Annotated in this window: 50 protein-coding genes and 1 pseudogene (2 of these 51 cut by a window edge); 19 read left to right on the top strand and 32 right to left on the bottom strand. The window is 72.7% G+C overall.

Features of this window, described 5'->3' with window-relative positions:
- Positions 1-524: the 5' portion of an SWIM zinc finger family protein gene (locus E0504_RS42090; protein WP_235013718.1), read on the bottom strand. The gene continues 40 nt to the left of window position 1, outside the view; only the first 524 of its 564 coding nucleotides appear in the window; its start codon is at positions 522-524; its stop codon lies beyond the left edge, outside the window.
- Complete coding sequence (locus E0504_RS42085) at positions 521-2,389, bottom strand: DEAD/DEAH box helicase (RefSeq protein WP_112105161.1); 1,869 nt, start codon at positions 2,387-2,389, stop codon at positions 521-523. The genes E0504_RS42090 and E0504_RS42085 overlap by 4 nt, the downstream gene beginning before the upstream one ends.
- A 179-nt stretch (positions 2,390-2,568) precedes the next feature.
- Between E0504_RS42085 and E0504_RS42080 the strand changes: the two genes are divergently transcribed.
- The 3 genes and pseudogenes from E0504_RS42080 to E0504_RS54620 all read left to right on the top strand — a co-directional run.
- A complete protein-coding gene (locus E0504_RS42080) occupies positions 2,569-3,054 on the top strand; it encodes a MarR family winged helix-turn-helix transcriptional regulator (protein WP_112105162.1) in 486 nt (161 codons plus the stop codon).
- A gap of 64 nt (positions 3,055-3,118) precedes the next feature.
- Complete coding sequence (locus E0504_RS42075) at positions 3,119-3,697, top strand: IS6 family transposase (RefSeq protein ID WP_255565659.1); 579 nt, start codon at positions 3,119-3,121, stop codon at positions 3,695-3,697.
- Between the two features lie 55 nt (positions 3,698-3,752).
- A pseudogene (locus E0504_RS54620) lies at positions 3,753-3,959 on the top strand (GNAT family N-acetyltransferase); the annotation flags it as partial.
- A 16-nt stretch (positions 3,960-3,975) separates the two neighbouring features.
- Here the strand turns inward: E0504_RS54620 and E0504_RS42065 are convergent.
- The 7 genes from E0504_RS42065 to E0504_RS42040 form a co-directional block, all read right to left on the bottom strand.
- Positions 3,976-4,332, bottom strand: coding sequence for a metalloregulator ArsR/SmtB family transcription factor (locus E0504_RS42065; protein ID WP_200835191.1), 357 nt, complete (start codon positions 4,330-4,332; stop codon positions 3,976-3,978).
- Between the two features lie 82 nt (positions 4,333-4,414).
- A complete protein-coding gene (locus tag E0504_RS53775; RefSeq protein ID WP_255565658.1) occupies positions 4,415-4,537 on the bottom strand; it encodes a hypothetical protein in 123 nt (40 codons plus the stop codon).
- A 101-nt stretch (positions 4,538-4,638) separates the two neighbouring features.
- Entirely contained in the window at positions 4,639-5,835 is a 1,197-nt protein-coding gene (gene fahA / locus E0504_RS42060; protein WP_112105163.1) for a fumarylacetoacetase, read from the bottom strand.
- On the bottom strand, positions 5,832-6,743 hold the full coding sequence (locus tag E0504_RS42055) for a hypothetical protein (protein WP_131627152.1): 912 nt from the start codon (positions 6,741-6,743) through the stop codon (positions 5,832-5,834). Before E0504_RS42055 ends, fahA begins: the two co-directional genes overlap by 4 nt.
- Complete coding sequence (locus E0504_RS42050; RefSeq protein ID WP_131627150.1) at positions 6,740-7,963, bottom strand: homogentisate 1,2-dioxygenase; 1,224 nt, start codon at positions 7,961-7,963, stop codon at positions 6,740-6,742. The genes E0504_RS42055 and E0504_RS42050 overlap by 4 nt, the downstream gene beginning before the upstream one ends.
- A 56-nt stretch (positions 7,964-8,019) precedes the next feature.
- Positions 8,020-9,225, bottom strand: a complete 1,206-nt coding sequence (hppD, locus tag E0504_RS42045; RefSeq protein WP_112105165.1) for a 4-hydroxyphenylpyruvate dioxygenase — start codon at positions 9,223-9,225, stop codon at positions 8,020-8,022.
- 128 nt (positions 9,226-9,353) lie between these two features.
- Positions 9,354-10,211: a helix-turn-helix domain-containing protein gene (locus E0504_RS42040; RefSeq protein WP_112105166.1), complete on the bottom strand. Its 858-nt coding sequence runs from the start codon at positions 10,209-10,211 to the stop codon at positions 9,354-9,356.
- A 116-nt stretch (positions 10,212-10,327) separates the two neighbouring features.
- On the opposite strand from E0504_RS42040, the gene E0504_RS42035 reads away from it, so the two are divergent.
- On the top strand, positions 10,328-11,326 hold the full coding sequence (locus E0504_RS42035; RefSeq protein ID WP_112105175.1) for an aldo/keto reductase: 999 nt from the start codon (positions 10,328-10,330) through the stop codon (positions 11,324-11,326).
- Positions 11,327-11,440: 114 nt separating this feature from the next.
- The gene (locus E0504_RS42030; protein ID WP_131627148.1) at positions 11,441-12,403 is read left to right on the top strand and encodes an intradiol ring-cleavage dioxygenase; all 963 of its coding nucleotides are present in this window, start codon (positions 11,441-11,443) and stop codon (positions 12,401-12,403) included.
- 31 nt (positions 12,404-12,434) lie between these two features.
- Here E0504_RS42030 and E0504_RS42025 read toward each other — a convergent pair whose 3' ends face one another.
- Complete coding sequence (locus E0504_RS42025; protein ID WP_112105432.1) at positions 12,435-12,788, bottom strand: VOC family protein; 354 nt, start codon at positions 12,786-12,788, stop codon at positions 12,435-12,437.
- A 231-nt stretch (positions 12,789-13,019) separates the two neighbouring features.
- Here E0504_RS42025 and E0504_RS42015 point away from each other — a divergent pair, with 231 nt between their 5' ends.
- A complete protein-coding gene (locus tag E0504_RS42015) occupies positions 13,020-13,997 on the top strand; it encodes an alpha/beta hydrolase (RefSeq protein ID WP_112105433.1) in 978 nt (325 codons plus the stop codon).
- A 355-nt stretch (positions 13,998-14,352) separates the two neighbouring features.
- Positions 14,353-16,305 carry an NAD(P)/FAD-dependent oxidoreductase gene (locus E0504_RS42010; RefSeq protein ID WP_112105434.1) on the top strand — a complete coding sequence of 651 codons (1,953 nt, stop codon included), beginning with the start codon at positions 14,353-14,355 and terminating at the stop codon, positions 16,303-16,305.
- A gap of 84 nt (positions 16,306-16,389) precedes the next feature.
- Here the strand turns inward: E0504_RS42010 and E0504_RS42005 are convergent, their stop codons facing one another.
- From E0504_RS42005 to E0504_RS41985, 5 genes are all read right to left on the bottom strand, one after another.
- Positions 16,390-17,313: an NAD(P)-dependent oxidoreductase gene (locus E0504_RS42005; RefSeq protein ID WP_112105435.1), complete on the bottom strand. Its 924-nt coding sequence runs from the start codon at positions 17,311-17,313 to the stop codon at positions 16,390-16,392.
- Positions 17,314-17,449: 136 nt separating this feature from the next.
- The gene (locus tag E0504_RS42000) at positions 17,450-18,433 is read right to left on the bottom strand and encodes a hypothetical protein (protein ID WP_112105436.1); all 984 of its coding nucleotides are present in this window, start codon (positions 18,431-18,433) and stop codon (positions 17,450-17,452) included.
- A 116-nt stretch (positions 18,434-18,549) separates the two neighbouring features.
- Entirely contained in the window at positions 18,550-21,879 is a 3,330-nt protein-coding gene (locus E0504_RS53770) for an AAA family ATPase (RefSeq protein ID WP_112105437.1), read from the bottom strand.
- A gap of 79 nt (positions 21,880-21,958) precedes the next feature.
- On the bottom strand, positions 21,959-23,122 hold the full coding sequence (locus tag E0504_RS41990; protein WP_131627144.1) for an exonuclease SbcCD subunit D: 1,164 nt from the start codon (positions 23,120-23,122) through the stop codon (positions 21,959-21,961).
- A 22-nt stretch (positions 23,123-23,144) separates the two neighbouring features.
- The gene (locus tag E0504_RS41985) at positions 23,145-24,971 is read right to left on the bottom strand and encodes an ATP-binding protein (RefSeq protein WP_200835211.1); all 1,827 of its coding nucleotides are present in this window, start codon (positions 24,969-24,971) and stop codon (positions 23,145-23,147) included.
- A 261-nt stretch (positions 24,972-25,232) separates the two neighbouring features.
- Between E0504_RS41985 and E0504_RS41980 the strand changes: the two genes are divergently transcribed.
- Positions 25,233-25,712, top strand: a complete 480-nt coding sequence (locus E0504_RS41980) for a hypothetical protein (RefSeq protein ID WP_112105439.1) — start codon at positions 25,233-25,235, stop codon at positions 25,710-25,712.
- Positions 25,713-25,873: 161 nt separating this feature from the next.
- Here E0504_RS41980 and E0504_RS50875 read toward each other — a convergent pair whose 3' ends face one another.
- Complete coding sequence (locus E0504_RS50875; protein ID WP_165938787.1) at positions 25,874-26,035, bottom strand: hypothetical protein; 162 nt, start codon at positions 26,033-26,035, stop codon at positions 25,874-25,876.
- 412 nt (positions 26,036-26,447) lie between these two features.
- Here E0504_RS50875 and E0504_RS41975 point away from each other — a divergent pair, with 412 nt between their 5' ends.
- The 3 genes from E0504_RS41975 (at position 26,448) to E0504_RS41965 (ending at position 28,762) form a co-directional block, all read left to right on the top strand.
- Positions 26,448-27,656, top strand: coding sequence for a WD40 repeat domain-containing protein (locus tag E0504_RS41975; RefSeq protein WP_112105440.1), 1,209 nt, complete (start codon positions 26,448-26,450; stop codon positions 27,654-27,656).
- A gap of 129 nt (positions 27,657-27,785) precedes the next feature.
- Positions 27,786-28,127, top strand: a complete 342-nt coding sequence (locus E0504_RS41970; protein WP_200835212.1) for a hypothetical protein — start codon at positions 27,786-27,788, stop codon at positions 28,125-28,127.
- Between the two features lie 209 nt (positions 28,128-28,336).
- Positions 28,337-28,762 (top strand): hypothetical protein, encoded by a 426-nt coding sequence (locus tag E0504_RS41965; RefSeq protein WP_131627142.1) that lies wholly within the window; start codon positions 28,337-28,339, stop codon positions 28,760-28,762.
- Between the two features lie 57 nt (positions 28,763-28,819).
- On the opposite strand, the gene E0504_RS41960 is transcribed toward E0504_RS41965, so the two are convergent.
- The 8 genes from E0504_RS41960 to E0504_RS41925 all read right to left on the bottom strand — a co-directional run bounded on the left by E0504_RS41960 (position 28,820) and on the right by E0504_RS41925 (position 36,828).
- Positions 28,820-29,944 carry a restriction endonuclease subunit S gene (locus tag E0504_RS41960; RefSeq protein WP_131627140.1) on the bottom strand — a complete coding sequence of 375 codons (1,125 nt, stop codon included), beginning with the start codon at positions 29,942-29,944 and terminating at the stop codon, positions 28,820-28,822.
- Positions 29,937-31,631 carry a class I SAM-dependent DNA methyltransferase gene (locus E0504_RS41955; RefSeq protein WP_112105444.1) on the bottom strand — a complete coding sequence of 565 codons (1,695 nt, stop codon included), beginning with the start codon at positions 31,629-31,631 and terminating at the stop codon, positions 29,937-29,939. Before E0504_RS41955 ends, E0504_RS41960 begins: the two co-directional genes overlap by 8 nt.
- 77 nt (positions 31,632-31,708) lie before the next feature.
- Positions 31,709-32,182: a hydrogenase maturation protease gene (locus E0504_RS41950; protein WP_112105445.1), complete on the bottom strand. Its 474-nt coding sequence runs from the start codon at positions 32,180-32,182 to the stop codon at positions 31,709-31,711.
- Complete coding sequence (locus tag E0504_RS41945; protein WP_112105446.1) at positions 32,173-33,462, bottom strand: Ni/Fe hydrogenase subunit alpha; 1,290 nt, start codon at positions 33,460-33,462, stop codon at positions 32,173-32,175. The genes E0504_RS41950 and E0504_RS41945 overlap by 10 nt, the downstream gene beginning before the upstream one ends.
- Complete coding sequence (locus E0504_RS41940; RefSeq protein ID WP_112105481.1) at positions 33,452-34,315, bottom strand: oxidoreductase; 864 nt, start codon at positions 34,313-34,315, stop codon at positions 33,452-33,454. The genes E0504_RS41945 and E0504_RS41940 overlap by 11 nt, the downstream gene beginning before the upstream one ends.
- Positions 34,316-34,332: 17 nt before the next feature.
- Positions 34,333-35,217 (bottom strand): FAD/NAD(P)-binding protein, encoded by an 885-nt coding sequence (locus E0504_RS41935; protein ID WP_243657863.1) that lies wholly within the window; start codon positions 35,215-35,217, stop codon positions 34,333-34,335.
- Positions 35,189-35,656, bottom strand: coding sequence for a cyclic nucleotide-binding domain-containing protein (locus E0504_RS41930; protein ID WP_112105483.1), 468 nt, complete (start codon positions 35,654-35,656; stop codon positions 35,189-35,191). Before E0504_RS41930 ends, E0504_RS41935 begins: the two co-directional genes overlap by 29 nt.
- Positions 35,653-36,828: a 4Fe-4S dicluster domain-containing protein gene (locus E0504_RS41925; RefSeq protein WP_131627138.1), complete on the bottom strand. Its 1,176-nt coding sequence runs from the start codon at positions 36,826-36,828 to the stop codon at positions 35,653-35,655. Before E0504_RS41925 ends, E0504_RS41930 begins: the two co-directional genes overlap by 4 nt.
- 260 nt (positions 36,829-37,088) lie before the next feature.
- Here E0504_RS41925 and E0504_RS41920 point away from each other — a divergent pair, with 260 nt between their 5' ends.
- Positions 37,089-38,504, top strand: coding sequence for a phosphoribosyltransferase family protein (locus E0504_RS41920; protein WP_131627136.1), 1,416 nt, complete (start codon positions 37,089-37,091; stop codon positions 38,502-38,504).
- Positions 38,505-38,538: 34 nt separating this feature from the next.
- Here the strand turns inward: E0504_RS41920 and fbp are convergent, their stop codons facing one another.
- Complete coding sequence (fbp, locus tag E0504_RS41915; protein WP_112105449.1) at positions 38,539-39,699, bottom strand: fructose-1,6-bisphosphate aldolase/phosphatase; 1,161 nt, start codon at positions 39,697-39,699, stop codon at positions 38,539-38,541.
- A gap of 49 nt (positions 39,700-39,748) precedes the next feature.
- Positions 39,749-42,064: a phosphoenolpyruvate synthase gene (gene ppsA / locus E0504_RS41910; RefSeq protein WP_131627134.1), complete on the bottom strand. Its 2,316-nt coding sequence runs from the start codon at positions 42,062-42,064 to the stop codon at positions 39,749-39,751.
- A 278-nt stretch (positions 42,065-42,342) separates the two neighbouring features.
- Between ppsA and E0504_RS41905 the strand changes: the two genes are divergently transcribed.
- A complete protein-coding gene (locus E0504_RS41905; protein ID WP_071066333.1) occupies positions 42,343-42,783 on the top strand; it encodes a DUF2267 domain-containing protein in 441 nt (146 codons plus the stop codon).
- A 99-nt stretch (positions 42,784-42,882) separates the two neighbouring features.
- On the opposite strand, the gene E0504_RS41900 is transcribed toward E0504_RS41905, so the two are convergent.
- Genes E0504_RS41900 through E0504_RS41890 form a run of 3 tightly spaced genes read right to left on the bottom strand, consistent with a single transcriptional unit; the run spans position 42,883 to position 47,703 of the window.
- On the bottom strand, positions 42,883-43,980 hold the full coding sequence (locus E0504_RS41900; protein ID WP_112105451.1) for an LLM class flavin-dependent oxidoreductase: 1,098 nt from the start codon (positions 43,978-43,980) through the stop codon (positions 42,883-42,885).
- On the bottom strand, positions 43,977-45,827 hold the full coding sequence (locus E0504_RS41895) for an ABC transporter ATP-binding protein (protein WP_112105452.1): 1,851 nt from the start codon (positions 45,825-45,827) through the stop codon (positions 43,977-43,979). Before E0504_RS41895 ends, E0504_RS41900 begins: the two co-directional genes overlap by 4 nt.
- Positions 45,820-47,703, bottom strand: a complete 1,884-nt coding sequence (locus E0504_RS41890; RefSeq protein WP_243657862.1) for an ABC transporter ATP-binding protein — start codon at positions 47,701-47,703, stop codon at positions 45,820-45,822. Before E0504_RS41890 ends, E0504_RS41895 begins: the two co-directional genes overlap by 8 nt.
- Before the next feature lie 268 nt (positions 47,704-47,971).
- On the opposite strand from E0504_RS41890, the gene E0504_RS41885 reads away from it, so the two are divergent.
- Positions 47,972-48,445: a hypothetical protein gene (locus E0504_RS41885; protein WP_112105453.1), complete on the top strand. Its 474-nt coding sequence runs from the start codon at positions 47,972-47,974 to the stop codon at positions 48,443-48,445.
- 353 nt (positions 48,446-48,798) lie between these two features.
- Here the strand turns inward: E0504_RS41885 and E0504_RS41880 are convergent, their stop codons facing one another.
- Positions 48,799-49,809, bottom strand: coding sequence for an oxygenase MpaB family protein (locus E0504_RS41880; RefSeq protein ID WP_235013793.1), 1,011 nt, complete (start codon positions 49,807-49,809; stop codon positions 48,799-48,801).
- A gap of 118 nt (positions 49,810-49,927) precedes the next feature.
- On the opposite strand from E0504_RS41880, the gene E0504_RS41875 reads away from it, so the two are divergent.
- A complete protein-coding gene (locus tag E0504_RS41875; protein ID WP_235013794.1) occupies positions 49,928-52,114 on the top strand; it encodes an NAD-binding protein in 2,187 nt (728 codons plus the stop codon).
- Positions 52,115-52,160: 46 nt separating this feature from the next.
- Here E0504_RS41875 and E0504_RS41870 read toward each other — a convergent pair whose 3' ends face one another.
- Complete coding sequence (locus E0504_RS41870; protein WP_112105485.1) at positions 52,161-52,931, bottom strand: thioesterase II family protein; 771 nt, start codon at positions 52,929-52,931, stop codon at positions 52,161-52,163.
- A 232-nt stretch (positions 52,932-53,163) separates the two neighbouring features.
- Between E0504_RS41870 and E0504_RS41865 the strand changes: the two genes are divergently transcribed.
- The 4 genes from E0504_RS41865 to E0504_RS41850 all read left to right on the top strand — a co-directional run bounded on the left by E0504_RS41865 (position 53,164) and on the right by E0504_RS41850 (position 55,727).
- Positions 53,164-53,484, top strand: a complete 321-nt coding sequence (locus E0504_RS41865; protein WP_112105454.1) for an alpha/beta fold hydrolase — start codon at positions 53,164-53,166, stop codon at positions 53,482-53,484.
- A 17-nt stretch (positions 53,485-53,501) separates the two neighbouring features.
- Positions 53,502-53,867: a CHRD domain-containing protein gene (locus tag E0504_RS41860; protein ID WP_112105455.1), complete on the top strand. Its 366-nt coding sequence runs from the start codon at positions 53,502-53,504 to the stop codon at positions 53,865-53,867.
- 139 nt (positions 53,868-54,006) lie between these two features.
- A complete protein-coding gene (locus E0504_RS51600; protein ID WP_207974670.1) occupies positions 54,007-54,267 on the top strand; it encodes a hypothetical protein in 261 nt (86 codons plus the stop codon).
- A 323-nt stretch (positions 54,268-54,590) separates the two neighbouring features.
- On the top strand, positions 54,591-55,727 hold the full coding sequence (locus E0504_RS41850; protein WP_235013795.1) for an amidohydrolase family protein: 1,137 nt from the start codon (positions 54,591-54,593) through the stop codon (positions 55,725-55,727).
- 95 nt (positions 55,728-55,822) lie between these two features.
- Here E0504_RS41850 and E0504_RS41845 read toward each other — a convergent pair whose 3' ends face one another.
- A protein-coding gene (locus tag E0504_RS41845; protein ID WP_112105486.1) for an NAD(P)/FAD-dependent oxidoreductase crosses the window boundary here: on the bottom strand, positions 55,823-57,235 show its 3' portion. 429 nt of this gene lie beyond the right edge of the window; 1,413 of the gene's 1,842 nt are visible here — the last part of the coding sequence; its start codon lies off the right edge, out of view — the gene reads right to left on this strand; the stop codon is at positions 55,823-55,825.

Here is a 57,235-nt window from a genome sequence, read left to right as displayed (position 1 = left end):
GCGACCCAGTCCGGATCCGCGGTGACGGTGGCCTTCGTGGTGGTGGATCGCAGCTCGACCGCCAGCGCTGGGCGTTCGTCGACGAGTTGGGCCAGCGCGTAGATCGTGGCGAGGATGTGCACGCATGGTCGTTTGCGAGCCCGGCAGGTGCAGTCGCTGTGCTGCGCTTCCGGGGGGACGGCAATGCTGATCGCGTGATGTGTGAGGTCCGCCTCGAGGGTGTCGGGCAGGTCTCCGGCGACCAGCCCACGGTGTCCGGCCATGGCCTTGGCAATCAGGCGCCCCGCCTCGGCCCGGGTCTCGTCGGGCCAGACCGGCAGATCGATCCGGACCCGGCACACCTGCCCGGACCCGGTGACCTCGGCTTCGACGTAGCCGACACCGGCAGCCACGACGGTGGTGGTGTTCCGCGCGAGGGTGCGCGCTTTGGGCAGCAGCGGGTTGGGCCCCGCCATCGACGTCGACTCGACGGTGCGGACCCAGGCCCGGCCCCAGGGCGTGGCTCCGAACTCCGGTGGCATCATGCGAGCACCCCCTGGCCGAGATCCAGTACCGCGTGGAGGTCGTCGTCGGACATCCTGGCCAGTGCGGCCTGGGTGTCCCCGGAGACGATCTCGGCGACGCCCCGTTTGTTGTCGTGCATCTGCACGATGTGGTCCTCGATCGTGCCGCCGGTGACAAGCGTGTAGACGTTGAGCGTCCGCGACTGACCGATCCGGTGCGCCCGGTCGGTGGCCTGCTCCTCCACGGCCGGGTTCCACCAGCGGTCGTAGTGCATGACGTGGGACGCGCGGGTCAGGTTGAGCCCGAAGCCGGCGGCGCGAAGACTCAACAGCAGGACGGGCGGTGCGTCGTCGTCCTCCTGGAACGCGTGGACGAGCTGGTCGCGGCGCTCCGTGGCGAGGCCGCCGTGCAGGAACGGGACCGGGCCGACGCCGAGCGCCGTGCCCAGGTGCTTCGAGAGCAGCTCACCCATCGCGCGGTACTGGGTGAACACGAGCACGCGGTCGTCCTGCTCGACGACCTCGGTCAGCATCTCGGTCGCCCGGTCGAACTTGCCGGACATGCCGAGCGCAGCGGTGTCCTCCCGCAGGTACTGGGCGGGATGGTTGCAGATCTGCTTGAGCGCGGTGAGCAGGGCAAGTATCCGGCCCCTGCGCTCGATGCCGGCACCGAGACCGTCGGTGAACGCCTTGTCGACGGCTTCACGGTAGAGCCGGGCCTGCTCGTCGGCCATCGTGCAGACGATCGTGGAGTACAGCTTGGGTGGCAGATCGGCGGCGACGTCGGCCTTGGTACGGCGCAGCAGGTGTGGTGTGACCATCCGGGTGAGCGCGGCCGCGGCGGTCACGGAACGGCGTTGCTCGATCGGCGCGACGAACCGCTGCCGGAACCGGCCGCGGGCGCCCAGCAGGCCGGGATTGGTCACGTTGAGGATGGACCACAGCTCGTCGAGCCGGTTCTCCACCGGGGTGCCGGTCATTGCGATCCGCACGGTGGCGGACAGCTGTGCGGCGGCTCTGCTGGCGAGGGCGTCCGGGTTCTTGATCTGCTGCGCTTCGTCCAGGACCACGACGTCCCAGACCGTTCCGGCCAGCGGCTCGTCCTTACGCAGCACCGGGTAGCTGGTGATGATGACGGTGCCGGGCGGGTAGGTCTCCGGCAGTGCCCGGCTGCCGCCGTGATAGATGATCACTGTGGTGGTCGGGGTGAACCGCGCCAGCTCGCGCCGCCAGTTGCCGATCAGTGAGGTCGGGCAGATAACCAGGTGCGGCCTGTCCGACCGGCGGGTGGCCAGCATGCAGATCGCCTGCAGCGTCTTGCCGAGGCCCATCTCGTCGGCCAGGATCCCGCCGTGCCCGAGACCGGGCCGTGCGTTGAGCCAGGCCACGCCGTGCAGCTGGTAGGGCCGCAGCTCGGCGGTGATGGCCGCGCCACGCAGCACGATGCGGGTGGCCACCGCCTGACGGAACTGCGTCAGCAGCGTGGGTGCGGTGGCGATGGCGGTGCCGTCGGCGTCGAGCACCGCATGGGCGGCCGGCGGCATCCGCGTGCCCAGGGCCCCGAACGCCTTGTCCTCGCTGGCGGGGTCGTCGCCGTCCAGCAGCCGCGCGGCGTCGCGCCACGCTCGTACGGAGGCGCTGACCTCGGCTCGCGGATCGAGCATCAGGAGCCCGCGCCGGGCGGCATCCAGGTCGGCGAACCGTACGGGCACGTTCGCCGGCCGGACCCCGTCGCGACCAGCCACGGCCAGGCGACAGACGCCTGGGCGGCCCGCCGGCAGCCCCTGTTCACGTACGGCGTCTTCCAGCTCGGCCACACCCCACCAGGCGATCGCGTCCTCCGCGGGGACGAAGGTGGCTTGCAGCCGACCAGGCAGCTCAGTCATCGAGCACCTCAGACCGTCGTCGGGACATCGGATTTGCGCTGGCCGAGAGAGCAGGCATCCGCGAGATGCCGTTCGACCAGACGACCTACCTGCTCGTATGATCGGGATCGCGCGACACAACTGTTGCGTGGCGCAACCGTTGCGCGACACAATACTACTCGGTCGATCGGCTACGCCCCATGACCACGAACGAACAGAACTCCCCGGACACCAGCCAGTCGCTGACGGCACAGGTCATCGAAGCGCTACCGGACTGGATCACCCACCTCATCCAGCTCAACAGCCTGATCGCCGCCCGGATGGGGGTGGTCGTGACGGACTTCCACTGTCTACACGCGTTGCAGCAGGACGGTCCGACCACGGCCGGCGCACTGGCCGAACGCGTGGGCCTGACGCCCGGCTCCGCGTCACGCATGATCGACCGGCTCGCCGCAGCAGGCTGCGTGCGCCGGGTTCCGGACCCGCGGAGTCGGCGCCGGATCATCATCGAGCCGACCGACGAGGGCCTCGACCGGATCAATGCCTACTACTCCGGGTTGACCGCCCGGACCCGCGAGGACCTGGCCGCCTTCAACGACGACGAACTGCACACCCTCCTTCGATTCATCGAGGTGTTCCGCCTCAGTGCGCTCGCCGAAGTCCGCCAGCTGCGCTCCGCGCCCTGACCCCGAGCCCTTCACAGGGCGTGCCAGGCCCAGACGGCGGAACCCATCAAGATCGGCAAAAGTCATCGAGGGCAGTGGTGAAGTGGCGGAAAAGCGAACTTCGTCGACCTGTTGCGTGCAGCGGTTCACGCCCCTGCTCGTAGACGCGGCCCGGCCATGCCGGCACCGGCCGGGCGATAGATGGTTCGTCGATGAAACGTATGTGAAGGTCGCCGGCCGGGGGACCTACCTCTACCGGGCCGTTGACCAGCACGGCCAGGTCATCGACGTCCTCGCCAGCACCCGCCGCGACCAGGCCGCCGCCCGCCGGTTCTTCACCCAGGCGCTGTCTCATGGCCGCCGGCCGGTTGAGGTCACCACCGACAAAGCACCTGTCTACCCGAGGCTCCTCGACGAGCTGCTCCCCGGGGCGTGCCATGTCGACACCGTCCGGGGGAACAACCGGATTGAGGCTGATCATGGCCGGTTGAAGGCCCGGCTGCGGCCGATGCGCGGGCTGAAACGGCTGCGCTCTGTCCAGACGATCAGCGCCGGACACGCTCTGGTCCAGAACATCCGCCGCGGCTACTACGACCTCGCCACCCACACCGACCCGCAGCTGCGGCTGGCCGCCACATTCACCGAACTCGCCCAGGCCGTCTGACCACTGCTCACCGGGCCACTGGCATGCCCTGCTTCCTCCGAACGCGTCAGCGCCTCATCGAATCACTATTGACCCCGCGGCCGCCAACGACAGGGCGATCCGCTGCTACAAGAAGGTCGGTTTCCTGCCCGCCGGAATCATGCGCAGGTATGAGCGCGGGCCGGACGGTGCTTTCCGTGATGGGCTACTCATGGACCTGATCAGCGATGATTTGGAGGTTGGATACGGAGCGCGCCGCGGCGCGACCCTCCACCCTTCATAGCTTCCGCGGGAGGCGTTCACCAGGTGTCCTCCTGCCGAGATCGCGGGGCAGGCCGCTCCCGTAGCGGCGCCGCGGTGTCAAGGTGGTGTTCCGGTGCGTCCGGGCGATCGTCCCAGTGGGCCCGGAACGGCTCGAGCCAGCGGGCGAGCTCCCGCAGCGGCGCGGGCTCCAGGAGGTAGAGCCGGCGCTGTCCGTCGGGGCGGACAGTGACGAGCCCGGCCTCACGCAGGATCCGCAGGTGCTTGGACACGCCGGGCTGGCTCAGCCCCAGCTGTTCGACCAGTTCGTTGACGGGCCGAGGGCCGGCGCGGAGCAGCTCGAGCACCCGGCGGCGGTGCGGGTCACCCACCGCGGCCCAGATCACAGGTTCCACAACTCGACTATCACCAAAAGGTTATATTGCTGTCAAGCGATTGCTTTTCCGTGACGGACGTCCCGGAAAGTCGTCTGCGCCGCTATGCGTCCGCGGGCTCACCGATCTCGAAACTGAACGCCGTGTTCGCGCCGTCGACGGAGTCGACGGTGACGTCCACCGGATGGGTCGTGCCGTCCGCCGGGTCGATCAGCGCGCACTGCATCTCGACACCCTCGCGGAACGGCCCGTGTCCCGCCGGCGACAGGACCCGGGCAGGCGAGCTCCCTCGTCTGACGGGACCGGTGCCTGCCGGCCGGCGGGTGCTCACCGGGCCGGGCGGATCGTTCCCGTCACCTCACCGAAGCCGATGCGCACGCCGCTGTCGCCGGGGGCGGTGGCCCGGATGGTGATGGTGTCGCCGTCCTCGAGGAACGTCCGCTCGGTGCCGTCGGGCAGTCGCAGCGGCTCGGTGCCGTTCCAGGTGAGCTCCAGGAAGGACCCGCACTCGTCGCGGCGCGGGCCGGAGACGGTGCCCGAGGCGAAGAGGTCGCCGGTGCGCAGCGCCGCGCCGCCGACGGTGAGATGCGCCAGCTGCTGCGCGGGCGTCCAGTACATCTCGGCGAAGGGCGGGCGGCTGACCACGAAGCCGTTCCAGCTCACCTCCAGCCGCAGGTCGAGGCCCCACGCGCCGTTGTCCCGCAGGTAGGGCAGCGGTTCGGGCTCCCGCGGCGGCGGCTGGAACCGCGCGGCCGCCAGCGCGTCGAGCGGGACGACCCAGGGCGAGACCGACGTCGCGAAGGACTTCCCGAGGAACGGCCCGAGCGGCACGTACTCCCACGCCTGGATGTCCCGCGCCGACCAGTCGTTCACCAGCACCACGCCGAACACGTGGTCGGCGAACGCCGCCGGGGTGACCCGTTCACCGAGCGCCGACGGCGTCCCGACGACGAAGCCGACCTCCGCCTCGATGTCGAGGCGGGTCGTCGGGCCGAACGCCGGCGGCTGGCCGTCGGCGGGCCGGCGCTGCCCGCGCGGGCGGACGATCTCGGTTCCGGAGACGACGACCGTGCCGGAGCGGCCATGGTAGCCGACAGGCAGGTGCCGCCAGTTCGGGTTCAGCGGATCACCGCCGGGGCGCAGGATCCGTCCGACGTTGCTGGCGTGGTGCTCGGAGGCGTAGAAGTCGACGTAGTCGGCCACGTCCACCGGCAGGTGCAGCCGGACCGCGTCACGCGGGATCAGGCTGGGCCGCGCCGCCGCTTTCTGGGCCGGGTCGGTCAGCAGGTCGGTGATCCGCGCGCGGACTGCCGTCCAGTGGCGCCGGCCCCGGCTGAGGAACTCGTTCAGCCGGGGCCGGGCGAACACCGGGTCCCCCAGCGCGGCGGCGAGGTCCAGCACGTGGTCGCCGATGGCGACGCCGATCCGGGGGCTCCCACCGTCGGCGGAGAAGGCGCCGTAGGGGAGGTTCTGCAGCGGGAAGTCCGAGCCCTTGGGTACCGGCACCCACGAGCGGGCCGTCACGCCGACGCCTCGGTCCCGGCCGACGCCGTCGCCCCGGACGGTGCCGCGGAGCTGACGAGGCCGAGTCGGCGCAGGTCGTCGACCGGTGCGTCTGTCCGGCACGAGCCGTATGCGACGAGGGCCCGGCGTGCGGCGCGGGCCAGCTCCGGCGGCACCGCGCGGGCCTCGGCGACGAGCGCGGCCTCGTCCGTGCGGTCGAGGATCTCGCTGACCGCCGGGAGGCCGGCGCCGTCGACCGCGCGGCAGGTGGCGAGCACCAGGTTGAGGAACCCGTGGTGGGTGAAGTCGGTTCGCCGGTCCCGGTAGGGCAGCGCGTGGTGGAGCCCGGCGGTCGCCTTGAACGGCACGCCGCCGCGCGCGCAGGCGACCACGAATCGGGCCACTTCCGCGGACGGGGGGAACTGTTCCGCGCGCGCCCCGCCGCACCGGATCTTGGCCCCGTGGCCGGCGGCCGACACCCGCGCCAGGGCGTCGAGATCCCCGCGCGGCGTCTCGACGAAACAGGGCACGGACGGTGGCACCGCCGCCAGCGCGGCGAGGTCACCCAGCAGCCCCTCGACCCCGACCAGCTCGACGCGCGGGTCGCCCTCAAGGCGGGCCAGGGCGGTGTGGAGCGTGCTCGGCTCCAACGGGCTGACGAGGCCCAGCGCGAGACGCCCCTCGGCGGCGGTCCCGTCGAGACGCCCGCCAAAGGCTCCACGCCCGCGCGCACCGGCGGCGAGCGCTTCGAGGAGTTCGTCGAGGCGGGACGCGGCGCACAGGAAGTGGCCGGTCAGGACGCCGGTGGGGTCCGCGCAGTCGTGCCGGTGCCGGCGGAGGGCGGCGGGCATGGGCAGTTCCTCGGGCGGGAACAGCCCGGCGTCGTCGACCAGCCCGGCGAACAAGCCCGGCGGCGGATGGCCGGTCACCCTGCGCTGCCCCGCGCCGCCGCGTTCGCCGCCCACGTCCAGGCGTAGTCGGGGTCCTCGCAGGCGAGGCCGCCCTCGCCGAGCTCGAGTGGGGCGAAGGTGTCGACCATGACCGCGAGCTCGTCGACGAACTCCACCCCGATGCTCGCCTGCACCGCCCCGGGCTGCGGGCCGTGGGTGTGCCCGGCGGGATGCAGCGAGAGGGAACCGGGCCCGATCCCGGAACCGCGGCGGGCTCCGTAGGCACCGCCGGTGTAGAAGATCACTTCGTCGGAGTCGATGTTGGCGTGGTAGTACGGCGTCGGGATCGCGTCGGGGTGGTAGTCGACCTTGCGGGGCACGAAGTTGCAGACGACGAAGTTACGGCCCTCGAAGACCTGGTGCACCGGCGGTGGCTGGTGCAACCGGCCGGTGATCGGCTCGAAGTCGCCGATGTTGAACAGGTACGGGTAGAGGCAGCCGTCCCAGCCGACGACGTCGAACGGGTGGGTCCGGTAGGTCAGCACCGTGCCGGCGACGCCGCCGGTCCCGGCCCCGGGCCCGCGGTGCTTCACGTACACCTCGACGTCCGTTCCCTCCTCGAGCAGCGGCCCGGCCGGGCGGCGCAGGTCGCGTTCGCAGTAGGGGGCGTGCTCGAGGAACTGGCCCGAGGCCGACAGGTAGCGCTTCGGCGGGCGGATGTGGCTGTTCGCCTCGATGATGTAGGCGCGCAGCGGCTCGTCGCCGCTCGGCGTCCACCGGTGCGTCGTGCCGCACGGGACGACGACGTAGTCGCCGGGGCCGGCCGGCAGTGTGCCGAACACGGTGTCGACGCGGGCGGTGCCGGCCTCGACGTAGACGCACTCGTCACCGGTGCCGTTGCGGTAGAGCGGTGAAGGCGCGCCGGCGGCGACGTAGCAGAGCCGGACGTCGGCGTTGCCCAGGAGCAGCCGCCGCCCGGTGACGACGTCGAGGCTCCGCCATCCCTCGGCCGCGGTGAGGGTGTGGGTGCGCAGGTGCCGCGGCCGCAGGGGGTGGTTGGCGACAGTGCCGAGGGCGGGCAGCTCCCACGGCCGGGCCGCGCTGATCGCCGCCGGGATCTCCCGGTGGTACAGCAGTGACGAGTCCGCGGAGAAGCCCTCCGATCCCATCAGCTCCTCGCTGTACAGGCCGCCGTCGCCGCCGCGGTGCTGCGTGTGCCGTTTGGGCGGGACGTCCCCGGTCCGGGCGTAGTACGGCATCGTCGGGTCCTTTGCGTCGGGTCCTCAGAACATCTGCTCCGCAGAACCTCGGCACCTCAGAGGTTTCCCCGCCGTTCCTGCTCGCGTTCGATCGCCTCGAAGAGGGCCTGGAAGTTGCCCTTGCCGAAGCCGAGCGATCCGTGCCGCTCGATGAGTTCGAAGAACACCGTCGGACGGTCCCCCAGCGGCCTGGTGAAGATCTGCAGGAGGTAGCCGTCCTCGTCGCGGTCGACCAGGATCCGGCGGCGCCGGAGCTCCTCGACCGGTGCCCGCACCTCGCCGACGCGGGCCCACAGCGCGGGGTCGTCGTAGTAGGTGTCGGGAGTGTCGAGGAACTCGACGCCCTCGGCCCGCATCGCGTCGACCGAGGCGAGGATGTCACCGGTCGCCAGGGCGAGGTGCTGCGCGCCGGGACCGCCGTTGAACTCCAGGTACTCCGCTATCTGCGACTTCCGCCGGCCGGGCGCGGGCTCGTTGAGCGGGAACTTGACCCGGTGGTTGCCACTGGCGACCACCTTGCTCATCAGCGCCGAGTACCGGGTGGCGATGTCGCCGCCGACGAACTCGGCCAGGTTCGTGAAGCCCATGACCCGGTTGTAGAACGCCACCCACTCGTCCATGGCGCCGAGCTCGACGTTGCCCACGACGTGGTCCAGCGCCTGGAACAGGCTGCGCGGCGCACCCGGCCGCCGGACGTGCCCGGAGCGGCGCTCGACGTAGCCCGGCAGGTAGCACCCGGAGTAGCGCGACCGGTCGACCAGGGTGTGCCGCGTCCGCCCGTAGGCGGCGATGGCGGCGAGACGCACGGCGCCGTGCTCGTCGCGCAGCTCGTGCGGCTCCTCGAGCACCCGCGCACCCTGGGCACGGGCGTGCGCGATGCACCGGTCGACGTCGGGCACCTCCAGCGCGATGTCGACGACGCCGTCGCCGTGCCGGCGGTGGTGGTCGAGCAGGGGGCTGTCCGGGCTCACTCCCCCTTGGAGCACGAACCGCACCGCGCCGCTGGTGAGAACGTAGGAGCAGTGATCGGGCTGGCCCGTCTCCGGCCCGGAGTAGGCGACGAGGTCCATGCCGAACGCCGACTGGTAGTAGTGGGCCGCCTGGTTGGCGTTGCCGACCACCCACACCACCGCGTCCCAGCCGGACACCGGGAACGGGTCGCCGGCCGGGTCGTGCTCGACGAGACCGACCAGCTGTCGGAGCTGGTCGACGTCCAGCTCGGCCGAGCGCTCCTGGCCGGTCAGCGTCACTTCGGTGCTCATGGACGTCCTCTCGGCCGGGCGGGAGTCGAGGCGGCGGCGCTGGCGCGCGAACGCGAGAGTGACACTACCTTGAGTGACGCGATGCCCGCCTGGTGTGACGACTCGCCTGGTGTGATGAGACGGGGTGGTCAGCGACCGGCGACCTCGCCGGTGGTCAGGTCCTGGGTTCCGATGACCCGCAGCAGGTCGAGCTGGTCGCGCGCCGGGCTGCCCGGTCGCGGGTAGAGCACGACCAGCGTCTGGGTGCCCGCGTCGCTGGTCAGCGTCTCGCACAGCAGGTCCACGGCGCCCACCGCCGGATGGATGATCCGCTTGTGGTCGGCGCGGCGCACCATGACCTCGTGCTCCGCCCAGAGCCGCGCGAACTCCTCGCTGCGGCCCAGCAGATCGGCCACGAGATCCTCCACATCCGCGTCGCCGCGGCGCCGGCCGTGGGTCGCGCGCAGGTCCGCGACGTGCGTGCGGGACAGCCGCTCCCAGTCCTCGCGCGGGAACCGCGACCGGACGTCCGGCTCGGCGAACCAGAGCCAGGTGTTGTTGCGGGCCCGTCCCGGGCGGGCGGAGATGTCGCCGGACAACGCGACCGACATGCGGTTGCGCGCCAGGACCTCGCCGATGTCGGAGACGACGAACGCGGGAGTGTCGGTGAGCCGGTCGAGGATGTACAGCAGACCGGGCGAGACGTGCGCGGCGGTGGACGTCCGCGGTGGGGGCGGCTGGCCCGCGAGGTGGAACAGGTGGTCGCGTTCGTCGTCGCTCAGGCGCAGCGCCCGGGCCAGCGCGGCCAGCAGCGGCGCGGACGGCCGCGGCCCGCGGGACTGCTCGAGGCGGGTGTAGTAGTCGGTCGACATGACGGCGAGCGCGGCCACCTCGTCGCGGCGCAGCCCCGGGGTGCGCCGGCGCACCCCGGGGGGCAGGCCGACGTCCGATGGCTGCAGCTGCGCGCGGCGCCGGCGCAGGAAGTCGGCGAGCCCGGAGCGATCCATGCCACCAGCGTTCCCCACACCCGGCGGCCGAGCCAGGGACCGGCGATCCCACGATGAACGGTCCCTGCCGCGGCGTCGCCCGCCGCAGCAGACTGGCGGCCATGACGCAGACGACGATGACGACAAGGCGGCTCGGGGCGACCGGGCCGGAGGTGGGTGCGCTCGGGCTCGGTTGCATGGGCATGTCCGGCATGTACGGGCCGGCCGACGACGACGAGAGCGTGGCGACGATCCTCGCCGCGGTCGACGCGGGGATGACCCTGCTCGACACCGGCGACTTCTACGGCATGGGGCACAACGAGCTGCTGGTCGGCCGTGCCCTGCGCCAGCTCGACCGGGACGCGGTGACGGTGAGCGTGAAGTTCGGCGCGCTGCGCGACGCGGTCGGCGGCTGGGGTGGTTTCGACGCCCGGCCGGCGGCGCTGCGCAACTTCCTCGCCTACTCGCTGGTGCGCCTGGGCACCGACCATGTGGACATCTACCGGCCGGCCCGGCTCGACCCCGCCGTGCCGGTCGAGGACACCATCGGTGCCATCGCCGAGCAGGTCAAGGCCGGTCTGGTCCGGCACATCGGCCTGTCGGAGGTCGGCCCGGAGACGATCCGGCGGGCGGCGGCCGTGCACCCGATCTGCGACCTGCAGATCGAGTACTCGGTCCTCTCCCGCGGCATCGAGGACGAGATCCTGGCGACCTGCCGCGAGCTGGGGATCGCGATCACCGCGTACGGGGTGCTCTCCCGCGGGCTGATCGCCGGCACCGGCCCGTCGGGGCACAGCGGCGACTTCCGGGCGCACAGCCCGCGCTTCCAGGGCGCGAACCTCGACCACAACCTGGGGCTCGTCGAACGCCTACGGCCGGTCGCCGAGCGCCACAACGTCTCCGTCGCGCAGCTGGCCATCGCCTGGGTCGCCGCCGCCGGTCCGGACGTCATCCCGCTGGTGGGGATGCGCCGCCGCAGCCGCGTCGACGACGCCCTGGCCGCCGTGGCCGTCACCCTGTCCGAGCAGGATCTGGCCGACGTCGACCGGACGGTGCCCGCCGGGTCGGCCGCGGGCGGACGGTACGAGGACGCCCAGCTCGCCGCCCTCGACAGCGAGCGTCCCGCCGAGCGCTGACGCGGCCCGCCAGCCCGTCCACGCACAGGTGGTGCACAGGGAACGCACAGCGTAGGCATCGCCGGGCCCGCCATGATCGAGCCATCAGGTCAGCCGATCGCAGATGGAGGGCACATGGCGGATCACCGGAGTCCCAGCCGGACGCGGGCGTACGAGGGGCGCCCGCTGGCCCGGCCCGACGAGGAGATCGTCGACCAGGGCCTCGCCTTCGACGTCGGCACACTGCTGAGCCGGCGGCGGATGCTGGCCTTCTTCGGCCTCGGCGCCGCGTCGGCCGGCCTGGCGGCCTGCGGCTCGGACTCCGCCGGATCCACGGCCTCAGCCGCCTCGGGGACGTCCACCTCGGGGACGTCGGCCGCGACAGCGAGCGCGGCGGCCGGGGAGATCCCCGAGGAGACCGCGGGCCCCTACCCGGGCGACGGGTCCAACGGGCCGGACGTCCTCGAGCAGAGCGGTGTGGTCCGCAGTGACATCCGGTCCAGCTTCGGCGACTCGACCGGCACCGCCGAGGGCGTCCCCATGACACTGGCGCTGACGGTTCGCGACCTCGCGAACGGCGGCACGCCCTTCGCCGGGGTGGCCGTGTACGTGTGGCACTGCGACCGCGAGGGCCGCTACTCGATGTACTCCGACGGCGTCACCGACCAGAACTACCTGCGCGGGGTCCAGGTCGCCGACTCCGCCGGCACGGTCCGCTTCACCAGCATCTTCCCGGCGTGCTACACGGGGCGCTGGCCGCACATCCACTTCGAGGTCTATCCCGACCAGGCCAGCATCACCGACTCGACGAAGGCCATCGCCACCTCGCAGGTCGCGCTGCCGCAGGACGTCTCCGAGAAGGTCTACGCCCAGTCGGGCTACGAGGCGTCCGTGCGCAACCTGGCGGCGGTCAGCCTCGACAGCGACAACGTCTTCGGGGACGACTCGGCCGCCAGCCAGCTCGGCACCGTGACCGGCGACGTCTCCAGCGGCTACGCGGTCGCCCTCGCCGTCGGCGTCGACACGTCGACGGCCGCGGGCGGCAGCCAGGCTCCCGGTGGAGGGCCGGGGGGCGGAGGGGCGCCGGGCGGGGGCTGACGGGTCAGCCGGACCAGACCGGTCAGCCGGATCAGCCGCGCAGCTCCCAGCCGTTGCCGGCGGGATCGCGGCAGATCACGATCCGCCGGCCGTCGAAGTCACCCGCGGTGAACGGGATGCCGGCCGCGGTCAGGCGGGCCTCGATCGCGGCGCAGTCGGCACCGACCTCGATCGCCGTGTGCGCCTTGGCCGCGGGAACATGGTCGGGGTCGAGGCTCAGGTGGACCTGGGTGCCGTCGTCGGCCTCGAACCACCGCGCACCGCGGCCGAGGGCCACCGACGACGGCTCGAGCCGCCGGTAGCCGAGCACCCCCACCAGGAACTCCGCCTCGGCGTCGGCGGCATCCGGCGGGACCCCGAGGTTGGCATGGTGAAATCTCGGCACACGCCGGAGTGTGACACAGAAGCCACCTCCGGCGGAACGTCCTCGCCCCCGGTCAGCCGGCCTCAGCCTCCAAGCGGGCGGCCGACGAGCCCGGCCCGCTCGGCGACGAACTCCTCGACGCTGCGCGCCGGACGTCCCGCCCGCAGTCGGGAAATGTTTGGATTCTGTCGCCTTCGTACGTGACAGGCGCCGGTGCCCGACGGGTGCCGACGATCATCCCCGGAGGGGCAGATGGCCAGCGAGACGACCTGTCCGGCACCGCCGTTCGACCGGGAGCTCACCCCGCTGCTGGCATCGGGCCAGCTGCCGTCCACCGTGGACGCCGCGCGCATGGTCGCGCTGCGCACGCCGACACCGCTGGCGGTGGTCGACGAGGCGCTGGCCGCGCAGGACCTCGTCCGTGAGGACCGGCTCGTTCCCGGACTGGACGGGGACCCGGACGTCACCGTCGCCGTCATCAGGAAGCGCGCGGGCGCGCCGGGCGGGCCGGGCGTCTACTTCGCCCACGGCGGCGGGATGGTCATGGGTGACCGGTTCAGCGGCATGGACCGGTACCTGGACTGGATCACCCTTTTCGACGCCGTCGTGGTGTCCGTGGACTACCGGCTTGCGCCGGAGCATCCCGACCCGGCGCCGCTGCGCGACTGCTACGCCGGTCTGGTCTGGACGGCGGAGCACGCCGCGGAGCTCGGGTTCGACCCGGGCCGGCTGATCGCTGTGGGCCTGAGCGCCGGCGGCGGGCTCGTCGCGGGGGCGACGCTGATGGCCCGGGACCGCGGCGGGCCCGCGCTCGCCGGGCAGATCCTGCTCTGCCCGATGCTCGACGACCGCGACGCCACGGTCTCCACGCAACAGATCGACGGCATCGGCGTGTGGGACAGGTCCAGCAACATCGCCGGCTGGGGCGCCCGGCTCGGCGACCGGCGCGGCACGGACGACGTCTCGGAGTACTCGGCCCCGGCCCGGGCCACCGACCTCTCCCGACTGCCGCCGACCTACCTCGACTGCGGATCGGCGGAGGTCTTCCGGGACGAGGTGGTCGCCTATGCCTCGGGAATCTGGGCGGCCGGCGGGTCCGCGGAACTGCACGTGTGGTCCGGCGGCTTCCACGGTTTCGACGGAGTGGCGCCGGACGCCGCGATCTCCGTTGCCGCGCGGAAGACCCGGGACGATTTCATCCGGCGCCTTCCCGGGTCCCGCACACAGTGAGGAGCGATGAATAATCGCTCACTCCGAGCCTGCCGACCCGCACCCACCCGCATCCAGGCACACACGAAGGTCGACCCTCCGCACAGGGAGACATACGAACGCGTAACGGTGACTCCCGCCGCGGCACGCACGCACCCCCTAGATCACATTCCACATCGTGGAATAGTAAGCGCTCACTTGTCCAAGTCGGTTCGGGCGGTTAGCCTTTCCTCGGCGCCAGGAAACCGGCCCGGGGAGAGCGGCGGCGGACCGTCCAGAGCGCCGCACGGCGAGGGCGGCGGCACGTTCGGTCATCGATTCGCGTGATCGCCGCTTCGTGCGTCCCCTCGTATCGGCGGAAGTGAGAGCACTCGACATGGATCGCGAGTCGGAGTCCCCACGTGCGGAATTACTCGCGGCTACCGATGAACAGATCGAAGACGCGGCTGACCACGCCGATCCGATGGCACTGCGGGGATTGCTGTATCAGCTGACCGGCGACGAGAGCGTCGCCGCCACGAAGGTCGGGCCCGTACCGGGCTACGTGGGCGGGAACCTCTCGGTCGGCCTCACCGATCCGGCCGACATCGCCCTGCTGCGAGCGAAGGCCGCGGATTTCCTGAAGGCCTGTCGCGACTCCGGCGCGGGGCAGATCGATCCCGGGCCGCGCGAACGACTGCCGCGCAGCCTCGCGCTCGCCGGCGGCCTGGACGAGCTCCCCGCGGAGGACGTCGACCTCTGGGTGGAGGAGCTCGGCCTCGACCCCTGGGTCCGCGGGCTGACCTGGAAGGAGCCCACCCCGCCGGAGCGGCTCGCGGACTTCTCCGTCATCGTCATCGGTACCGGCATGGGCGGCCTGAACGCGGCCGTCCAGCTCCAGCACGCCGGCATCAGATTCACGGTGATCGAGAAGAACTCCGGCGTCGGTGGGACGTGGCACGAGAACCGCTACCCGGGCGCGCGGGTCGACTCGCCGAGCCGCGCCTACATGCACATGATCGGCGTCGAGTTCGACTGCCCGTCACCGTGGTGCTCACAGTCCGAGAACCAGCGCTACTTCGACTGGGTCGCCGACACCTTCAACCTCCGCGAGCACATCGTGTTCGACACCGAGGTGACGACGGTGGTCTGGCAGGAGGGCACCTCCACCTGGGAGGTCACGGCGAAGGGGCCGGAGGGCGAGCGGGTCTTCCGGGCGAACGCGGTCATCAGCGCCGTCGGGCTGCTCTCGCGGCCCAGCGTCCCGACCATCGCGGGCGCGCAGGACTTCCAGGGCCCGTCGTTCCACACCGCGCGCTGGCCGGACGGCCTCGAGCTGGGCGACAAGCGGGTCGGCGTGATCGGCACCGGCTGCTCGGGCGTCCAGATGGTTCCGGAGCTGGCGAAGCTCGCCTCCCACGTCACGGTGTTCCAGCGGACGCCGCAGTGGCTGTTCGAGCACGCCGGCTACCTGTCACCGTTCCCGGACCAGGTGACCTGGCTGGACCGCAACTTCCCGTACCACCCGCACTTCATGCGGTTCCGGACCAACTGGCTGCTCGGCCCGTACCAGTCGGGGCCGTTGCGTGAGATCGACCCGGAGTTCGACGACCCGTTCGCGCGCAGCGCCGTCAACAAGGAGATCCGCGACGAGCGGGTCGCCTTCATCCGGCAGAAGCTCGCCAGCCGGCCCGACCTCGTCGAGAAGATGATCCCGCCGCATCCGCCGTTCTCGGCGCGGCCGGTGCAGGTCGACGCGAACTACAACATGTACGACGCGATCATGCGGGACAACGTCGCCCTGGTCACCGAGGGGATCGACCGGATCACCCCGACCGGCATCCGCACGGCGGACGGCACCGAGCACGAGCTGGACGTCATCGTCTACGCGACCGGGTTCAAGGCGAACGAGTGCCTGTGGCCGATGGAGGTGCTGGGGCGCAATGGGCGCTCCGTGCACGAGCTGTGGGCGAAGGACGGCCCGCGCGCCTACCTCGGCGCGATGCTGCCGGGCTTCCCGAACCTGTTCCTCATCTACGGGCCGAACATGAACCCGTACGGCGGCCTGGGCGTCGTCAACCACCAGGAGATGGTCACCCGCTGGCTCCTCGAGTGCATCGAAAAGGTCATCGTCGAGGAGAAGGCCTCCATCGACGTCACCGAGAAAGCCTACTGGCGCTACAACGACCAGCTCGACGAGCGCGAGAAGTACAAGATCTACAAGGATGCGCGGGCGAACAGCTACTACCGCAACGAGCACGGCCGCTCGGTCACGAACTGCCCGTTCCCCGGGAACGAGATGTGGCACCGGCTACGCCACCCGGGCTTCGACGACCTGATCCTGCGTTGATCCCGCCGGCCCGCCTGCCCGTGGTCGGGGCGCCGGCGGGCCCGGTCAGGGCACGGGCGCCCTCGCGTTGGCGGGAGCCCCCGGTCAGGCCGGGTGCGGGGGCCATTCCAGGCCGGACAGCGAAGCCAGCGCGTGCACCAGTGCCTGGGCGCCGTCACGGCCACGGTCCTGCGCCTGCAGGGCCACGTAGAGCTGGTTGGCGAGCGCCAGCCCCGGCAGGGCGAGCCTGGCCCGCCGTGCCTCGGCGAGCGCGATGCCAAGATCCTTGACCATGTGGTCGACGAAGAACCCGGGCGCGAAGTCGCCGCCCACCACCCGCGGCGCGAGGTTCGACAGCGACCAGCTGCCGGCGGCGCCGCTGGCCACCGACTCCAGCACGCCGGCGACGTCCAGTCCGACGCGGCTGGCGTACAGCAGTCCCTCCGACATCGCGACCATGGTGCTGGCGATGAGGATCTGGTTCACCATCTTCGTGTGCTGACCGGCGCCGTGATCACCCTGCCGGACGATCGTGGCGCCCATCGCCTCGAAACCGGGGCGGACCGCCTCGAACACGCCGGGCGGGCCGCCGACCATGATCGAGAGTGTGGCGTTGCGGGCGCCGACGTCGCCGCCCGACACCGGCGCGTCCAGCGCGTGCATCCCGATCTCCCCGGCGGCCCGGCCGATCTCGACCGCGAGCGCGGGCTCGCTCGTCGTCATGTCGACGAGAACCGTCCCGGGCTCAGCACCGGCGAGCGCGCCGGCGGGGCCGAGCAGCACCTCGCGGACGTCCGCGGGCAGGCCCACCATCGAGAACACGACGTCGCTGCCGGCCGCCACCTCGGCGGGCGAGTCGGCCCAGGTCGCCCCCGCGGCGAGCAGGCCGTCCGCGCTGTCCCGGCTGCGGGTCGTGACCGTCACCCGGTAGCCGCGGCGCAGCAGGTGCCCGCACATGGACGCCCCCATCACCCCGGTGCCGATCCACCCGACCCGGGTCGACTCGGGCGACATCGACTCGGGCGACACCGGCGAGGAACCTGCGACGGACAAGACGACCCGCTTCCTGTGCGACCACGCACGACTGCGTCCCACTGCCACCTCGTACGACCCCGTACGACCCAGGAGTTCGTACCACCCGGCCCCACCGCCGGTGGCGGCCGGCTCAGTTCACCGCGGCGCGGCGCAGCGCGCGGTACAACAGCTGGGGATCGCCCATCCGGCGGCGCAGTGCCCGTTCCAGGCCGGCGATCGGGTAGAGGTTCTGGGGGGCGCGGGCGTCCTTGAACTCGGCGGAGGCGAAACGGCGCAGCGTCACCTGGCTCTGGTCGGCCAGCGCGATCGCCTCGGCGGCGGACATGTCCGCGCCGCACTCGACCCGCACCACCCCGGCCCACGGCGCGCCCGGCCCGCCCGGCAGCCGCAGGTACCAGCTGTGCCGGTCCCAGCTGGAACCCATCAGGAAGACCGGGGTCCGCTGGCCCGGACCGAGGGTGCCGACCATCGCGTGCTGGCGCGGCGGAAGGTAGGCCGACTGGTGGGTCTTGACGAAGCCCAGGGTCCGCGGCAGGTGCTGGCGCCCGCGCAGCGGGCCGTCGACGACCAGCAGGTCGGTGCCGGCGTGGTGGCCGGTGCCGGTCGTGTGGTCGCCGAGCCGGGCGCGGGCCGCGGCGGCCGACTCCACCTCGAGCTCACCGAGGGCCCGCTGCAACGCCAGGCTCAGCCCGACCGGGTCGGTCGCGCGCGTCCGGCGGACGGGATAGTCGCCGGCGGTCGTCCGGACGTCCGCGGCGTGCGCGGCGGCGGTGAACGTCCCCCGGCTCACCGTCGCGACGGCCAGGTGGGCCCCGGCCTCACAGCAGCAGACGACGCCACTGGCATAGGAGGCGCACAGGGCCGGCAGCGCCGACGTCGCCTGCTCGCCGGCGGGCACGCTGTCGTGGATCCAGGCGCGTGCCTCGACGCGGCGCACCCCGTCGACGAACAGCACCGCGCCCGGCGGGGCCGTGCCGGGAGCGGGGTCACGCGGCGCCCACGCCGACTCGGGCACCTCGACGTCCAGCACGACCGGGGCGCTGGACTCGACGAGCTCCTCCTCGCCGAGGCTCGTCCCGTAGCCGGGATCCCAGGCGTCGACGCTGAACCGCATCCCGCCCGCCGGCGCCGCAGGTGCCGCGGATCCGGGAGGTGCGGGAGGTGCGGGAGGTGCGGGGGATCCGTCGGGTCCGGCCGGCGCGGCCGGCCGCGGGATTGGTGGTGCCTCGGTCACGTGCGCTCCCTGACGACGGTCGACGTCCGCTGGTCCCGGTTCACCGCGAAGCGTACGGGGACCCGCTCGGCCAGCGCCTGGACGTGGGTGACCAGGCCGACCATCCGGCCGCCGCCGCTCGCGAGGCTCTCCAGGGTGCTCGCGACGACGTCCAGGGTGGCCTCGTCGAGGGTGCCGAAGCCCTCGTCGAGGAACAGCGAGTCGAGCGTGGCCGCCCCGCCGGCCGCCATCGCCCGCAGCTGGGAGGACAACGCGAGAGCCAACGCCAGGCTGGCCTGGAACGTCTCACCGCCGGAGAGGGTCCGCACCGGCCGGCGCGAGTCGGCGTCGGCATGGTCGACGACCACGAACTCGCCGTCCTCGTGGGTCAGCTCGAACTGGCCGCCGGACAGCTCCGACAGCGTCACCGACGCCTCCTCGACGAGGATGTCGAGGGCGGCAGCCACCATCCAGCGCGGGAACCGGTCGGAGCGCAGCAGCTGGCCGAGCTGGCGGGCGACCTGGTCCGCCTCACGCGCCGTCGCGACCTCGGCGGTGAGCCGGGCGGCCTCGGCACGGCGCTCGACGACCCGGGCAAGCTCCGCGCGGGCCCGTGCCAGCCCTTCCGCCACGGCGGCGGACGCACCGGCCGAGGCCGGCCCCCCGGCGGGGTCAGGCTCGGGGCCGTCGGGGCGAAGGTCGTGGGCGGCGAGCAGCTCGCCCAGCGCGGTGTCGGCGTCGTCACGGCGCCGGCGGGTGGCCTCGGCCTCGGCGGTGGCCGCGGTGAGCAGGTGGTCGCGGGCCGTCGCCTGCGCGCGGGACCAGTCGGTCAGCTCCGTCCAACCAGCCAAAACGTCCTCGCCGTCGACCGCGGGGGCGCCGAGCGGGACGAGGCCGTCGCGGGCCGCGGCCAGCGCGGCGCCGGCCGCGCCGAGCGCGTCCCGGGCCTGCTCGAACGCCCGCTCGGCGGCGTCGACTTCCGCCCGGGCGCCGCGTAGCCGCTGGTCGGCCTGGCCGGCCGCGGCGGTGAGCCGGTCGAGCTCGGCGAGCGCGGCCGCGACCTCGACGGCGCTCGGCGCGCCGGCGAGCGCGGCACGCAGCGCCTCGGTCTGGTCGTCGAGGGTCGCGACGCGGGTGGCGGCCCGCTGCTGGGCCCGGGCCGCGGCGATCCGCTCCTCGTCCGCCCGGGCCTGCCCGGCGGTGGCGAGCGCCAGTGCCTGCCGCGCGGCGGCGAGGGACGCCGCGGCGGCGGCCGACCGCTCGGCGGCGGCGTCACGCTGACCGGCCCGGTCACGGGCGAGGCCGGCGGCCCAGGTGACGAGCGCGGCCCAGTCGGCCTCCAGGTCGGTGCCCGCCAGGCCGGGAGCGCCGAGGGAGACCAGCGGGTCCCGGGCGGTGTCGAGCGCCCGCCGTGCCCCGGCCGCCTCGTCCCGGCAACGGGTGACGACCGTCTCGGCGGCCGCCGCGGCGTCGCGGGCCTGGCGCAGGGCCAGGTCGGCGCCGGTGACGGCGCCGTCGAGCCGCTCGACGTCCGCGAGGAGGTCGGCGGCGCGGCGGGCGTCCGGCGCGTCGGCGAGCGCGCGGCGCAGCTCCTCGACCCGTTTGGTCAGCTCCGCGAGCCGGGCCTCGGATTCCAGTGCCGCCCGGGTGGCGGCGGTCGCCTCGGCGGTACGGGCGGCGACCTCACCCTCGGCGGCGGTGACCGCCTCGTCGGCCGCACCGATGCCGAGGGCCGGCAGCGGCGGCGGCAGGGTCGCGACGGGCCGCGCGCAGACCGGGCAGTCCTCCCCCACGGCCAGGTGCGGCCGCAACGCGGCGGCCAGATCGGCGCGGGCGGCGGTGTCCCGGGCGGCGGCCGCGCGGTGCCGGGCGTGGCGGGCCGTGTCCAGGGCGGTCTCGGCCCGGCCGAGCGCGTCCCGGGCTGCGGCGTGCGCGGCTGCCGCGCCAGCCTGGCCGGTCAGCAGCTCGGCGAGCAGCTCGTGATCGCGCAGGGCCCGTTCCAGCGGACCGCGCGGCGGTGCGGCGGCCCGCTCCTCGCGGACGGCGGTGTCGGCCCGCTCGGCCGCCTCCCGGCGCTCGACGGCCTCGGCCCGCGCCGCCTCTGCGCCGCGCAGCCGATCGGTCAGCGCCGCCAGCCCGACCGGCGGGCGCACACCGGCGAGCAGCCCCAGCTCGGCTTCGAGCCGGCTCATCTCGGCGGCGGCGGCCTCGGCGGTCTGCTCGGCCGCGCGTTCGGTGGTGGTCGCCGACGCCAGCCCGCCGCGCGCCTGCGCGAGCGCGGCGTCCGCGGCGGCGAGGGCCGCCCCGGCCGCGGTCTGCTCGGTGACGGCTTCCGGTCGGGCCGCGAGCAGGCCGGCGAGTGCCTCGTGGTCGTGGGCGTACCGGTCGAGCGGGCCGCGGGACGGCGCCGCGGCGAGCCGTTCCCGGGCGGTGCTGTCCGCCCGCTCGGCCTCCTCGCGGTGCCGGCGGGCGTCCGCCGCGGCGGCCCGGGCGGCGTGCAGCCGGCCGGTGAGATCCGCCAGCCCGTCCGGCGGTCGGACGGCGGCGAGCCGGTCACGCTCAGCGGCCAGCCGGGTGACCTGGGCGGCGGCGTCGGCGGCGGCGGTGTCCAGCCAGGCCAGCTCCGCCAGCGCGGCGGCCACCTCGGCGGCGAGCCGGGTGAGCGCGCCGACCTGGTCGGCCGCGGTGGCCTCGGCGGCGGCGGTCGCGTCCGAGTACCCGGCGAGCTGCTCGGCGAGGACGTCCGCGCGCTGGCGCTGGTCGCTCGCGCGGGCGTTCGCCGCCGCGCGGATCGTGTCGTAGACGCCCAGCCCGAGCAGCCGGGTGAGGATCGCCTGCCGCTCGCTCGGCTTCGCCCGCAGGAACTCCGCGAACTCGCCCTGCGGGAGCACCACGCAGGTGCAGAAGTGCTCGAAGGTGAGCCCGAGCAGCTCCTCGACCGCCGCCGTGACGGCGGGCGCGCCCGCGGCGAGGACCTCCGTCGGCTCCCCCGGCCCGCCGACGCCGGCCGGGTCGACCAGCCGCTCGAACCGGGCGTTGCGCACGGTCACGTTCCCGCGGGCGGAGCGGCGCAGCTCCCGCGCCACCACGTAGCGGGCGCCGGCCGCGTCGAAGACGAGACGCACCGTGCCGCGGGCCGCGGTCGGCGCGAGCGCCAGGTGCACCGTCGCGCGGTTGTTCCAGCGCGGCACCGAACCGAACAGCGCGAACGTCAGCGCGTCGATCAGCGTCGACTTGCCGGCGCCGGTCGGGCCCACCAGCGCGAAGTAGTCGGCGTCGGTGAGGTCCAGCACCGCCGGTTCCCGGAACGACCCGAAACCGGCGAGGTCCAGCTGTACCGGGCGCATTCAGTCCCCTCCCAGATCCCTCGGCCGGCGCCGGCTCGGACGTCCCATCAGTCGCTTGGTCACTCGGTCACTCGGCCACTTATTCGCCGCTGGAGACGTCGTCGTGCAGCCGGGCGAACAGCGCCTCGACCCGGGGGTCGTCGAACTGCTCGGCGGCGCAGTACTCCCGGAACAGGTCCACGGGGCTGCGCCGCGCCAGCGCCGCGGTGCTCGGGCGCGACCCGCCGAGGGCCACCCGGAACTCCGGGTCGATGCCGACCTCGAGCGCGTTCGGCAGCAGCTCCTGGACGTCGTCGCGCAGCCCCGCGCGGGCCGGTTCGCGCACGACCACCCGCAGCAGGTCCTCTGCGAGCTCCGGGGCCTGCGCGGCGAGCTCCGCGACGGTGCCCCGGACCGTCCGCAGCCGGCGGCCGGCCGTCAGCGCGACGTCGGTGACCCGGGCGGGAACGCCGGGGCTCGCCTCGACGAGGCACACCACGTTCGTGTTCTCCTGCTCCCCGAAGTCGACCGCGAGCGGCGCGCCGGAGTACACCACCGGGCACGGCGCGGCGAGGGTCTGCCGCCGGTGCAGGTGCCCCAGCGCCACGTAGTGGGCGTCCGCGGGGAACGCCGCCGCGGACACGTGATACTCGAAAATCGACTGGGCCAGCCGCTCCCCGCCGCCGAACAGGCCGTTGGTCACCGTCAGGTGAGCCAGGACGAGGTTCACCGCGTCGTCGTCGAAGCCGGAGCGCAACTGCTCCACCAGGGCGCGCACCACCTGGTCGTAGCGGGCCGCGGTCTGGTCGGGCGTCTGGGTGACCAGGTCGGCGGCGCGGACGGCGTACCGGTGGGAGACGAACGGCAGCGCCGCCACGGTCACCGGTTCACCGGTGCCGGGGGCGCGGAAGGTCACCACCCCGCCGTCGGCGGCGGTGCGCGGCGTCCCGACCAGGGTGATCCCGGCGGCGGACATCAGCGGCCGGTAGGCGTCGAAGGTCGGCTGGTGGTCGTGGTTGCCGGCGATCACGACCACCTCGGCCCCCGTGCCGCGCAACGCGACGAGCGCCTGCACGGCGAGTTGCTGGGCCGCCGCCGGCGGGGCCGCGCTGTCATAGACGTCCCCGGCGACGAGCACCGCGTCGACCTCGTGCTCCCGGGCGATCCCGATGATCTCCCCGAGCACCGCGCGCTGCTCGTCGAGCCGGTTACGTCCCTTGAGCGTCTTGCCGAGATGCCAGTCCGAGGTGTGCAGGAACTTCATGGCGGTCCCTAAAGGCCGGAGGTCAGAACGGCGGAACCTCGTCGGAGGGGTTGGGTAGGAGGTCGAACGGATTGCGGGGAATCGTGCCGGGCGCCGGTTTCCCGGGCTGGCCGGGAACCGAGCCGGACGGCGGGCCGGTGGTTTCGGGGGGCGGGCCCGCGGTCTCGGAGTGCCGGGTCGCCCAGGCGGGGAACGGGAACTCGACGGCGAGCGGCACCGGGATCTCCGGCTGGGAGATGAACATCGTGCCCGGTTTGGCCAGTGTGGCCCGGGCGCGCTGCCCCGGCGGCAGGAACCCGTACTCCGGCCGGCCCGCCTCGGCCGAGTCGAGGCGGCCGACCACCTTGATCGAGCTGTTGGCGATGATCCGCCGCTCGACCTCACTCGCCGTCTGCTGCGCGCCGATCAGGATGATGCCCAGCGAGCGGCCGCGCTCGGCGATGTCGAGCAGCACCTCCTTGATGGGGCTCGCGCCCTCCCGCGGGGCGTACTTGTTCAACTCGTCGATCATCGTGAACAGCAGCCCGCCGGCGCCGGCCTCCTCCTTGCGCCGCGTCTCCGCGGCGAGCACCACCCCGACGACGAACCGCTGCGCCCGCTCCGGCAGGTTGTGCAGGTCGACCACGGTCACCTGCTGGTCGGCCGTGGACACCCGCCGGCGCGGGCTGTCCGCCAGATCCGCCCGGATCAGTGACCGCAGTGAACGCAACGACGAGCGGAGCCGGCGGACGAAGGCGTTGACCGTCCCGGCGCCCGTCACCGGCCCGGCCCAGTCCCGGCGTGTCTCCTCGTCGGTCAGCCGGTCGACGATCAGGTCGACCAGTTCGGAGTAGGTCCGCACCAGCTGGCCGTCGATGCTGACGGCCCCGTCGGCGCCGGCGGGAACCGCGTCCGTGCGCAGCCGCAGGGCCACCTGGTGGACGACGATCGTGTACTGGTTGCGGTCGTCCTCGGCGTCGGCGAACACGTACGGCAGCAGCTCGCCCGCGCAGAACTCCTGGATCGTCCACCAGAACGCGGCTACCCCGGTCGGCCGGGAGGCGACGTGCGGACGTCCCGAGGTGTCGTCGGGCAGCGGCGGGGCGAAGAAGCCGACCGAGCGGAACGGCTCGGCGGGCAGCCCGAGCAGGCTGTAGGCGGCGCGCATACCCTCGTCGAGCCGGGAGTTGGCGTGGTCGAGGAACAGCAGGTCCTCGCCCTTCACCGAGAACACCAGCGCCTTGGTGTTCACCGCTTCGCGCCTGAGCACCCCGCAGCGGAAGATCGAGTGCAGCAGGAACAGCGCGAAGCTGGTCTTGGTGGCCACTCCCGAGATGCCGCTGATCGAGACGTGAGCGCCCCGGGTCCCGTCGAGGAACTCCAGGTTGACGTAGATCGGGTTGCCGTCCCGCCCGATGCCGACCGGGATCCGCTTGTCCATCATGTCGAAGTACAGCGCCGTCGCCCGCTCGTCGCCGGTCGCCCGCCGCACCTGCTCGCCGGGCAGCGGCGGGACGTAGACCTCCGGCTCCACCCGGGTCGTGGTGATCTCGGCGATCTCCTGCACCTGGGCGGGCAGGACGCCGTCGGCGATCAGGAAGACGTCCGAGCCGAACGACGCGCCCTCGTGCCGGGCCCGCACCTGGGTGACGATGCCGGCGGTCATCACCGGCCCGACGCCGGGCACCGCGCGGACGGTGACGACGACATCGTCGAGCTGCAGATAGCTGCCCTCGAGCAGGGCGACGTGGAACAGCAGCGGGGTGTTCTCCTCGGTGCCGAGCACCCGACCGACCGGCGCCACGGCCGCCGCCTCCCGCGCCGGGCCGGCGGTACGCCTGCCGTTGGACCCGCCGACCTCAACCGTCATGCACGAACCCCCAACCGACTGCCCCTACCAACCTGCTCCTGCCGGCCTGCGACTGCCGGCCTGCCAATGCCAATGCCATGGCCATGGCCATGCAGCGCCCGACACCCGACACCCTCCGCCACAGGCGATCGCCCGGCGCATCCGGCGACCGGCCGCCACCAGGCTAGCCGTGAGGTCCGACACCCAGCCGGTGCCACCTCGACCAGCGACCTCCAACGCGTTCGCCGCCCGGCCGGGAGATAGCCGAGCCATAGTCGTCGGATGGCCCGTCTCATGCTCGTGCTGGGTGCCGTGCTCGTCTCCTGCATGGCGACGACGTCCTGCGGGCCGGCCTCGGACGGGTCGGGGTCGGGGCCGGTACCGCCCTGCAGCCTGCTGACAGTGCCGGAGATTCGAGCCGCGATCGACGCGGCCTGGAGCCCGGGCAGGCAGCAGGTCTCTGAAGGGGACACGGATGCGATCGGATGCGCCTTCAGTTCACCGAAAGGGTTCGTCATCCTCTGGAGTTCCGCGCAGGACGCCGAGGCAGGCTATCGGTCATCGCGCGCGGCTCCGGCCCAACAGCCGCAGGAGGATCTGAGCGGTGTCGGCTACGAGGGTTACGCATACACCAGCCCCGGCAACGTCCAGGAAGTCCACCTGCTGAAGGGTGACGCGTACGTCTCGGTCGCCGTCGGGGCAGGAGCCCCGCCGGGCACCGCCCGCCATTTCGGTGATCTTGTCGTTGCCAGACTCCCCTGACCGCCCGGTGCCTGCCGAGACGACCTGCACCTCCGATCAAGATCGCCAACGGACGGGGTGTCGTCAACGCGGTTGATTATCTTGAGGATAATTCGAGACTAAGAAGATCAAACCCCCGGCACGTCACGGCGATCCGGACACGGCAGGGGCAACCAGGGCGCCTACCGGCGCGAAGGCGCGCGACGGGTGATCCGCTGCCGTAGGCGCGCGCCGAGCGGGAAACCGGCCGACCCGCCCAGGAAGATCACCGCGTGGACCAGAGCCTCAACCCACGAGACCCCGAACGCGATCCGGCCCACGCCGATCAGAAGCATCACGATCATGACCGCGAGCGCGGCGAGAGACAGGAACCACCGACGTCGTCCGCGTCGACGTCGGTCTGGCTCCTGAGACGTCGGGGTGGTGCCGTGGCTGCCCGCGGGTTGGACCGGGCGGCTCAACTGGTGTGGGTCGGGACGTGGCGGTCCAAGGCGTCGGCGAGGTCGGTGAGCTTCCGTTCGTAGGAGTCGTGGATCCGCGGGGTGACGTAGCCGAAGTACAGGTTGCTGCGCAGGATGGCGGTGAGCTGGTCGCCGTGGGCGGTGAGGGTGACCTCGGTCGGCCAGGCGCCCGGGCGCCTGGTGATGGTGCGGGGCCAGCGCCGCCCGCCCTGACAGCGGACGGTGTTCGGGGTCGGGGGGGATCGTTCCCGTGCGGAAGCGGGCGGATCCCCTGCGGCGCTAGGGTGATCGCACTATGACGAGAGCGATCAGAGGCGATCAGAACGAGGCGTCCGAACCTCAGCACAGCATGATCACCGAGTGGCTCGAAGTCGACGCCGAGCCTCGGCCGTGGCGGAAGCCGAGGCGACGGAAGGTCCTGTTCGCGCTGACCACGGTCCTGCTGATCTCGCTGACCGCGCTGCTCTGGCCCGGCGGTGAAGCGGATGCCCCCCTGCCCAGTGCGACCCCCGAGGAGTGGTCCCACGCCGCCCCGCTCGAAAAGACCCTCTACGGCCATACCGGCTGGGTGCGGTCGGTGGTGTTCTCCCCGGACGGACGCACGCTGGCCAGCGGCTCCGACGATGCCACGGTGCGGTTCTGGGACATGTCCGACCGCACCGACCCCACCCCCCTCGGCAAGCCCCTCACCGGCCACACCGACCCGATAGCGGCGGTCGCGTACTCCCCCGACGGACGCACCCTCGCGACCAGCTCCACCGACCGCACGGTGCGCTTCTGGGACGTCACCGACCGCACCGATCCCACCCCCCTCGGCGAGCCCCTGACCCGCCACTCCACGGACCCCACGAGCTATGTGGCCGCGATGGCGTACTCGCCTGATGGCCGCACCCTCGCCACCGGCGGCCTCGACAACACGCTGCGGCTGTGGGATGTCACCGACCGCACCAACCCCACCCTCCTCAACCAAACCCTCACCGGCCACACCAGAACAGTGGCGTTCCTGGCGTACTCCCCGGACGGGCGCACCCTCGCCACCGGCTCCTACGACCGCACGGTGCGGTTCTGGGACGTCACCGACCGCACCAGACCCGCACCCCTCGGCCCACCCCTCACCGGCCACACCGACCCGCTGATGTCGCTCGCGTACTCCCCCGACGGGCGCACCCTGGCCACCAGCGCCTCCGACTACTCGACACGGTTCTGGGACGTCACCAACCGCACCCGACCCACTCCCCTGGGCGAACCGATCGTCCTAGGCGACAGCCCGTCCGTCTGGTGGGTGCTAGATCTGGACTACTCCCCTGATGGGCACACCCTCGCCACCATCTCCGGCGACCGACTGGTGCGCTTCTGGGACGTCACCGACCGCACCAGACCCACCCTCCTCGGCCAAACCCTCACCGACCACACCGACCGGCTGGAGTCCGTGGCGTTCTCCCCGGACGGGCGCACCCTCGCCGTCAGCTCCGATGACCGCACGGTGCGGCTGTTGGCGCCGTGAGCAGTCCCCTCGCCCTTGGCCGGCAGCACGGGTCCAAGGGTGTTCTGACGCGCCGTTAAGGCTTGTTTAGGACGGCGGCGCTTCGATGGTCGGAGTCGGCTGGAGCCGGGTCCTTCGGGAGGGCGTCTGATGAGTTGGCGGGACCGGTTGTTGCTGCGCCGGTATGGCCAGGGCCGTTCGAAGAGCCGGGCCACACTGCTCGATCGGGAGGCCAGCCCCACGGACCTCGCCGACCTGCGCGCCTTCGTCGCGGAGCGGATCGGTGTGGAGTTCTACGTCGAGCCGGAGACGACCGCGACCGACACGACGGTTGTCGCGGTGGACCGGGACGGCGACTGGATCCGCCGGCGAGTCGGGACCCCGACCGTCGCCGCCAAGCTGGCGAGGTCGGTGGGCGTGCCCGTGTACGACGCCGCGGTGCTCGGGTATCCGCGACGGATGCGGGAACGGAACCGAAACCACCGGAGGTGACCCCGTGGCCGGTCGGTCCCCGGCCCCCGGCTGTGCCGGGTGCGTCGGATGGTGGTGGTGAGTGCCACCTATGCCAGGCTGGCCCGTCTCCCGGGCGGAGGAATCGGCCGGTTGGTGCGGTAATGAGTCGAACGGCTGGTGGGGGGCCTGCGGATCACCCACCGTGACCAGCCGTGTCGGATCGCACCGCGCGGAAGGTGTCCTCAATAGTGATCTTTATTGTGCTGGCGTTTCCCTTCGCACTCATGTTGATGATGTTGGCGATGCACGCGATCGAGCTTCACCTCGACGCGCCGTCGACGCCGGCGCTCAGCCCGGCACGCCGCCGGTCGGCGGTCGCCGCGGCGAGGCCGGCACCACTGCCACTGCCCGCCCTGTCCCCCGCGCGCCCGTCGCTCCCCGCGCCGATCGCCACGACGATCCCCGGTCTGCACGCACTGCCCCCGTTGCCGGTGCTGCCCGCGCTGCCAGCCCCGCGCTCGGCGACCTCGGTGACCGCGCCGATCGTGCCGGCGACCACCGTGGCCGCGACGATCGTGCCACCAACCGCAGCAGCAGCGGCGACAGCGGCGAACACCGCGACCGTCCCGATGGTCATCACGACCGTGGCGGCCGCGGCACCCGTCACGGTGTAGGACGGCGGCCAGCGGGTCGCAGCCGCCGCCGATGCCGGCGGACCCGCCCCTCCCCCGTCACACCAGGCTCCCCATGGTTCGCTCCGCGTCCCGGACACGGACCTCCCCGGACATCAGCTTCGGCGACAGCGCGTCCCGCAGCCGAGCCAGCGCCGCCGACTCCGCGTGCGCCGCCTCGCCACGCGCGTCCAGCGCCGCCAACTCGGCGCCGATCCCGGCACACCGCTCGGCCGCCGGCACCGCGATCACCAGGTCGTTCAGCTTGGCCCTGCTCAACTCGGTCTGGCCGGTGCTGCCCTCGCCCATCAAGGCGATCCTCGGCTGCGCGGCCAGCATGGAGAATGCCCCGCACACCGGATCCAACCGGTCCGGTACGAACCGGACGACGGTGACATGCGAGTCGACGGTCGCCCGCGTCGCATGCACCCACCTCGCCACCCGACCCAGGGTGCCGATGCCCGTCGAGTTGACCAGGACGTCGTCCGCCCGCAGCCGTTTCGCGGCGGGGACCGCGGCCGGTTCCGTCCCGCGGGCCGGTGCGAGGTCGACCCGGCCGGCGCGTACACACTTCTGGTTGAGTACGACGAGCGCGGAGTCGTCCGCCGTGTACCGGGGCGTGATCCCCCGGGTCAGCGTCTCGACCAGGTCACCGAGCCTGAGCTCCCGGCGGCCCGGCCCGCGCGTCGCCGCCGCGTACCGTGCCTCGGCGAGCTCCCGGGCAGTCGAGGCAAGCCGATGGTTCAGCGCGATCTTGTCGTCGAGGGCGCCCAGCACCGCCGCGATCGCCCGCTGTTCGGGATACTCCGGCGCACGCAGCTCGACGGCGGCGATGTGGTTGCGGTTGAGCGAGGGCTGCGCGCTCCCCGAGTTGAACCGGGTGAAGTCGATCGTCCGCAGCAGGAAGTAGAGAAAACGCGGATCGTTGCCCTGGAAGTCCTCGACGAACAGCACGGTGTTCAACGGCCAGTAGTCAGACGGCACGTACGTCACCGTGCCGATTGACGAACCGCTGCGCCCGAGAGTGATCCCCGGCCCGGCGAGCGGCCCCCGGTCATGCCACCCGCTGACCCCGGCGGAGCCGACCACCGGAAAACGACCAGCCCGGCGTTCCGGCGCCGGCAGGTCGAATCCCCGCCGCAGCCGAACCAGGTCAGCGAGCGAGATGCGCCGCCATTCAGGCATCGAGACGCTCCAGTTGGCTGCGAACTTCCTTTTCCAGGCGAGCGGACTCTTCGAAGTGGATGAAGAGTTCCTTGGCGAGACGCTCGATCTTCTCGGCCACCGGCTCGTCGTTGGAAATGTCGGCTTCGGCGGCGCCTACGTAGCGGCCCGGGGTCAGGACGTGGTCGTGGGTGCGGATCTCCTCGGTGGAGGCCGAATAGCAGAAGCCGGGAATGTTCTCGTAGGCCAGGCCCTTGTCGCGGGCCGACTTCGCGCCACGCCAGGCGCGGTAAGTGTCGGTGATCTTCTCGAGGTCACCGTCGGTGAGGATGCGCTCGGTGCGGTCGATCACCGTGCCCATGTTGCGGGCGTCGATGAACAGCGTCTCGCCGCGCCGTCCGGCGAGCCCGCGGGCGCCCGGCTGGCCCTTGTCCTTCGCGAAGAACCACAGGCAGGCCGGGATCTGGGTGGTGCGGAACAGCTGCGGCGGCAGCGCGATCATGCAGGCCACCAGGTCGGCCTCGACCAGCGCGGCACGGATCTCACCCTCGCCGGACTGTTTCGACGACATCGAGCCGTTCGCCATCACCACGCCGGCGGTCCCGCGGGAGCCCAGCTTGGCGATGATGTGCTGCAGCCAGGCGAAGTTCGCGTTGCCGGTCGGTGGGGTCCCGTACCGCCAGCGCTGGTCGTCGACGGTGCGCGCCCAGTCGGACATGTTGAAGGGCGGGTTCGCCAGGATGAAGTCGGCCCGCAGGTCCGGATGCCGGTCGTTGCGGAAGGTGTCGTCCCACCGGGCGCTCAGATCGCCGGTGATCCCGTGGATGGCGAGGTTCATCTTCGCCAGCCGCCAGGTCCGTTCGTTCGACTCCTGGCCGTAGACGGCGATGTCGCCGGAGTGGGTGAGCCCTCGGTGCGCGACGACGAACTTCTCCGCCTGGACGAACATGCCGCCCGAACCGCAGCAGGGATCGTAGACCCGGCCCTCGTAGGGCTCCAGCATCTCGACGAGCAGCCGGACCACGCTGGCCGGGGTGTAGAACTCACCACCGCGCCTGCCCTCGGTGCGAGCGAAGCGCTCCAGGAAGTACTCGTACACCTCCCCCAGCACGTCCCGCGCCGGCCGGGTCGCCGCTTCCGTCGGAACTCCGGCGGCGGATTCGCCGAAAAGCGCACCGTCCTCGCCAGTAGGCGTGGACGCGGGCCGCTCGGTCGCCCGGTGGCCGGTGAAGCGGGCGTCACCGAGCAGGTCGACGAGCTCGCCGAGCCGGTGCTGGTCGACGCCCTCGCCGTTGAAGATCCGCGGGAGGACGCCGGTGAGCGCCGGGTTCGTCCTCATCACGGCGTCCATCGCCGCGTTCAGCAGTTCCCCGATGCCGGCGCTTCTCGCGTTCGCCGCGATGTGCTCCCATCGGGCCTGCCCCGGCACCCAGAACACGCCCTGCCCGGCGTACTCGTCGACGTCGTCGAGGAACTCCTCGGCCCGGGACTCGTCGATCCCGTCGGCGAGCACGTCCTGCCGGATCTGCTCGCGCCGCTCGGCGAACGCGTCCGAGACGTACTTGAGGAAGATCAGGCCGAGGACGAAGTCCTTGTACTGGGCGGCGTCCATCGAGCCGCGCAGCTTGTCGGCCGTCTTCCACAGCGTCTCGCGCAACTGGGCCATGGTGGGCGGTCCGGCCTGAGCGGACTTCCTCCGCGGGGGCATGGATCTCCTTGCGATCGTGGAACCGGCTGGTCAGGGGGTCGGGTTCGGGGCGTCGATCAGGGTAAGCGTGCCGTCGGTCAGCCCATCGACGGCGGTGCGGCATGGTTCGCCGTCTCGGCATGAACCGCGGCGGTCACCGTCCGGGCGGCCGCGGCGACGTCCGGGTCGAGGCCTTCGCCGGCGGAGAAGTCGCGGCCGCAGATCGCGTAGATCACGACGTGCTTCGGGAGCCGGCCGAGTTTCCGTCCGATCTCGACGGTGTCCGCGAGCCCGAGCGCGTGGGTCGACGCGGCGCCCACGTCCCGTGGCAGCGCGTGGTCGTCGGCCTCGACGCGGTGCACGGTTCCGGGCGGGGCGGCCGAGTCGGCGGCGTCGACGATCCAGACCGCGTCGGCCCCCTCCCACGCGAGGAGCAGGCTCGTCGGTTCGCCCTCGGACTCGAGCACGTCCACGCCCGGCGGGGGCCGGCGGCGGAGCAGGCGGGCGACCTCCAGGCCGACGGCGTCGTCGTGCCGGTAGGGATTGCCGATCCCGATGACCGTCAGTCGCATTCGAGGTGGAGGGTCAGGAAGTGGGTCGCGCAGGAGATGCAGGGATCGTAGTTGCGGACGACCTGTTCGCAGCGCCGGACGAGTTCGGCTTCGGGCAGGTCCAGGCCGCGTTCGACGACTCCGCGCAGGTCCTCCTCGATCGAGCGCTGGTTCTGGGAGGTCGGCGGAACGATCTTGGCGTCGAGAACGGTGCCGTCCTGATCGGTCGTGTAGCGGTGGTAGAGCAGGCCGCGGGGCGCCTCGGTGGCGCCGTACCCGGTTCCCGCCCGGGGCCGGGATTCCAGTGCGGGGAGGTCGGGCTCGGTGTAGTCACCGATGATCCGCAGTGCCTCGTCGGCCGCGTGGACCATCTCGACGCAGCGGACGATGATGGCGCGGTACGGGTTGCGCTCGGGTGGGCGCAGGCCGATGTCGGCGGCCGTCTCGCGCGCCGCGGGTGCCAGCCACCGTGCGTTCAGCGCGAAGCGGGCCAGCGGTCCGACGAGGTAGGAGCCGCCCGTGGCGAGGGTGGAGTGCAACGCGTTCGACCAGGGGACCTGCTCTTCGGTGAAGTGCCGGTCGTAGTCGGCGGCGGCGATGTCGAGCCCGTCGGTCGAGACGATCCGGCCACGTTCGACGGGATACTCACCGGGTTGGTGAAGGGCGACGAAGGTCTGGGGGATCTCGTCGTCGGGGAAGTCCAGGCCGGCGGTGAACCGGGCGGCGTCCCGGGCGATGTCCCGGGCCCGTTCGAGCTGGGGGACGAGGCCGGTCAGCTCGCGCCGGCGGGGTGCCCGGTACCAGCCGCCGACCCGCGCGTTGACGGGGTGGACCGACCGGCCCCCGATGACCGTCATGAGGCTGTTGCCGGCCTTCTTCAGTGCGAGCGCGTTCTCCACCAGGGCGGGGTCGTCCTGGGCGAGGTGGATCGCGCTGTCGTAGCCGAGGAAGTCCGGCAGGTGCAGGAGGAAGACGTGCAGGGCGTGGCTCTCGATCCACTCGCCGCAGTAGATGAGCCGTCGCAGCGCGGCTGCCGGGCCCTCGACGTCGAGGCCGCAGATCTGTTCGATGGCCGCGAGCGCGCTCATCTGGTAGGCGACGGGGCAGATGCCGCAGATGCGGGCGGTGATGTCGGGGGGCTCGGTGTAGGCGCGGCCGCGCAGCAGTGCCTCGAAGAACCGCGGCGGCTCGAAGATCTTGAGGCGGACCTCGGTGGCACGCCCGTCGACGATCCTGATCAGCAGCCTTCCCTCGCCCTCCACCCGAGCCAGCGGCGGGGGCGTAATGGTCCTAGTCGTCATGATCGGACCTCCCGCCGCCCTCGCTGCCGCCGCCCTCGCTGCCGCCGGACGCGGCGCGGAACGCGGGCGCCGCGGCGTTGAACGTCTGGAACACCCGGTCGACGTCGTCGTCGTCCATGCCGAGGACCTTCAGCTGCCGGGTCAGCGCGGGGGCGTTCGGGCTCTCCATGGGGCCGAAGCAGCCGTAGCAGCCGCGGTGGTAGGCGGGGCAGATCGCGCCGCAGCCGGCATGCGTGACCGGGCCGAGGCAGGGGGTGCCGTGCGCGACCATGACGCAGACCGTCCCGCGTCGCTTGCACTCGGTGCAGACGGAGGACGAGGAGATGGCCGGACGCCGGCCGGCGAGGAACGCGCTGATCACCTCGAGGAGCTGGCGGCCGTCGATCGGGCAGCCCTGCAGCTCGAAGTCCACCCGGACGTGCGCGGAGATCGGGGTGGACGTCGACAGCGTGGAGACGTACTCGGGAGTGGCGTAGACGGCGGCGAGGAAGCCGCGGACGTCCGCGAAGTTGCGCAGCGCCTGGATGCCCCCGGCGGTGGCGCACGCCCCGATCGTGACCAGGCGCCGGGACGCGGCCCTGATCTGCCGGATCCGCTCCGCGTCCTGCCCGGTGGTCACCGAGCCCTCGACGAGCGACAGGTCGTAGGGCCCGGCGACCGTCGCGCTGGACGCCTCGAGGAAGTAGGAGATCTCGACCTGGCCGGCGAGCGGGAGCAGCTCGTCCTCGCGGTTGAGCAGGGTGAGCTGGCAGCCGTCGCAGGAGGCGAACTTCCAGACGGCGAGCCGGGGCCTGGCCACCCGGCCCGGCACGGCCCCCGGCGCCGGCACTGCCGCCGGGGCCGAGGTCCGCATCGGGTCCGGGGTCGCCATCAGAGCTCCCGCACGGCCAGCAGCGGGCCGAGGCGGTCGTAGTCGTGGACCGGCCCGTCGAGGCAGAGGATCAGCGGACCGAGCTGGCAGCGACCGCAGTGACCGAGGCCGCAGTGCATGTTGCGCTCCACGGACAGGTGGACGCGGTCGGCCGGCACGCCGACGTCGACCAGTGCCCGCGCGGTCAGCCGCATCATGATCTCGGGGCCGCAGGTGAACGCGACGGCCCGGGCCGGGTCGAAGCGCACGTCACGCAGGAGGGCGGTGACGAGCCCGACCCGGCCGCGCCATCCGGGCTCGCCGCCGTCGACGGTGACCAGGGCCTGCAGGTCGGCCCGCTCCTGCCAACCGGCCAGCTCCCGCCGGTGGAGGAGGTCCGCGGGGGTGCGGCTGCCGACCAGGACGGCCACCTCGCCGTAGTCGTCCCGCCGGCGCAGGATCGCCCGGATCAGCGGGCGCAGCGGCGCCAGTCCGAGCCCGCCCGCGACGACGACGACGTCCGAGCCGGCGGCCGCGCTCAGCGGCCAGCCGCGCCCGAACGGACCACGCACCCCGAGGACGTCACCCGGGCGGGCGGCGCAGATCGCCTCCGTCACCGCCCCGACCGCCCGGACGGTGTGCACCAGCGGCCCGTCGTCGCCCGCCGGCCCGTCACCGCCGGCCGGCCCGGGACAGCCCGCCACGGACAGCGGCACCTCGCCGACACCGAAGGCGTAGACCATCGTGAACTGGCCGGGCTCCGCGCCGAGCGGGGCACCGCGGAGCGGTTCGAGCTCCAGGGTCCAGGTGTCCCGTGTCTCCTGGCGGCGGCGCGTGACGCGGAACGGCCGCGGGGTCATCTCCCCGGCCACGCCGTCAGCCCCGGTCCGGGCTTCCGTAGACATCGAGCAGTCGAAGACGGGTCGCCTGCAGGCGCTCGACGAGCACCTGCGCGAGATGGGACAGCACGTCGTAGCCCAGCGCCGGGTCCTGCTCGAACCTGTGTCGCAGGCAGGAGCCGTCGACGGCGCTCGCCCGGACGAGGGAGAGCGCGCGGGCGTCGAAGTGCAGCCGGTACGGCGGGAACAGCCATGACCAGCCGACCACGTCGCCGGCCGTGACCGTCTCGATGGGGACCAGCCCACGGGTCGGGACGAATGTCTCGATCACGACCGTGCCCTGCCGGATGACGTAGAAGGTGTCCGCCGGGTCGCCCTCCCGCAGGATCACCGCACCGGCGTCGAACGCCGCGTCGCGGGCGCATCGAGCGAGCAGCGCGAGGTGATCCGGGCGCATGCCGGCGAACACGCCTGCCTCGCCCAGGGGTGTCTCAACGGATGTCATCGCCGGCCTCCCCCCGCCGGACCACGGATCAGCGTCTCCGGGTCGCCGGCCGCCGAGTTCGCGCGGATGGCGGTCAGTTCCTCGGTCACGTCGATGCCGACCGGGCACCAGGTGACGCACCGGCCGCAGCCGACGCACCCGGATGTGCCGAACTGGTCATGCCAGGTGCCGAACTTGTGTGTCAGCCACTGGCGGTAGCGGGAGCGTCCGGAGGCGCGGACGTCGCCGCCGTGGGTGTGGGAGTGGTCCAGTGAGAAGCACGACTCCCAGCTGCGCCAGCGCTCCGCCGTGCCGCCGGTGAGGTCGCTGACGTCCTCCACCGAGGTGCAGTAGCAGGTCGGGCACACCATGGTGCAGTTGCCGCAGCTCAGGCACCGCTGCGCCACCTCGTCCCAGCGCGGGTGTTCGAGGTTGTCCGCGAGCAGGTCGCGCAGGTCGGCCGCGTCGACGGTGCGCCCCATCCGGTCGGCGGCGCCGTCCACCGCCGACCGGGCCGCGGCCCGGTCGGACGCCTCGGCCGCCCGTCCGCCCAGCTCTTCCAGCACCTCGACGCCCCGCGGGGTGCCAGCCTCGAGGAGGATCCGGTGCTCACCGTCCAGGATCTCGCTGAGGACCAGGTCGTAGCCCTCCCGCACCGCGGGGCCGGTGTTCATCGACACGCAGAAGCAGGTGCCGCCCGGCTCGTGGCAGTTCACCGCGACGACGAACACCTCGCCGCGCCGGGCGGCGTAGTCACGGTCGGTGTGACGTCCACCGAGCAGCACCCGGTCCTGGATCGCGATCGCGTGCAGCTCACACGAACGCACGCCGAGGAACGCCACCGCGCCGCGCGGCACCGGCTCCTCCTCCACCTCGAACCCGCCGTCGCCGTCCCGTCGGGTCGTGAGCAGGCGCAGCCGGGGCGGCAGCAGGTGCTGCTTCCACGAGTGCGGCCCGACCGCGTAGCCGAACAGCGCCGCGTCACGACGGCGCTCGAGCCGGTAGCGGCCGGCGTCCTGGACGTCTGTCCAGCCCACCGGCAGCTCCCCGGCACCGCGGATCTCGTCGTAGACGATGGCGCCGTCGCGCACGGTGGGGCCGACGACCTGGTAGCCACGCGCCCGCAGCACGTCGATCAGGGTCCCGACCGTCGCCGGCCCGACGACGGCGTCGGTCACACCTGCGTGCGTCACCCTGCCCCCTCATCCACCCGGACAGCGACAACCTTCTGTAGCAGGTTCCATACCCTTCGCTTTCGCCAGGGAACATCGACGTCAGGCGGAGATCTCCGACGCGACGACCCGAGCCGAGAAGGCCGTGCCGACGACGGCGAGCGGTGCGTGATCAGAAACGTTCGGACGGCCGGAAGCCGGGCAGGAAGAAAGCGTGAGGAACCGGCTACCAGACGCTTACGGGGGCGGGCACCGCTCCGCGGGCGGAAGGGCGGTGTGACGTGCTTTTCCGTGATCGTATGGACGCGGGCCGGCAGCTCGGCCGGAGGCTGGCGCATCTCCGTGGGCTGGACGTCGTGGTTGTCGGGCTCACCCGCGGCGGGATTCCGGTCGCCTACCAGGTCGCGCGGGCGCTGGGCGCCCCGCTGGACGTCATCCTGGTCCGCAAGCTCGGCGTCCCCTTCCAGCCGGAGCTCGCGATGGGCGCAATCGCCGAAGGGGACGTTCGGGTCATCAACCCCGAGACGCGGCTGATGGCCGACATCGGCCCGGACGAGCTGGCCGCGGTCGAAGCCCGCGAGCGGCTGGAGCTGGACCGCCGGATCCGCCGGTTCCGGGGCGCCCGGCCGCGTGTTCCACTGGCCGGTCGCACCGTGGTCGTGGTGGACGACGGGATCGCCACCGGGGCGACGGCGTCCGCCGCCTGCCAGGCGGCCCGCGCCGCCGGCGCCACCCGGATCGTGTTGGCGGCTCCCGTCGCACCGCCGGACCGGATCGGATGGCTGCGCCGGGACGCCGACGAGGTCGTGTGCCTGCACACTCCGGACCGGTTCTTCGCCATCGGCACGTTCTACACCGACTTCACCCAGACGTCCGACGACGAGGTGACGGACCTGCTGCGCAGGGCGGCGGTCCTGGCACCGCAGGCACCTACGGCCGCACCGGCCGCACCGGCCGGGACGCACGAGACGCACGAGACGCACGAGACGCACGAGACGCACGAGACGCATGGAGCGGCCACGCCGGGCGCGACGCCCAACCCGCCGGGGCGCGAGGTCGAGGTCGACATCCCTGCCGTCCCGGTCCGGCTGACCGGGCAGCTCACGGTTCCGGAGAAGGCCGGCGGTCTGGTCGTGTTCGCCCACGGCAGCGGCAGCAGCCGACACAGTCCCCGTAACCGGTACGTGGCCGACGTCCTGGGCGCCGCCGGACTCGCCACCCTGCTGTTCGATCTGCTCACCCCCGCCGAGGAGATCGACCGGGCCAACGTGTTCGACATCGGGCTGCTCGCCCACCGCCTGGTGGACGTCACCGGCTGGCTGCGCGGCCAGCCGGGCGTGTCGCACCTCCCGGTCGGCTACTTCGGGGCCAGCACCGGAGCCGCCGCCGCGCTGTGGGCCGCGGCCGAACCCGGCTCCCGCATCGCCGCCGTCGTCTCCCGCGGCGGCCGGCCGGACCTGGCCGCCTCGAAACTGGCCGCGGTGGCGGCCCCGACCCTGCTCGTCGTGGGCGAGCACGATGACCTCGTCATCGACCTCAACCGGCAGGCCCAGGCCCGGCTGCGGTGCGAGAACCGGCTCACGGTGGTCCCGCGGGCCACCCACCTGTTCGCCGAGCCCGGCGCGCTGGAGACGGTGGCCGCGCTCGCCCGTGACTGGTTCGTCCACCACCTGACCCTGGTCACGCACCGCGGTTGACCCCGTCGCGCACCGGCCGGCGGCGGGCCGGGCTCTAACGGCGGCCCGCCGCCGCGGCATGACGTTCGGCGGCGGCCGCCGGCGTGGTGACCGGTGTGGCCGCCGTGGGCAGGGGCTGCCAGCGGTCCGAGAGACGGTCCTCCAGAGCGGGCATGGTGGTGTACTCGAGTTCGTCGAGGCCGAGCCGGTGCGGTTCGAAGGGGCCGTGCCGGCGCAGGTAGTCCATCACCTCGTTGGCCTGCGCCCGGGCGCGGTCGAACGCCGGGTCGTCGAACATGTCGCGGGGGCCGATGAGCCGTCCGCCGGAGATCTGGAAGCCGAGGCACACCACCCGGGGTGGGCCGTCGAACCGGGACGGGTGCGCCTGCCCGGCGGCGACCGGCATGAGCGGCGCGTGGTGCGAGCCGCGCATGCTGCCGGCGACCGTGTAGGCCAGGGCGAACGGTTCGAGGGCCTCGCCGACCGCGGGCAGGCCGGACTGGCAGCGCACGATCATCACCGGGTCGTCCTTGCCGACATACCTGCCGGCGATCAGGGACAGCCGCTGGGTGCTGGTCGCCACCGCCTGCTCGGCCGAGGTCTTCGAGGTGACGCTGTGCAGGACGTAGCGGGCCGGCGCGCCGATGTACATCAGCAGGTCGTACATGTCGGCCGGGCAGTCGAAGACGATCCGCTTCTCCTGGTACAGGTCGTACACCTCGAACTGGAAACCGGCGTGCATCTTCGCGTCGATCACCAGCCCGGCGGTGGTGAACGGGTCGGCGAACATCCGGAACAGCGGGAGGTTCCAGGCTCCCGGCTCGGTCTTGTCCGCCAGGAAGCACAGCACCGTCTCGGACGGCCGTTCGGTGAACTCCAGCTCGGCGTAGCCGGGACCCATGCCCCGCAGGTTCCCGGAGAAGGCGTCGGAGAGCAGGTCCTGCCCGGCCCCGTAGAGCCCCAGATCCCGGGCGATCCGGGTGGTCGCGTGGAAGACGTCCCAGGCGAACGAGTGCACCGCCGCGGCGTCCGGGCCGTGCTCGTGCGTCATGATCAGAGCGAGGTCGTCACCGCAGGCCGCGACCTTCCCGTCGAGCAGCAGATCGCCGCGGGCCGCCTCGACCCGCCGGGTCGCCTCCTCGACCATGTCCGGGTGGACGGCGCAGTGGCCCACGAACCCCCCGGTGTCGGCCTTGATGATGCTCAGGGTCGGCATGACCGCTACCTCCTGACTCGGCGGGCGTGTTCACCAGACGTTCGAAGCCCTACCCGGGCGGGTGGACGGCAGTCCCGCCGCGGGCGGCGGACAGCAGCAACCGCCGCTCGGCCGAGGCGATGACCCGCCGGGCGGCGTCGACCGCGTCCGGGTTGACCGACACCGAGGTGATCCCGAGGCGCACCAGGTGTTCGGCGAAGTCGGGCCGGGTCGACGGCGCCTGCCCGCACAGCGACGAGGTGATCCCGGCGTCCCGGCAGGCCGCGATGATCCGTGCGATGGCGTCCAGCACCGCCGGGTCGGACTCGTCGAACAGCTCCGCGCAGGTCCGCGAGTCGCGGTCGACGCCGAGGACGAGCTGGGTGAGGTCGTTGGAGCCGATGGACACCCCGTCGACGCCGAGCCGGGCGTAGGCCGGGATCCAGTAGGCCACCGACGGGACCTCGGCCATGACCCAGCGGTGCAGGCCGCGGTGGTCGCCGAGCGGGCTGGCGTCGACGGCTTCCAGGCAGGCTTCCAGCTCCCAGCGGGTCCGCACGAACGGGATCATGAGGTGCAGGTTCGGCGTCCGCTCACGGACGTGGGCCAGCACCTCCAGTTCGAGGGCGAAGATCTCGGGTTCGCGGACATAGCGGTAACAGCCGCGGTAGCCGATCATCGGGTTCGCCTCGGCCGCCTCGAACCGCTCACCGCCGGTGAGCCCGCGGAACTCGTTGGTACGGAAGTCCGTCGTGCGGTAGATCACCGGGCGGGGGGCGAACGGGCGGGTGATGCGCAGCAGCGAGGCGCTCATCCTCTCGACGAACTCCGCCCGCCCGCCGCGCGCGAGCAGCTCCTTGGGGTGCACTCCACCGAGCGCCTCGGTGAGCAGGAACTCCGCGCGCAGCAGGCCGACACCGTCCACCGGCAGTGCGGCGACCTCCTCCGCCCGTTCGGCGATCGCAAGGTTGACCAGCAGTTTCGTGCCGGTGGGCTCGGCTTCGGCCCGGCCGGGCCGAAGCGCGGCGACGGTGGTCGCCGGCGCGCCCGCGATGGCCGCGGCCCCTTCGTAGACGGTTCCCCTGGTGCCCTCGACGGTGACCAGCTCGCCGGTGCGCAGCGTCGTGGTGGCCGTGCGGGTGCCGACCACACAGGGCACCCCGAGCTCGCGGCTGACGATCGCGGCGTGGCAGGTCATGCCGCCGCCGTCGGTCACCAGGGCCGCCGACCGGCGGATGGCGGGCACCCAGTCCGGCGAGGTCATGGGCGCCACCAGCACCTCGCCGGGCCGCAACAGGGAGCACTGGTCGGGTGAGGCGAGGATGCGCACCGTGCCGCTGGCCCGGCCCGGCGCGGCCGGAAGGCCGCTGACCAGCGTCTTCCGCGCAGCCGGAAGCACGGATGGTTCGGGTGCCCGCTCGCCGCTCGGCGCCGTGCCGAGGGTGGTGATCGGGCGGGACTGGACGAGGAAGGTGCGGCCGTCATCGCGTGCCCACTCGATGTCCTGCGGGCTGCCGTAGTGGTCTTCGACCCGGATCGCCAGCCGCGCCAGGTCCACGGCCTCGTCGTCGCTCAGTACCCGCTGGGCCCCCTGGTCGGGGGCGAGCTCGACCCGGCGGTCGGAGCCGTCGGATCCCCGCACGATCTGGTGGCTCTTGTTGCCGACCCGGACTTCGAGCAGACGGGGTCCCCGCTTGCTCAGCGTGTAGGTGTCCGGCAGGAGCTGTCCGCCGACGACGACCTCACCGAGACCGAAGGCTGCTTCGATCACGACCCGGGACCGGTCGCCGGTCGCGGGGTCGGCGGAGAAGATGACGCCGGAGCGCGCCGCGTCGACCATCTGCTGCACGACGACGGCGATCGCCGGCTCGCCGCTGATCCGCCTGCTCGCCCGGTAGGCGAGGACCCGCGCTCCGAAGAGGGAGGCCCAGCAGTCCCGGACCCGGTCGAGCAGGTCGCCGCCCGAGGTGTTGGTGAAGGTCCGGTTCATACCGGCGAACGAGGCCCCGGCGGTGTCCTCCTCCGTGGCCGACGAGCGGACCGCCACCCACTCGGCGCCGAGCCGCTCGTAGGCGTCCAGGACGGCCCGGCGAACCGTGTCGGACAGTTCGACGGCACCGACCCGCTTCGCCAACTCGTCCGCCACGGCCGCGCACGCCGCCGGATCATCCGGGTCGAGGCCCGCGGTGCGCGCCGCGAGCTCGGCACGCAGACCCGCCCGTTCCACCGTCTGCAGGTAGGCCGATGCCGTGATGACAAATCCCGGCGGGACCGGCAGACCAGCCCGGACCAGTTCTCCCAGGTTTGCGCCTTTTCCCCCGGCCAGCGCCGTATCGCGCACGGACAACTCGTCGAACCAGGCCACCAGCGGTGTATCAGCCTCCATCAACGTCACCTCACCAGAGCTGCGCAACAAACCTGACCGTGCTACTCCAGACCTTTCTCTCAGCCATACCCATGACCGGATCGGCTGACCGCCTGCCGCTGTCAGGCCATCCCGGTTCGCAGCCGATACACTTCTCAGCCGGCGGCCAAATCGGGCCGAGGCCGGATTGATACCTGGCGCAATCGTAATTTCTGACCCATTGCGACCTTGGCTGACATCTCTGACGTCACCAAAAATGGTGGTAGTTCCGGTCGAAGGACGTTCGACGGGAGGAACCGATGCCCGCATCCGGCGTCACGATGATCGAACGAAGCGTCGACAAGACCTACGAGTGGCTCAACCAGCTCGCTGACGCGCTTGGTAGTCCCGGTGACCGCCACTATGCGTACCGGGTGTTGCGGGCGGTCCTGCACACGCTGCGTAACCGGCTGCCGGTGGACGCGGCGGCGCATCTCGGCGCTCAGCTGCCCGAGCTGATCCGCGGGATCTACTACGAGGCCTGGCGGCCATCGGCCACCCCGCAGCCGTATCACCACGCGGCGCAGTTCCTCGACCGGGTCGCCGCCGAAGCAGGTCTGACCGGGGAGACCCAGGCCGGCTATGCCGTGGCGGCAGCCGCCCGGGTGCTACGTCAGCACATCACCGCCGGCGAGCTGGATCATGTGTGCGCCGCGCTACCGACCGAGATCTCCGCTCTGCTGACCGACGCGAAGTCCTGAGCGAGCTGCTGGATGATCTCCTTCGGCCAACGCCGGCGCCGGCGGCGGGCCAGCACGTCCGGCCCGTAGACAACCAGCCGCCGGGCCGCCTTCCGCCGATCACGACGGCGTCGCCGGCGCCCAGCCGAGGTGGGGGGCGACGGTTTCGGCGATGTCCTCGAGCAGGCTCAGGTTGTCGCGCAGCCCGAAGGCGGGCGGCAGGAACGCGATGAGCTCGTCGCTGACCGCCAGGCTCGGGTCGGCGAGCAGCTGGTCGACGACGGCGGACGGGGCGCCGTGGTGCACGGGACTCATCGTGAACCGGGCGGGCGGGGCCGCCGCGGGGGTCAGGGCGCCCTCCGGGCGCGAGGCCGCCGGCCCGTGGGTGCGCCGCTGTTCGTCGTAGGCCGCGTAGCCGCGGGCGAGCTCCGGCGACGTGGCGGGCAGCACGGAGCGTGCGATGGCGACGCGCGAGGGCGAGGTTCCGGTGTAGGCGGCGCGGTAGGCCTCGACGGCGCGGGCCAGTTCGGCGCCGTAGTCGTCGATCTGGCCGTGCAGGATGGTGCTGAGCAGCAGTCGCAGCCCCTGGCGGCCGACCCGTTCGGCGGAGGCCACCGAGCCGCCGCCGTACCAGACCCGGTCCGGCAGCGTGGGGCTGGTCGGGCGGACGAACAGCCCGGTGCCCGCGGCGACGAGCCCGGCGGGGTCGGTCACCTCGCCCAGCTTCTCGCCGCGGATGCCACGCAGGAACGTGGCGAGCCGGGCCTGGGACTGGTCCCGCCCGTCGTTCGGCTCCTGGCCGAAGATGTGGTCGTAGCCGCCCTGGCCGGTGCCGAGGCCGAGCTGCAGACGTCCGCCGCTGAGCAGGTCGGCCGTGCCGGCGGCCTCGGCGAGCAGCACAGGATCCTCGTAGCGGGCGCCGATGATGGCGGTGCCGAGGCCGATGCGCTCGGTGTGCTGCGCGACAGCCGCGTGGAACACCAGCGGCGACGCGAGGTAGTTGTCGAAGTGACGCTGGTAGACCCAGCCGGTGTCGTAGCCGAGCTGCTCGGCCACCCGGAACAGCTCGATGCCGTCCCGCAGCCCTTCGGCGGCGTGCCCGGCGGGGAAGGCGATGCGGGAGTTGAAGCCGAGCCGGAGCCGGCGCGCCTCCCCCGCGGCCGTGGCCGTGGTGGCGGTGGCCGTGGCGGCGGTGTCGTTGACTGCAACGGTCGTCACGGGGTGCTCCCGTCGTTGTGGTGGAGGAGGGTCTGGTGGCGCTCGTCGGCGCCGGCGGTGTGCTCGACCCAGGCCGCGTGCAGTCGGGCGTAGTGGCCGGGGACGCCGACGAGCTCGTCGTGCCGCCCGCTCTGGACGAGACGCCCGTGGTCGAAGACGAGGACGCGGTCGGCGCGCTCGGCCGTCACCATGCGGTGGGCGATCGAGACCGTGGTACGCCCGACCGTGAGCGCGCCGAGCGCGTGCTGCACGCGGACGTCGGTCGCGGGGTCGACGCCGCTGGTCGCCTCGTCGAGCACGAGCAGGTCGGGGTCGACCAGGGCGGTGCGGGCGAGGGCGACGAGCTGGCGCTCGCCGGCGGAGAGCCGGTCGCCGCGTGTGCCGACGCGGGTGTCGAGGCCCTCGGGCAGGGTGTCGATCCACGGCCGCAGGCCGAGCGAGTCGACGATCTCGTCGAGCGCCCCGGCGTCGCCGCGGACCCCGGCGAGGATGTTGTCGGCGATCGTGGCGTCGAACAGGAACGGGTCCTGCGGGACGACCGCGACACGGCGCTGGAAGGACAGGTCCGACACCTGGCCGGCCGGGAGGCCGCCGAGCAGGACACGGCCGTGGCGTGGCGCGATCTGCCTGGTCAGCAGCCGGGCGAACGTGCTCTTGCCCGAGCCGGTCTCGCCGACGACGGCGACGTGCTCGCCCGCGGCGATGCCGACGGTCAGCTCCCGCAGCACGGGCGGGCCGTCCCCGTAGGCGGCGGCGACGTCGTGCAGGTCGACGGCGACCGGCCCGGCGGGCAGCTCGCGGGCGTCCCCGCCTTCGACGACACCCGACGGCGTGGCGAGGATCTCCAGCGCGCGGCGCCAGCCGACGACGGCGTTCTGGGCCTCGCCGAGCATCTGGACCAGCATCTGCAGGGGCCGGACGAAGAAGGTGACGAGCAGGAGCATCGCCACCAGCTCACCGGCCGACAGGTGCAGCGTCGGCTCCCACCGGGTGTGGGCGGTCGACCAGCGGACGCCCGCGACGATCACCACCACGGTGACGAACGAGATCGCGATCTCACCGAAGGCGGTGTTGAAGTGCAACGGGACGAGGGTGCGGCGCTGCGCCGACGCCGTGTGCTCGACGGCCTCCTCGACCATGGCGCGGCTGCGTGCCTCGGTGCCGGTCGAGCGGATGACGCTGATGCCGGTGACGGCCTCACCCACGGTGGACTGCAGCGCTGACACGCTCTCCCGGACCACGCTGAACCGGCGCGCCACCAGCGCCTGCACGCGACGCATCGCGACGAACAGCAGCACCGCCGTCGCCAGCACGGGCACCGCCAGCTGCCAGGAGTACACCGCGATCAGCACGCCGGCGATGATCATCTGGGTGACGTTGACGAGCAGCATGACGCCGCCGTTCTGCACGAAGGTCGTGACGGCGTCGACGTCGCCGGTGAGCCGGCTGACGAGGTCGGCGCTGCCGGTGCGCGCGAACGTCTCCGCGGCCATCTCGTGGATGCGCGCGACGCCGGCCGCGCGCAGCTCGGCGAGCGCGGCCTCCGTACGCCGGTAGACACGCCGGTTCAGCCACCAGGAGGCGAGCACCGCCGTGACGGTCGCCGCGGCACCGACACCGGCGGCGCGCGCGACCACGCCGGCGGTTCCCTTGTGCGGCTCGAGCAGGCCGTGGTCCAGGGCGTACTGGACGGTCAGCGGCGTCACGATCCGGCCGGCACCGGCGACGAACGCCAGCAGCAGGGTGAGCGGCAGGCCGACGGTGAGGACGGGCGTGGTGGAGGCGATCAGCCGGCCCAGCTCGCGCGCCCGGGCCCGCCCGAGATCGGCGAGGCCGCGCTCACTCATCGGCCGTGTCCGATCCCGCCATGTCTGATCCCGCCGCGTCAAAGCCCGCCGCGGCCGGGCCCGCCCCGTGGGTGCCGTACGCGCCGAGAATCCGGCGGTAGTCGGGCTCGGCGCCGAGCAGCTCCGTGTGGGTGCCGACGGCGACGAGCCGCCCCGCGCGCAGGAAGGCGACCCGGTCGGCGACCGCGACCGAGCTGGGACGTCCGCCGACGATCAGCACGGTCGTCCGCCCGCGCAGGCCGGCCAGCCCGCCGAGCACCCGGCGTTCCACGGCGGGATCGAGGGCCGAGGTGGCGTCGTCCAGCAGCAGCACGCCGGGCTCGCGCAGCAGCGCGCGGGCCAGGCACAGCCGCTGCCGCTGGCCGCCGGAGAGCCGGGCGCCGCGCTCGCCGACCCGGGTGTCGAGGCCGTTGGGCAGGTCACGGACGACGTCATCGGCGCCGGCGGCGGCCAGCGCCCGCCAGATCTCACCGGCGGTGTAGGGACGCCGTTCGCGGGGATGGCCGTCGAGCTGAAGGTTGGCGTGGACGCTGCCGCCGAACAGCCACGAGGTCTGCCCGACGACGGCCAGCCGGGACGAGATCTCCCCGCGGGCGAGGTCGTTGGCGCGGACTCCGCCGATCTCGACGACGCCGTCGGTGGGGTCGTCCTGGCGGCTGAGGAGCTCGGCCAGGGTGGTCTTGCCCGAACCGGTCGGCCCGACGAGGGCGACGATCTCGCCGGGGCGCACCTCGATGTCGACGTCCGCGAGAAGGCTCGTACCGCCACGGATGAGCCCGACGCCCCGCGCCCGCAGCCCCAGCGCGGGGGCGGGCACGGGCACGGGCACGGGCGGATCGCTCACCTGCCGTCCCGGCGCCCGCGGAGCAGGCGCCCGCGGGCCGGGAGCGGCGGCGCCGGGCAGGACGCGGTCTCCGTGGGCGGTGGTCTCGGCGGCGTCGAGCACGGCGGCGACGCGGGTGCGGCCGGCCACCGAGACCGGCAGCATCCCCAGGAAGCGGCTGATCACGTTGAGCGGGATGGAGATGGTCAGCAGCAGGTAGACGACCTCGACGAGGACGCCGACGCTGAGGTCGCCGGTCTCGACCCGGCGCGAGCCGACGACGAGGACGGCCAGGACCGCGGCGGTCGGCAGCACCTCCAGGAGCGGGTCGAACACCGAGCTGAGGTCGCCCGCCGCGGTGGTGGCCGCGCGCAGCCGGAGCGCCGCGGCACCGACCCGGGCCCGCTCGCGGTCGGCGATGCCGAGGGTCCGGACGACCTGGCCGCCCTCGATGCTCTCCAGCGCGAGCGCGCCGAACTCGCCGCGGCTGTCCTGCACCGCCCGGGCGCGCGGGCTGAGCAGGCGCTGGTAGAGCAGGTTCACGCCGAGGACGGAGCCGACGAGGCCGACCCCGACCAGCCCGAGCGCGGTGTCGTGCCCGAAAAGCTGGACGATCGCGACGACCAGCATGACGATCATCCCGAGCGCGAAGTAGAAGAACGTCATCGGGAACCACAGGGCGTCCACATCGGACACCGCGGTGGACAGCAGACGCCCGGGCGGATGCCGGCGGTGCCAGGCCAGGTCGAGCTCGAGATACCGGCCGACGACGGACCGCCGGACCCGCGCCTGCGAGCCGTGCTGCACGTACCCGGTCGCGATGCCGCGGATGACGATGGTCACCCAGCGCACCGTGGAGACGCCGAGGATCGCGCCGACCGCGATCCACCAGGTGGCGCGGGCGATGTGGCCGCCGGCGAGGGCCGGGACGATCAGATGGTCGGTGGCCCAGCCGATGGCGGCGGCACCGAGGATCATGGTGGTCCCGTTGACGATGCCGGCGAGGGTGGCGATCAGGGCCGGCCGCGGGTGGGCGAGGGAGCCGTCCAGCATCGTCCGCAGCCCTGGCCACAGGGTCGCGCCGCCGCGCGCTTCCCCATCCAGGTTCCTTCTTATGTTCACCAGAATGGTAGGAAATACTGGTCTCGTCCAACGCGTTCGCGCGATTGCACCGATCGCGGCCCGCGATAGATCCTTGGCTGTCGCCGATCCCGCCCGGATCCTCGGAGGCGGGCGGCGCCCGCGACCCGGCCGGCGGGATGGGTCACCATGGCGGCATGCGAGTCACGGCGCCGCCCAGCCAGCCCCGAGCCGGGAGCGCATGATGCCGGCCGGGCTCCCCCTGTCCGGTCGCGCGATCGGCCGTGAGGTGACCGCGGCTGTCACGGCCGTCGCCGCGCGGGACGCGGACGCGCTGCGCGAGGCACGCACCCGGCTGCGGGCCGTCGACGAGCTGCAGGTCCGGGACGTCCTGCACGGGCTGACCCTGGGGCTGATCGAGCAGGCGTTCCCCGACGGTCTCGACGCGGCCGACCTGCGCGCGCTGCTGGGGGACGTCCTGCGCTCGGCGGCGGCCTGGCTGCCGGAGCTGGACGCCTACCCGGTCGCCGTCGTGCTCACCGGCGTGCTGTCGGTGCACGAGGCGGACGCGCCACCGCTCGACCCCGAGGTGCTTCCGATCGCCTGCGCGGCGGTGGTCAGCCACCTGGTCCAGCGGCTCGGCGTCCCACTCGACGCCGAGCTGGCCCGCGTCTTCGACGAGCTCCGCCAGGCGCAGACGATGGAGATGCCCTGAGGGTCACCCGAGGCGCAGGACAGGCTGGTCGCCCAGGCGTTCCGGCGGGGCCCCGCGACCGAGGGCGCCCCGTTCACTCCCGGCCTGGGCCTGCAGCCGGCTCCGCCGAGAACCCTGCTGCCGGCGACCGGCGGCCACGTCCTGGAAAGCCTCGCCGCGGGCTGGAACGCGCTGGCGCCAGCCGCGTAGCGGCGGGGGGCTGTTTCGCGACGCGGGTACCGGCGGCTGGCCGCGTACTTCTCACGACGGCGTCCGCGGTCCCGCACGGTGGGTCAGCGGGCGCCGAACGGCGGGTGCCGGCCGCGTCGAGACGTGGCGGGCCCGAGGCGATACGTGCCGAGCCGCGGGTGGGTTCACGCCCGGCCAGGCGCGTGGGCGCCGGCCGCCGGCCGGGTGGGCAGGCGCGTCGGTGAGGGGGGCGCGCCTGCTCCCTCCGGCGCGTCGGCCGGGTCGGCCGCGGGCACGGCGGCCGGGTCGGTGGCCCGGTCCGAGGCGCTGGCCCGGGGGGCCGTGGCCCAGCGGATACTCGAGACCACGCCGTGCCCGGCGATCCGTCCCCAGGTGGCTTCGGTCGCCGGGAGGTAGGGCAGGCGCAGCGGCCAGCGGGTCCAGGCGGGCATCAGCCCGACGGCCGCGGCGGCGAGCGCGCTGTAGGGAACCCGGGCGGCGAGGGGCAGCGGGGCCCGCAGCAACAGGTAGCGGGCCGCGCCGCGGGCCTGCGGCGTCCCCCGCAGCTCGGGCCGGAAGGCGGCGAGCTGGTCGGCGAGCTCGGGCCGGGTGCGCGGCGGGTCGGGCACGCCGAGCCGGCTGGCGATCAGGCTGGCGTCGGCGATGTAGTCGTCGCATTCGGACGGGCTCAGCGGCGCCGCCCCGTAGCGTTGGTGGGCGGCCAGGAAGCTGTCGATCTCGGCGAGGTGAACCCATCGCAGCAGGTGCGGGTCGCCCGCCGAGTAGGGCCGGCCGTCCGCGGCGACGCCCCGGACCCGCCGGTGCACCCCGCGCACCCGGTCCACCGCCCGCTCCGCCTCACTCACCGGGCCGAACGTCGTCACCGCCAGGAAGAAACTCGTCCGCTGGAGACGGCCCCACGGGTCCTCTCGGTAGTCCGAGTGCTCGGCGACCCCGGCCATCGCGAGCGGGTGCAGCGACTGGAAGAGCAGGGCGCGCAGGCCGCCGACGAACATGGCCGCGTCGGCGTGCACCCGGCGGATGGGCCGGTCCTCGCCGAACCAACGCTCGCCGGGGGCCTCGAAGATCTGCTCCCGCCGCTGCGGCCCGCTCGTGCCCGCCACCCGGGAGAACACCTCCCCGGCGAGACGGGTGCGCAGGGCTTCCGCGTCGATCCGGATCCTGGGCAGCGTCACCGTTCCATCATGCGCCGGGCAACCGCGGACGGACCAACCGGCCGGAATCGGCCTCCGGCCCGGGGACGGCCCGGGGACGTGCCGGGTGCCGGGTGCCGCCTTCCCGCATGGTTCAGTGATGGCCATGGAGGTTGCCGGACCTGCGACGATCGCCGGCCACGTGATCGTGTGTGGCCTGAACGACCTGGGCCTGAGCATCGTCGAGCAGCTTGACGCGGCCGGGGTGCGCGCCGTGGTGGTGGACGAGCGCGACGCGCCGGGCCTGCGCCGCCGGCTCGAGCGGTGGGGCGTCACCCTGATCCGGGAGAGCGTCCGGACGCCGGAGTCCCTGCGCGAGGCCGGCCTCGACACCGCGCTGGCTGTGGTGGCCTGCCACGAGACCGACCTGGAGAACCTGCAGATCGCGCTGGTGGCGGTCAACGCCGCGCCGCGGATCCGGATCATCGCCGGCATCGGCAACCGCCAGCTCGGCGACCAGCTCCGGGACGCGCTCACCCAGGTCCGGGTACGCAGCGTCGGTGAGCTGGCGGGGCCGGGCTTCGTCGAGGCGTGCGTCCGCTCCGCCGTGATCCACGCCTTTCCTTTGGACGAACCAGCCGGGGACAGGGAGATCTTCGCCGTCGTCGACGAGCCGGTCACCGGCCGGGCGCCGTTCCGGGCGCTCTACGGCGACCTGACACCCATCTCGCTGCGCCGGGCGGGCGAGCGGCTGGCCGAGGTGTGCCCGCCGCGGGACGTCCCGCTGGCCCCCGGTGACCGTCTCACCGTGCTGGGCCGTCTCGGCGAGCTCCGCGCACGCGGGATGGCGGTCGACGAGGTGCACGACGCCCGCGTCTTCGCCTCCCTGGCCGCCGGCGCCAGGGAGGACGCCGGCGACAACAGCCGCGGCCACGGCGGCGGGGGCGCCGGGGGCGATGACCGCGACCGCGGTGGACTCGGTGACAGAGACGGCCGCGGTGGCAGGGATGGCCGTGCGAGGGCGCCGGACGTCCCCGGCCGCACACGGCACGCGCCGGCCCGGAACACGACGCGGGCCGCCCGGATGCGGACGCTGCTGGCGACGGTGCGCGGCGAGCTCGACCGGCCGTTCCGCCGGGCCCTGACGGTCGTCGGGGCCCTCATGGTGATCAGCACTGTCGTGCTGGCGTTGACCTACGAGGACAACAACCCCGGGGCGCCCGCGGACTTCGACACGCTCGACGCGCTGTACCTGACGGTCGAGACCATGGTCACGGTCGGCTACGGCGACTACAACTTCGGCGCCGCGGACAGCTGGCTGCAGGCCTTCGGCATCGGCCTGATGCTGCTCGGCGCCCTGTCCATCGCCGTCGTCTACGCGTTCATCACCAACGTCATCATCAGCCGCCGGCTGGAACGGGCGCTTGGGCGCGGCCGAGCGAACGCCGTCCGCGGGCATGTGATCCTCTGCGGGCTCGGCTCGGTGGGCGTGGCGACGATGGAGGGCCTGCTGCGGGCCGGCCGGCGGATCGTGGTCATCGAACGGGACGAGAACAACCGGTTCCTGCCGGTGGCCCGCGAGCGCGGCGTCCCCGTGGTGATCGGCGACGCGACGGTACGCGCGACGCTGTTGGAGGCCGGGCTCGCACACGCGACCACGATCGCGGCGGTGACCAGCGACGGCCTGGCCAACCTGGAGACCATCCTGTCGGCCCGTGAGACGCACGCGGAGCTGCGCCGGGCCCACGCCGCCCGGTGGGCCGCGCGGGCCGCCGCCCAACGCGCCGGCGGCCGGGCCCACCACGGCGCACGCCACGACCCCGCCCGACCCGCCGACAGGAGCCCCGAAGCGGAGCTGCGCGTCGTCCTGCGGGTCTTCGACGCCACCATGGCGGACGAGTTCGAGCGCCGCTTCGGGATCCACACCGCCCGCAGCGCTTCCACGCTGGCGACGCCGTACTTCGTCGCCGCCGCGCTCGGCCACGAGGTGATCAGCGCCTTCTACGTGGAGCGGACGCCGTTCCTGGTCGCGCGGATGACGGTGCGCCCCGGAGGCGGGCTGGCCGGGCCCACCCTCGGCGAGCTCGCGACCGGAACCCGGGTCCTGGCCATGACCAGGCACGACGACCCCCACAGCGGCCCCCGTATCGGGCCCGACGACGACTCCCGGGGCAACACCGAGGACGGCATGGCCCACGGCTCGGGCGCGAGCTCCCCGGACTACCGACCCGGCCGGCACACAAAGCTGCGGCCCGGGGACGAACTGCTCGTGGTCGGCCCCGTCACCCAGATCGTGGACATGGTCCGGCGCAACCAGCTGACCCGGCACACGTCGTCACAGAGCTGACGCCGCCAGCCGGCACCGCGGGCGGCTGCTGGTCAGGAGCGGCTGTTCAGGCCAGGGGGATGCCGGCGCCGAGCAGGCCGGTGCGGACACGCTCGGCCACCGCCTCGACCTGCGTCGAGAGGTAGAAGTGCCCGCCGGGCAGCACAGCCAGGTCGAACGCGCCTGTCGTGTGCTCGGCCCAGGCCGCCGCCTCCGCCTCGGTCACGGCCGCGTCGCTGTCACCGATCGTCACCCGCAGCTCCGCGGCCACCGTGACACCGGGCGCGCAACGGTAGGTCTCGATGGCCTGGTAGTCGGCCCGCGTCGCGGGCAGGATCAGGTCGACCAGCTCCGGGTCCGCGAGGATCCGCCGGTCGGTGCCGCCCAGCTTCGCGATCGACTCCAGGACGGACGCGTCATCACCGTGGTGGACGGTGCCGGGCCGACTCCTGGACGGGGCGGGACGGCCGGACGGGAACACGATCGACGGAACAGGTGCCCCCGGCGTGGCCTCCAGCCGGCGGGTCACCTCGAACGCGACGATCGAGCCCATACTGTGCCCGAACAGGGCAAGCGGGCGGTCGGTCAGCGGGCCCAGCGCCGCCGCGATCTCGTCGGCGAGCGCGTCGATGCTGGTGTGCGGGGCCTCGGCCAGCCGGTCCTGCCGGCCCGGGTACTGCACGGCGCAGACCTCGGCGACCTCCGCCAGCGCCGCGGACAGCGGGTGAAAGAAGGTGGACGCGCCGCCGGCGTGCGGGAAGCACACGAGCCGGGGGCCCGTCTCACTGCCGCGGTGGAACCGCCGCAGCCAGCGGTCGATGTCGCTGGTCAAGGTCACCACCGTCAGGCCGGGACAAGGACGGGAACAGAGCGGTCCGTGTCCGGACCCACCACCACCATCAGACCATGCCCGCCCGCTCCCCGGCCACCGGCCCGTCGACGTCCCGGTCGAGCATCGTTCGCACGCCGGTCCGCACTGGACTCCCGGGGCCGCCGCCACGGCACCGGGTACGCCGACGAACGCGCCTAATAGCTTTGCGGTTCGAGCAGGCTCCGAGGAAGATCCCCGCATGCCGGTCGAGAGCTCTGACGGGGTCCGTATCGGCTACGAGATCCTTGGGCAGGGGAAGCCGCTGGTACTTCTGCACGGCTTCTTCGGGGACCGCGAAGCCGAGCTCTTCCGCACCCGTGGCGTCGCACCGTTCATCGACCACCTCGAACGGCAGGGAGCGCTGCCCGACTGGATGCGGACAGCCGACCGACTGGCCAGAGCCGTCGTCGTTGAGCTGCCGGGCTGCGGCCACTTCGACGCATTCGTCCGTAGCGATCTTTCCGTCCCACCCGCCAGGACCTTCCTCTCCACAGCCTCGATACCCGTCAGCCGGACCTGACCCAAGGGAGCACACCAGTGGCCGCCGGAGTACTGATCGCGGAGAGCCTGCGCGTCGGGACCGTCCTGGACGACCTGTCGCTCGTCGTCCGGAAACTCCAACGGTCGGCACCGGGAAATGCCACCGCCGAGCAGCCACCTGTCTGGACGCTGGTCTTCTTCGACGTCGCCGACACCGCAGCCGAGGCACTGGCCACTCAACTGAGCGACGCCCTGGATACGCCTGGATGGTACGTGGACCTACACACCGCTCAGGACAGCTTCATCGTGTTCCCCGGCCGAGTCATACGCTACCGACGGGGGGACCCGCAGGGACGCGCCGAAGCCCAGGAACACGGCCGTGCTCACGGCATCCCCGACTCACAACTCGACTGGCCGATCTGACTCTCCGACCGGCGAGGATCTCGATGGTGCGGTCAGGCTCGTCTCCTGCTGGTCGGAGGAACGGCGCGGCGGGTCTCCGACGAGCCACGTGGCCCACGACGCTCGGCCCGCGTGGCCAGGCTGCCCCGCATGGCGCTGGATGACTGTTTCCCAGGCTGGCGCGGTACTGGTGGTGCGTCCTGATCTGACGGACGTGGAGCTCAACGAGCTGTTCGACGCGTCGTGGCCGGACCGCGGCCGACGTCCTTTGCGCCGTCAAAGGGCCGCCAAATGGCGGGGGCCGCTCACCATCGTGTTTCGCCGCGGCCACCCTGAAAGCACAAAGAACCCAGAGAGTCAACACACAACCCTTCCCCAACACGGATGGCCGACCTATCATCTCTTTACGGTGATCGGCTAAGGTTGCATGCCGTCGTCCATCTCGAGGCCCGCGGTAGTCGTGTGCGCCGGGCGCTTCGTTTATTTCCATGTCGGGGGTTCACATGGGTACGGGTGCCGACCAGGCCATCGAAGACGCCACCCAGGGGTCTCCCAGCGATCCGCGGCCGGTTACCGATACCTGGCGTGATTTTTTCCCGCGCCCGTGACCATGCTTCTGTGATTCCGTTCTCCTTCGCCGCCGGAGATTTTCGGCGGCGACCGGCGGCGATTCCACAAAAGCCGACCCAGGGCGCTGGACACGCCTGCCTTCAGACAGGCGTCCCGGAGAGGACGGCACCAGCAATGCTCGACCACCCCGTACTTCCCGTACCCGACGTTGTTCCCCTACCCGAATCCGCGGTCCCGGGTCGCGTTCCCTCTCGTCGCGGGCTGTTCCTGGCCGCGACCGGTGCCGTCCCCGCGGCGGTCCTGACGAGCGGCGTGGCCGCGGCCGCGGTGCGTCCGGGAGGGCCCGGCCAGCCCGCTGGGGACCTGCCGCCGCGCGTCGACGTGCACCACCACGCCATGCCGGCACCCGTCCGGTCCTGGCTGGTGGAGCACGGCATGCTCCCACCGGCGGGCGGCCCGCTGTTCGCGCGGTGGGATCTCGGCACCACCCTCGCCACCATGGACCAGCACGGCATCCAGCTCGCCGTCCTGTCCGCGCCGGTGCCGACCGCGTTCACCCCAGTGCCCTCGCAGGCCGCGGAGCTGGCGACCATCGCGAACGACAGCCTGGGCACGCTTGCCCGCGAGCAGCCGTCCCGCTTCGGCTGGCTGGCCAGCGTCCCGTACCTCGAGCCGAACGACGCCGTGGCCGAGATCGAGCGGGTGTACGGCGGCCAGGCGCCCGACGGGGTGCTGCTCACCGCGCACGCCGGCACCCAATACCTCGGTGACCCGGCCCTGGATCCGGTCATGGCGGCCCTGAACGACCGGGACGCGGTTGTCCTGGTGCATCCGTTCGACCTGCCCGGCGCGTCCCCGATCGCGGTGCCGTCCTTCGTCGTGGACTTCATGGCGGACACCACCCGCGCTGCCGTGCAACTCACCGTGTCCGGTGCTCTCGACCGTTTCCCGCGGATCCGGTGGATCCTCGCGCACGGCGGCGGCGCCTTCCCGTACCTGGCGGGCCGCCTGGCGCTGGGCCGCGGCCTCGGCTACGGCGCGGACCCGGGAGCGATCAGGGCCGCGGTGCGGCGGTTCTGGTACGACACCGCTGGGCCGATGTCCCCGTACGCCACGCCCAGCCTGCTCGCGGCCGCCGGTGCCGGGAGGATCCTCTACGGCTCCGACTACAACGCCATCCCCGCGGCGACCGTCGGCGAGAGCCTCGCGGCCCTACGCGCCGACCCGGCGCTGGACGCCCCGGCGCGCGCGGCGATCGCCCGCGGCAACGCCCTGCGCCTGTTCCCCGCCCTGGCACAGCGACTGGGCTGAGGGAACGCCGCACCGGACCGCGGCCGGCACTCGCCCGCATGGTCGGACGGCGGGCGTCCACGTCTCCCTCGTCGTGGACGCCCGCCGTCCGCGCCTCAGTCGCTCAGGACCAGTCCGGCCAGGTCACCGGCGTCGCGCCACTCCTGCAACAGCTCCTCGAACGCGTAGAAGCCGGGCCCGTAGGGCTCCCCGAGGAACCACCGGGCGTTCGACTCGCCCTCGCTGTTGTAGTAGCCGGGGGTGCACTCGGTGACGAACCTGGTGTTGTCGATCTTGTTGTCGCGGATGGTCCGGACCCAGCCCTCCTCGGCCTCGGCGGTGGGCTCCACGACCTTCGCCCCGCGCGCGATCGCCTCGCCGAGGATGTAGGCGATGTGGTCGGCCTGCTGCTCGAACATCTTGGTCGTGGACGCGGTGACCCCGCCCTGGATGAAGCCGGTGGCGAAGTAGTTGGGGAAACCGTGCGCCATGATGCCGTGCAGCGTGCGGAAGCCCTTGCCCCAGTGGTCGTAGAGCGATCTGCCGTCACGGCCCGCGAGCGGCCTGATGTCCAGCTGCCGGTCGAGAGCTCCGGTGATCTCGAAGCCGCTGGCGAACACGATGCAGTCAACCTCGTGTTCGATGCCGTTGGCGACAACCCCACGCTCGGTGATCCGCTCGACGCCCTTGGAGTCCGACACGTCGACGAGGGTGACGTTCGGCAGGTTGAAGGTCGGCAGGTAGTCGTCGTTGAACACCGGACGCTTGCACAGAATGCGGAAGTACGGCTTCAGGAGCTCCGCGGTCTTCGGGTCCTCGACGACCTGGTCGACCCGCTGCCGGATCCGCTCCGCGACCCGGTAGTCCTCGGCCTCGTGCAGCTCCATGAACTTCACGGGGTCGGCCAGCGCGCCCCAGCCGTTCGTGGAGTTGAGGTGCGCCGCGAGGTTACGGGCGACCTCGGTCCAGGCGTCGCAGATGTTGTCCGGCTCACCCGGCGAGTAGAACGCGAAGGTCGCGTTGTGGAAGTTGCGCTGGCGCTCCTCCCGCCACCCGGGCTTCAGACTCGCCACCCATTCCGGATCGGTCGGGTAGTTGGAACGCTCGAAGACGTAGGACGGCGTCCGCTGGAACACCGTCAGGTGCTTCGCGCCGCGCGCCAGGTGCGGGATCGCCTGGACGCCGCTGGAGCCGGTACCGATCACGGCGATCCGCTTGTCGCCGATCTTGTCCAGCCCGCCGTGCAGGTCACCGCCGGTGTAGTCGAAGTCCCAGCGGGCGGTGTGGAAGGTGTGCCCCTTGAAATCGGTGATGCCGGGGATGCCGGGTAGCTTCGGCCGGTTGTAGGGCCCCTGGCACATGATGATGAACCTGGTCCGGATGTCGTCACCGCGGTTGGTGACTATCCGCCAGCGCCCGATCTCCTCGTCCCACTCCAGCGACTGGACCATGGTGTGGAACAGCGTCTTGTCGTAGACGCCCAGGTGGCGCCCGATCCGCTGGGCGTGCTCGTAGCACTCGTCGCCGTG

This window comes from Parafrankia sp. BMG5.11 (assembly GCF_004337455.1).
The sequence above is the reverse complement of the archived record's forward strand: the minus strand, read 5'-3'. Positions and strand labels throughout refer to the sequence as shown.

Bases quoted from the DNA above. Each gene is read 5' to 3' on its own strand.
- E0504_RS42035 (WP_112105175.1), top strand. From the start codon at position 10,328: ATGACGACAAGGCGGCTCGGGGCGACCGGGCCGGAGGTGGGTGCGCTC.
- E0504_RS41975 (WP_112105440.1), top strand. From the start codon at position 26,448: ATGACGAGAGCGATCAGAGGCGATCAGAACGAGGCGTCCGAACCTCAG.
- E0504_RS53770 (WP_112105437.1), bottom strand. From the start codon at position 21,879: ATGCGCCCGGTACAGCTGGACCTCGCCGGTTTCGGGTCGTTCCGGGAA.
- E0504_RS41885 (WP_112105453.1), top strand. From the start codon at position 47,972: ATGATGCCGGCCGGGCTCCCCCTGTCCGGTCGCGCGATCGGCCGTGAG.
- E0504_RS42015 (WP_112105433.1), top strand. From the start codon at position 13,020: ATGGCCAGCGAGACGACCTGTCCGGCACCGCCGTTCGACCGGGAGCTC.
- E0504_RS51600 (WP_207974670.1), top strand. From the start codon at position 54,007: ATGACTGTTTCCCAGGCTGGCGCGGTACTGGTGGTGCGTCCTGATCTG.
- E0504_RS41890 (WP_243657862.1), bottom strand. From the start codon at position 47,703: ATGCTGGACGGCTCCCTCGCCCACCCGCGGCCGGCCCTGATCGCCACC.
- fbp (WP_112105449.1), bottom strand. From the start codon at position 39,699: ATGCCGACCCTGAGCATCATCAAGGCCGACACCGGGGGGTTCGTGGGC.
- E0504_RS41875 (WP_235013794.1), top strand. From the start codon at position 49,928: ATGGCCATGGAGGTTGCCGGACCTGCGACGATCGCCGGCCACGTGATC.
- E0504_RS41955 (WP_112105444.1), bottom strand. From the start codon at position 31,631: ATGCCCCCGCGGAGGAAGTCCGCTCAGGCCGGACCGCCCACCATGGCC.
- E0504_RS41990 (WP_131627144.1), bottom strand. From the start codon at position 23,122: ATGAAGTTCCTGCACACCTCGGACTGGCATCTCGGCAAGACGCTCAAG.
- E0504_RS42010 (WP_112105434.1), top strand. From the start codon at position 14,353: ATGGATCGCGAGTCGGAGTCCCCACGTGCGGAATTACTCGCGGCTACC.
- E0504_RS41935 (WP_243657863.1), bottom strand. From the start codon at position 35,217: ATGTCTACGGAAGCCCGGACCGGGGCTGACGGCGTGGCCGGGGAGATG.
- E0504_RS42000 (WP_112105436.1), bottom strand. From the start codon at position 18,433: ATGCGGTTCAGCGTCGACGCCTGGGATCCCGGCTACGGGACGAGCCTC.
- E0504_RS41980 (WP_112105439.1), top strand. From the start codon at position 25,233: ATGGCCCGTCTCATGCTCGTGCTGGGTGCCGTGCTCGTCTCCTGCATG.
- E0504_RS41865 (WP_112105454.1), top strand. From the start codon at position 53,164: ATGCCGGTCGAGAGCTCTGACGGGGTCCGTATCGGCTACGAGATCCTT.
- E0504_RS41930 (WP_112105483.1), bottom strand. From the start codon at position 35,656: ATGACATCCGTTGAGACACCCCTGGGCGAGGCAGGCGTGTTCGCCGGC.
- E0504_RS42030 (WP_131627148.1), top strand. From the start codon at position 11,441: ATGGCGGATCACCGGAGTCCCAGCCGGACGCGGGCGTACGAGGGGCGC.
- E0504_RS41950 (WP_112105445.1), bottom strand. From the start codon at position 32,182: ATGCGACTGACGGTCATCGGGATCGGCAATCCCTACCGGCACGACGAC.
- E0504_RS41940 (WP_112105481.1), bottom strand. From the start codon at position 34,315: ATGCGGACCTCGGCCCCGGCGGCAGTGCCGGCGCCGGGGGCCGTGCCG.
- E0504_RS41960 (WP_131627140.1), bottom strand. From the start codon at position 29,944: ATGCCTGAATGGCGGCGCATCTCGCTCGCTGACCTGGTTCGGCTGCGG.
- E0504_RS42050 (WP_131627150.1), bottom strand. From the start codon at position 7,963: ATGCCGTACTACGCCCGGACCGGGGACGTCCCGCCCAAACGGCACACG.
- ppsA (WP_131627134.1), bottom strand. From the start codon at position 42,064: ATGGAGGCTGATACACCGCTGGTGGCCTGGTTCGACGAGTTGTCCGTG.
- E0504_RS42040 (WP_112105166.1), bottom strand. From the start codon at position 10,211: ATGGATCGCTCCGGGCTCGCCGACTTCCTGCGCCGGCGCCGCGCGCAG.
- E0504_RS53775 (WP_255565658.1), bottom strand. From the start codon at position 4,537: ATGCAGTGCGCGCTGATCGACCCGGCGGACGGCACGACCCATCCGGTG.
- E0504_RS42080 (WP_112105162.1), top strand. From the start codon at position 2,569: ATGACCACGAACGAACAGAACTCCCCGGACACCAGCCAGTCGCTGACG.
- E0504_RS41945 (WP_112105446.1), bottom strand. From the start codon at position 33,462: ATGACGACTAGGACCATTACGCCCCCGCCGCTGGCTCGGGTGGAGGGC.
- E0504_RS42085 (WP_112105161.1), bottom strand. From the start codon at position 2,389: ATGACTGAGCTGCCTGGTCGGCTGCAAGCCACCTTCGTCCCCGCGGAG.
- E0504_RS50875 (WP_165938787.1), bottom strand. From the start codon at position 26,035: ATGATCGTGATGCTTCTGATCGGCGTGGGCCGGATCGCGTTCGGGGTC.
- E0504_RS41895 (WP_112105452.1), bottom strand. From the start codon at position 45,827: ATGAGTGAGCGCGGCCTCGCCGATCTCGGGCGGGCCCGGGCGCGCGAG.
- E0504_RS41905 (WP_071066333.1), top strand. From the start codon at position 42,343: ATGCCCGCATCCGGCGTCACGATGATCGAACGAAGCGTCGACAAGACC.
- E0504_RS41970 (WP_200835212.1), top strand. From the start codon at position 27,786: ATGAGTTGGCGGGACCGGTTGTTGCTGCGCCGGTATGGCCAGGGCCGT.
- E0504_RS41985 (WP_200835211.1), bottom strand. From the start codon at position 24,971: ATGACGGTTGAGGTCGGCGGGTCCAACGGCAGGCGTACCGCCGGCCCG.
- hppD (WP_112105165.1), bottom strand. From the start codon at position 9,225: ATGAGCACCGAAGTGACGCTGACCGGCCAGGAGCGCTCGGCCGAGCTG.
- E0504_RS41850 (WP_235013795.1), top strand. From the start codon at position 54,591: ATGCTCGACCACCCCGTACTTCCCGTACCCGACGTTGTTCCCCTACCC.